Genomic DNA, 56,882 nt, shown 5'->3' on the forward strand with positions numbered 1-56,882 from the left:
CTTGTTGCAGATCGAAGCGCAGCATCGCGCCGGGCATGCTGATGGTGCGGATGCCGGTGCGGTTTTCCTGCCACGTGCCGGTGTCGAGAATCGTACGGACGAGGTCCAGGTATTGTTTCATGCAGTTTCCTTCGGCGCGGCGCGAACCCGATCAGGCGCGCACACGGAATTGAGCAAAACCCGATTCTAACAAGCGCGACCGCACGCCGCCGTGGCATGGCGCGCCGCATGGGGAATATCGAGGGAAATATCAGACGGAAAGGAAAACACCGCGGTACGCGATATACGGGCGGCAAACACGTGCATGCAAAAGTGCTTCGACGCGACGCTTGCCGGCTGGCGTCGCTGCGCCCGGAAGGCACAGTCAATCCGTCCGAACCGGCACAGCCCGAGACCCAGGCGACGCGCCAGACCTTCACATGCCACGTCGCCAGTCTCGCCGCTCGCCCGCCGCCGCCTACAGATGCTGCACCGACGCCGGCAAATCGCCGTGCGGCGGCGCCATCGGCTCACCTTCCATATGACGCATGCCGTGCGAGCACAGCAGCCGGTACAGCGTTACTCGCGAGATGCCAAGTTCCTGCGCCGCGTCTCCGAGCCGCCCGCGATGCCGCAGCAACGCAAGCTCGATCGCCTGACGCTCGGCCGCTTCGCGCGCCTGCGCGAGCGACACCGGCACGATCTCGACGTATTCGGCAAGTTCGAGGTCGCGCGCGGTGATCGCGCGCCCCTCCGACATCACGATCGCGCGCCGCACCCGATTGATCAGTTCGCGAACGTTGCCGGGCCAGCCGTAGTTATGCAGCGCGGCGATCGCGTCGGGCGCGAAGCCACGCAGGCGGCGGCTCGCATCCTTCTTGAAACGTTCGAGCATGTGCCGCGCGAGCAGTTCGATGTCCTTGCCGCGCGCGCGCAGCGGCGGCTCGTCGATCTGCAGCACGCAGAGGCGGTGATAGAGGTCGGAACGGAAGCGCCCTTCGATCATCGCCGCGGTCATGTCCACGTGCGTGGCCGAAATGATGCGCACGTCGACGTCGATCGCGCCATGGCCGCCGAGCCGCTCGACCTTGCGCTCCTGCAGGAAGCGCAACAGGCTCGCCTGGCTTTCGAGCGGCAGATCACCGATTTCGTCGAGAAACAGCGTGCCGCCGTTGGCCGCCTCGACCCGGCCGATCTTGCGCTGGTTCGCGCCGGTGAACGCACCGCGCTCATAGCCGAACAGCTCCGATTGCAGAAGATGCGGCGGGATCGCACCGCAATTGATCGGCACGAACGGCGCGTTGCGCCGCGCCGAGCGTTCATGAATGGCGACTGCCGTCAGCTCCTTGCCGGTACCCGATTCGCCGGAGATGAACACCGGCGCGTCGGTCATCGCGACCTTGCGGATCGAGCGGAACAGCGCGAGCATCGCGTCGCACGAGCCGACCATCTCGCCCTCGGCGCCTTGCGAGCCGTCGTGCGACGCCGTTTCGCTCAGCGAGATCATGCCGTACGCATGACCGACCGAGTCGACGATACGGTCGCCCGAAGACGGCACCGTCACGTAATCGAAACAGTAGTCGCGCACGAGCCGGCGCAACGCGGCGTCCTGGAGTTGGCCAGGCGTAGTGGCAGCGACCCAGCCGACGTTCGGCATGGTCAAACAGGATTCAAAAGCGGCGATTTCGTGCGGCTGGAAATCACTGGACAGATCGAGCAGGCCGCCAGCAGCCGAGCCGGTGCGCACTGCCCGGCGCGCATCGCGCGCCGATCCCACGACTTCGACATGCCAGCCACGCTGCATAAAACGCGTATTCAGTTCCGCGCTCGGGTCACGCGAAACGTAAATCAGTTGCCGCGTTGCGGGTTCCATTATTCAGATCCTCTCGTCAACGAACGTTAAGGACGACGCATGCACCTGAAATTGCGGTTCAGACACGCTGACTCGTCCAGGATTCGCGAATCGCAAAACCCGAACGGCCATTCCATTCCGTGCGGACAGCTGATCCCCAAGAAAGCGGCGTGTGTGTTCGAGACGGCCCGATATGGGCCTTTTTTTAAATGTGCAGCTGTTTTCGAGAGCTTACTATACGCGCGCCGCTTCGAAAACAATTATGCGAATTTAATCGATGGACCCGTTGCCCATCAAGGCTTGGCGGCCGATCGCGATTTATTCAGCCGACAAATAAAACATTAGTGGAAGCGCTTTTCGTTCTCGCGACAGTATTTCGTACCTCGCGGATTAACGAATTATAGGTATTTTCTGCTGATCCGTTTCAGGGCTGCAACGTTTTTTCCCGATTTGGAACGCATTAGTCTGTTTGTGCTGGTTGGCGCCAGACGTATCAATGGATTGCGAGCGATGGCACACGTTTCGCTAATTGGCGTGCACCAGGGAGACACATCATGCGACTCGCATTGCGCATCGATCTGATAAGGCGCCGCGCACCATACTTCGCGATCTGCGCAGCTCTCGCGTTCAGCGCCCTGCCGGCGAGTGCCGGCACTCCGACAGCGCAAGCCGGCCCGGCGCGATTCGCCACGCTGACGGATTCCAGCGATGCCGCCGACCCCGCCTCCGCCAGCCTGCAAGCCACCACGCCGGTTGCCGCGGAGGACGACAGCCAGGTTGCCGCCAATCCGTCGACCCCGGCTGCCGATGCTGCATCCATGAACGATATTTCGCTCGATGACCAGATGCTGTCACGGCAACGCGGCGGCGCGGTCGGCATGTTGATGGTCGCCGCGACGCCCCGGTTGATGCAAAGCGGCGGCAACCAGGTGACGTTGTGGGACGAGATCGCGCCACCCTCGCCGCTGCCGGTGCCCGTCGATGCCGCGCGCGCGGCCCAGGGCAACGTCGCGACATACCAGCGCAAGTAAGCAGGACGAAGCAACGAACAGACGGCAAATAACCAGGCAATGCAGGACCGGTGGCCGCGCGAGCGGTGACGCGCCCCACGACGGCGGGACACAGGCAACAAGAGAGAAGGGACCGGGACATGAGTACGAACCAACAGACGCCGCACGCCCTCGGGCTGCCGGCGGCGTCGTTCAGCAACGCTCCCGTCTTGCCGCGCGCCGCTTCGGCCGGCACCGCCCTTCTCGCCAGCGTCTTCGTCACCGCCTGCTTCGCAAGCCATGCCTATGCCGAGCAGGTCGCCAATCCGGGCGACTTCGTCGTCGAGCGCAGCGTCACGCCGCGTGACGCGTTCGTCCCCGTGCCGCGCGACCAGGACCCGGTCGCCGTGCGCGCCACCACGTTCCCGGCCAACTCGTTCGATCCGACGATCGCGACGCTCGTCGGCGACACCGATCTGACGAACGCGCACGGCTCGAACGGCGTCGCCGCCGGCGGCGTACTCGGCGGCACCGGCATGCAGGCCGTCACGCAGATCCTCTCCGGCAAGGCGACCGGCAACACGATCCCGCTGAACCCGGGCGGCATCGGCGGACCGGCGACGGGTGTCGGTGGCACGATCGGCTCGTCGGTGACTGGCGCGCTCGCGCCGCTATCGAACGTGCTCGGCGGTGCGCTCGGAGGTCTGAAATGAGCACACGCCAGCGACCCTCGCCGCGCTCGCTGCAAATCGCTGCGGCACGCCCGGCCCTGCGCGTCTGCGCGTGCCTGTGCATGGGCGTCGCTGCGTTCGTCGCCGGCGCGGCTCATGCGCAGGCGCAAGCGGTGCCCATCGTCGGCGCCATCGCGACGATCGGCCCCGGCGCGGGCATGGGCGCGACGGGCGCGATCACGGTCAACGAAACGGCTGGCCTCGACAACGCGCAGGCCAACCAGATCACGGTGACGAACGGCGCCGCGCTCGGCAATGCGAACGCGAGCGTGCAAAGCGCGTCGGTGGCCGCGAACGTGCCGCGCGCACAGGCGTCGATCGAAGCCAATGCGTTTTCGAACACATCCGGCGCGGTGCTGGTGAACCAGTCGGCCGGAGCAGGGAATCTGCAGCGCAACAGCACCCAGATCGGGACTGCGGCGCTCGGAGTCGAGACCGTCTCGGATGGGGAGCTATCCGCGACGGCCCCGAAAAACGGCAGTCCGGGGCAGTCCAACGCGATTCACGGCGTGCACGAGGCAAGCATTTCCTGCGATGCCTTGCGCAACGCGAACGGAATCGTGCAGATCAACCAGGCAGCCGGCGCCGGTAATGCCACGGCAAACAGTTTTGTGCTCCGTCCCCCGGCGGGCACTTTTTTTAACTGACCACACTTAAGTATCGGAGCGAATCATGAAGCGCACTCTTATTGCCACGGCCGTTCTCGTTGCCGCATCCGGCAGCGTGCTTGCCGCGCCGCAGAAGGCCTACCTGTTCAATACGACGGTCGTCGGCGAGATGGTCGGCGTCGAAGGTCTGGTCGGACTGTTTGGCTGCGTGCATGTCTCCAGCACGGCTAACGCGGTGATCAACAACAATCAGACCGTCAACGTGAATGCGACGCTCGATCCGCAGGCTCAGACCTACACCAGCGGCAACGTGACCACGACCCTGAACAACAGCAGAACGTCGGTCAGAGGCGGCGGCTCGGCATTCGCGTTCACGACGCAAAACCATACGTCGTCGAGCTCGGGCTCGCAGGGCTTCGAAGCCTCCGGCGGCTATGCGTACGGCAGCCAGAGCGCGAGCGTCACGAGCGGCGGCTATGAAACCAGCCAGCAGGTAGCCGGCATCGCGGGCAGCTTCTCTCACACAAGTCAGAACTCGGGCGGCCATCTGTCGGCCGGCGGCTCGATCGACGGCAGCTACAGCTATCAGGACCACAACACGTTCTCGCACGGCAGCGGCTCGTTCAGCGCCCGCGGCGGCCTGCAGGCCGGTTATCGCGAATCGAGCTACGCGAACTCGTCGGGCGTCGCCGGCGGCTTCGAAGCGAGCGAAGCGTCCGGGCAAAGCCGTTCGTGGGGCTTCAGGGCGAGCGAAGGCTCCGGCTATGCGATGGTCGGCGAGCAATCGTCGGGCTACTCGCGCAGCCGCTCGTCGTCGAGCGACTCGTATGGCGCCGCATGGGGCATCGACACAGGCATGTCGACGACCGACGTGACGACGCGCGGCTCGATCACGCAGCACATCAACAACGAAGCGGCCGCCACGCTGAATGCAACCACCGGCACCAACGCAGCCAGCAACGTGTCGGGCAACCTTGGCATCAACATCGCGGAAGGCATCGACAACGCGCAGAGCAACGACGTGTCGCTCGCCTCGGTCGACGTCGGCAACGTGTTCGGCAACGCGCAGGACTTCAACGTGCAGTCCTCGGGCGGCAGCGCAACGATCCACAACTTCAATCTGAACGCGTCGATCGGCAACGGGTCGCTGTCGGGTGTGACGGGCAACGTCGGTGTGAACATCGCTTCCGGTATCGGCAACGCGCAGGACAACGCGCTTGCCGGCGCCGTGACGACGACCTCGCCGGGCAAGGCGCTGACCACCGCGATGGATGCGACGGACGACAACTCGCAATCCGCGACGATGACCGTCCACGGGCAATTCCAGGGCACCGCGACTCTGGGTGCCGATACGCTGAAAGGCGCCTCCGGAAACATCGGCGTGAACATCGCCGGCGGCGCGGGTAACTTGCAGCACAACGGCCTCGCCATCGCGGCGCTGAACAGCGGCAAGTAAGCCGACGACGCGGCGAGCGCGGGCAGGCAGAAGAAGCACAAAGCAGTCGGAAGGGCGCGCCGGCAGCCATAGAAGCTGCCGGCGCGGATCGGGCAGGAGACCAGCATGACCGGGTTCAAGGGGTTCCCGGCGCTACCGTTCGCCGTAGCGCTGGCAGGGTGCGTGCTGTGCGCGGATTACGCCGCCGCACAGTCGAGCATCGACACGTCCACGTTCGTCGGCGTGCCGTTGACGAAGACGGTCCGTTCGATGAAGGACCTGCGCTACAACCACATCGTCAATCAGCAATTCGATTACAGCTGCGGCGCGGCGGCGCTCGCCACCCTCCTCAAGTACGGCTACGGCATCGACATTCCGGAACCCGAACTGATTCGCCGGATGATGGTCTTTTCAACGCCCGAAGTCGTCGTCAAGAACGGCTTCTCGATGCTCGACATGAAGCACTTCGTCGAGACCATCGGACTGCGCGGCCGCGGCTTTCGCGTCAACGTCGAAGCGCTCCACCATCTTCAGATCCCGGTGATGGTCCTGATGAACATCGACGGCTATGAGCATTTCGTGATCGTCAAACATGCGCAGGACGGCCGCGTGTTCATCGCGGACCCGGCGCTCGGCAATCGCATCGTGCTCGAAGAGGACTTCGCGAAGACCTGGAACGGTCTCGTGTTCGCGGTCCTCGGCAAACCCTTCAGGGAGGATTCACCACTGTTGGTGGACAACGAGTCGCTCGCGCTGAAGCTGCGCGCCGCTGCGCTGGCAGCCGGCACCGCCGCGACTCCCTTTTTCGAGTACGGCTTGAACAAGGCAGACATGTTCTGATCCCGCCATGAAGTCACACTTCACACAGCTTGGGTTCGTGCTCTGCACCATCGCCTGCGGCGCAGGCGGCCTTGCCCACGCTTCGGAGGGCGCCGCCTCGCCACCGGCTCCCGAACTTTCGATACCGCCGGAGCCAGGCGCCGCGCCCCTGCGGGTGCAACTCGTCGGCGACGACGTGCTCGCGACCCAGACCGGCAAATACGCCGGCGCGACGATGATCTCCGGCTTCGTGCTGAACGTCATTTCGCAATGGCAGTTGCCCAACGGCGCGAGCGCGCTCGCCCAGGGATCGCTGAGCGCGGTGCAGAACGGCGGCGGCCAGCTCACCAGCTCCGTCAGCACGTTCGCCAGCGTGAGCGGCGGCGCGCACGGCCATCCAGGCGATTCGGGTGCCAACCCGAATGCCCAGGCGCGCGGCGGCCAGAGCGTCGGCGTCAATGGCGTGTCGCAGGTCACCCAGGTCGCGGGCGATCGCAACAGCGGCACGAACTCCACGCTAATCGACTTCAACAACAGCGCCTTGACGCTGACGGGCTCCGCCAACGCGCCGTCGGCATCGGCCAGCAATTCGACCGGCTCCATGAAAGCCGGCATTTCGTTCGGCAGCAACGGCGTGAACGTGGCGCTGCAGACACCCGCTGGGCTCGCCACCCAGACCATCGCGCCGAGCAACGGGCAGATCGCCCAGTTGCTGCAGATTGCAGGCAATAACCAGCAAGTCGCCAACGCCCTGCAACTGCATCTGCAAACCCAGCAGATGTCGGCTTCGATGCTTCGTCAGTTGGGCGTGCTACAGGCACTGCAAAACAGGAGATAACGAGGCGGGCCGCCACCGCCAGTTGCAGCACAAGCAGTAAAGAAACGGCCGCGCAGTCAGCACCGCGCGGCCGGATCACCGGGGGAGCAAAAAATGAAAAAAGTGACATCGACCAGGGCGCCGCGCATGGCTCTCGCGGCCATTCCGGCCGCCGTCATGCTGTGGGCTCTTTCTCAGTCGGCGAGCGCGCAGGCGCTCGCCGGTCAATCCGTGGAGGACCGTCTGAACACGCTGATGCGCGTCATCGACGAGCAGCAGCGGCAGATCCATTCGCTCGAACGGCAGGTCACCGAACTCGAGATGGCGCAGCGCGGACGCGGCGTGCCGGGCGCCGGCGCCCCCGCTGGCAGCGACACGGTGGCCGAGCAGCCCGGCGCCGACGGCCTGCCGGTGCCGCTGCCGCCGCTCGCGCAGATCGCGCCCGGCGCGCCCGCGCCGGCGGGCACCACCGGCACCGCGACCGGCGTGCCGGTCAATCCGCCGACGCCCGACGGCAGCAATGCAGGCAACGCCGGCGCCGGCGGCCTGCCCGCCGCCACCGACGGCAGCGGCGCGGTCGGCCGGACCCAGCGCGCGAACGAACCGGTGCGCACGCAGGCCGAGCAGGCGGTCGTGCAACGCGAGCATGCGCCGCTCTTCGACCACAAGCTGACGATGGACTTCGGCATCAGCGACACCTACTACGACCGTCGCCAGTTGCAGTTGTCGGGCTTCCTCGCGCTCGACGCGATTTTCCTCGGCAACATCAACCTCGGCCAGACCAAGTCGCACCAGGTGATGGCGGACCTCGACACGCGCTACGGCGTGTCCGACCGCATCAATGTCGACGTCGACGTGCCGTACGTGTATCGGCGCAGCACCTTCATCGTCGGCGGCGCGGGCGGCGCGGCGAGCACGCTGTCGGACGCGACGGTGTCGAGTCACGACATCGGCGACGTGAACTTCGGCATCTACTACCAGTTCGTCAGGGAAACCAATGCCTTGCCGGACGTGGTCGGCAGTCTGCGCGTGAAGGCGCCGACCGGCAGCTCGCCGTTCGGCGAAAAAGTCGTGCAGGTCGACGCGGACAACACCAACCTCGTCGTGCCGACCAGACTGCCGACCGGCACCGGCTTCTGGAACATCACGGCGGGTCTGTCGGTGCTGAAGACCTACGACCCGGTCGTGCTGTTCGGCAGCGTTTCCTATACCTACAACCTTGCGCGTTCGTTCGCGGACATCTCGTCGGTGCAGGGACAAACCGAACCGGCGACGGTCAAGCTCGGCGACATCGTGCAGTTCGGCGGAGGCGTCGCGCTCGCGTTCTCCGACAAGGATTCGGCCAGCGTGTCGTTCACGATGGCGCTCGAACCCGAGTCGCAGACCAAGTCGCCGGGCGGCAGCTATCAGAAGGTGCCGGGCAGCGAAACCACGGCCGCGGCGATGAATTTTGGCCTGAACCACGTCGTGAACAAGCATCTGACCATCAACGGCTCGGTATCGATCGGACTCACACCCGACGCGCCGAACTTTGTGGTCGGCATGCGCTTTCCGTACACCTTCTGACGTGCCAACGATACGAGGTCGAACGTGCGTGAATCACCTCATCTGAACAGCGTGGCTTCCGTCGCGGCAGCGGGATCGCATCTGTCGCTCGCGGTGCCGAAGCAGCGCGCCGCCGTGTCGTCCGCTGGGTCCGCGGCGGCGCCGGGCGTCGCCCCCCCGGCAAGCAACCAGGCCGGCGCCCCGGCGAGCGCCGCGGTGCGCGGCGTCGCGCGACAGCTGCTGTACGTCGCGCGCACGCCCGACGAAACGCTGATCGCGCATCTGAAAAGCCGCGGCTGGCAGGTCGCGGCGGCGCGCTCGGCGCACGAACTCGGGCGGCTCGTGAAACCTGACATCGCATGCGCGGGAATCGTCGATCTGGCGAGCTTCGCGCCGCGCGACATCGGCGGGCTCGAGGCGAGCCTGCGTCAGCAGCAGATCGGCTGGATCGCGCTTGCGACCAACGAGCGGCTCGACGATCCGCTCGTGCGACGCCTCGTGCGCCACTACTGCTTCGACTTCGTGAAGCTGCCCGTCGCGCACGCGACGATCGACTATCTGGCCGGCCACGCGTTCGGCATGGTCGCGCTGTGCGACCCGGAACTTCCGCCGCCCGTCAGCGAAGCGGGCGACGAGGAAATGGTCGGCACCTGCGAGGCGATGCAACAGCTTTTTCGCACGATCCGCAAGGTCGCGAACACCGACGCGAGCGTGTTCATCGCGGGCGAATCGGGCACTGGCAAGGAGCTGACCGCGCTCGCAATCCACGAGCGCTCGCCGCGCCGCAAGGCGCCTTTCACGCCGATCAACTGCGGCGCGATCCCGCATCATCTTCTTCAATCCGAACTGTTCGGCTACGAGCGCGGCGCCTTTACCGGCGCGAATCAGCGCAAGATCGGCCGCGTCGAGGCGGCAGACGGCGGCACGCTGTTTCTCGACGAGATCGGCGATCTGCCGCTCGAAAGCCAGGCGAGCCTGCTGCGCTTTCTGCAGGAAGGCAAGATCGAGCGGCTCGGCGGACGCGAATCGATTCCGGTCGACGTGCGCATCATCTCGGCGACCCACGTCGATCTCGACGGCGCGATGCGCGAGGGCCAGTTCCGTGCGGATCTGTTTCATCGCCTGTGCGTGCTACGCGTCGATGAGCCGCCGCTGCGCGCGCGGGGGCGGGACATCGAGATTCTCGCGTACCACATGCTGCACAAGTTCAAGACCGACAACGCGCGCAAGATTCGCGGCTTCACGCCGTCGGCGATCGAGGCGCTCTACAACTACAACTGGCCCGGCAACGTGCGCGAGCTGATCAACCGCGTGCGCCGCGCGATCGTGATGGCCGAGAACAAGCTGATCTCGGCCGACGACCTCGACCTCGCGGGCTACACCGAACAGGAAAGCATGACGCTCACGCAGGCGCGCGAGGCTGCCGAGAAGCGCGCGATCGAGGCCGCGCTGCTGCGCCATCGGCACCGGTTGAACGAGGCGGCGGTGGATCTGAACATTTCCCGCGTGACGCTGTATCGGCTGATGGGCGTGCACGGCTTGCGCGAACCGGGCAGCGCCGACGACAAGGGAGCGCTCCCCGCGGACGGGCCGGCGCGGGAGTGAGAGGCGGGTACGCGTCGGTGTGCATCGACGGCTCGGGTAGAATCGCCCGGTTACCCTCCTCTTTCCATTCGATGACGACGCTCACCCTGATCGTCGCTCGCGCCAGCAACGGCGTGATCGGCCGCGACAACCAGTTGCCCTGGCGACTGCCCGAAGACCTCAAATTCTTCAAGCGCACGACGATGGGCGCGCCCATCATCATGGGCCGCAAAACGCATGAATCGATCGGCCGGCCACTGCCGGGACGCCGCAACATAGTCGTCACGCGCGATGCCTCGCGACGCTTTCAGGGCTGCGACACCGCGACCAATCTCGACGAAGCGCTCGCGCTCGCCGCGCAGGACCAGGCGCCGCAGGCGTTTCTGATCGGCGGCGCAGAGCTCTACGACGAAGGGCTGCGCCATGCGGACAAGCTGATCGTCACCGAAATCGCCGCCGACTTCGACGGCGACGCGACCTTCCCCGCGATCGACCCACGCGTGTGGGAAGAAATCGCGCGCGAGGCGCATCACTCGAATGCGCCCAACGACTTCGATTACGCATTCGTCACGTATCAGCGCAAGGACGTCTGACGGCAGGCGGCGCCACGCAAGCGATAAAAAACGCCACGCAACGTTCAGTTGCGTGGCGTTTTCGTTTGATACGGGGCTGCGCCGGAACGAGCCGTGCGGCTTACTGCCCCGCGATCGTCATCCGCTCGATCAGCACCGAGCCGGTCTGCTTGGTGCCGCGCGTGATCGTATCCGCGCCGATCGCGACGATATGGCGGAACATCTCCTGCAGCGTGCTCGCGACCGTGATTTCCTCGACCGGATACTGGATCTTGCCGTTCTCGACCCAGAAACCCGACGCGCCGCGCGAGTAGTCGCCGGTCACGTAATTGACGCCCTGCCCCATCAGCTCGGTCAGCAGCAGACCCGTGCCGAGCTTCTTCAGCATCGCCTCGAAGTCGTCCTCGGGGCGCGTGTTCGAACTGAGCAGCGACAGGTTGTGCGAGCCGCCCGCGTTGCCGGTGGTCTTCATGCCGAGCTTGCGCGCCGAATAGGTGGACAGGAAGTAGCCCTCGACGACGCCGTCCTTCACGACCGAGCGCTGGCGCGTGCGCACGCCTTCCTCGTCGAACGGCGCGCTGCCCATCGCGCGCGCGACGTGCGGGTCTTCGACCACCTGCACGTGCGGCGCGAACACCGGCTTGCCGAGGCTGTCGACCAGAAACGAAGTCTTGCGATACAGCGCGCCGCCGCTCGTCGCCTGCACGAACGCGCCGAGCAGGCCCGCCGCGAGCGGCGCCTCGAACAGCACCGGCACCTTGCGCGTGTCGAGACCGCGCGCGCCGATGCGCGCGAGCGCGCGCTGCGCCGCGTAACGACCGACCGCTTCGGGATCGGCGAGTTCGTCGGCGCTGCGCGTCGACGTGTACCAGTCGTCGCGCTGCATGTTGCGGCCGCTGCCGGCGATCGGCGCGCACGCGACGTAGTGGCGCGAATACGGATAGCCGGCGAGGAAGCCGCGCGAGGTCGCCAGCACGAACTGCGAGTGCTGTGCCGACACGCTCGCGCCTTCCGAGTTCTTGATCTGCGGATCGGTCGCGAACGCGGCGTCTTCGGCACGGCGCGCGATTTCGACCGCTTCGTCGGCGGACAGATTCCACGGGTGGTACAGATCGAGGTCGCGCGGCGCGGTTTCGAGCAGCTCGGCTTCGGCGAGGCCCGCGCAATCGTCCTCGGCGGTGAAGCGCGCGATGTTGTAGGCGGCCGCGACCGTGTCCTTCAATGCCTGCGGCGAGAAGTCCGAGGTGCTCGCGTTGCCGCGCTTGTTGCCGATGAACACCGTCACGCCGACCATCTTGTCGCGGTTGTGCTCGATCGTCTCGACTTCGCCGCGCCGTACCGAGACGGACAGGCCGTCGCCTTCGGAGATTTCGGTCGCGGCGTCGGTACCGCCGAGCGCCGTCGCGTGACGGAGGATGTCCGAGGCGATTTCCTTCAGCTCATCCTGGGTATGCGGAAAAAAGCGCTGCTTGACGTCCATGTCTGCTGCCATTGTGGTTGCCGTCCTGTTGGGGCCGCGCGGCCCTGGGTATGCACTCCGTATTCGGGGCAGGCGCGCGGGTGCGGGATAAATGCAATCCCGCGATCATAGCAAGGTACGCGCCGCCGCGGGTCGGGCCGGCGCGGCAAGTTACAATACCGGCATGACACGCAAAACCCGCATTCAACCGATCGAATCCGTCGTCACGGAAGTCGACGAAAACGGCTACGATCGTCCGAGCAAGTCTCAGGTCAAGCGCGAAATGCAAGCGCTGCAGGATCTGGGCTTGGAACTCGTCGCGCTGCCGAAAGACGCGCTCAAGCGCATGCCGATGCCCGAAAAGCTCGACGAAGCCGTGCGCGAAGCGCGCCGCATCACCGACCACGAAGGCAAGCGCCGCCAGATCCAGTACGTCGGCCGCGTGATGCGCTCGCTGCTCGACACCGAAACCGCCGCGCTGCGCACCGCGCTCGACACCTACAAGGGCATCAACAAGTCGGAGACGGCGAAGCTCCACTGGATCGAGCGCACCCGCGAAAAGCTGCTTGCCGACGACGCCGCGCTGACCGAATTCATCCGCCAGCACCCGAGCGCCGATCCGCAGCAGGGCCGCACGCTGATCCGCAACGCGCGCAAGGAAGCGGAGCAGAGCAAGCCGCCGCGCTACTTCCGCGAGTTGTTCCAGTGGGTCAAGAGCGCAGCAGGCACAGACGACGAAGCGGACGACGCGCACGCCCCCAACCTCGCCGCGGAAGACGACGATGACGACCGCGACGCCTGATCGACGTAAGCAACGTCAGCACCCCGACGAAATCGTGATCGGCCTCGTGTCGATCAGCGACCGCGCGTCGACGGGCGTGTACGAGGACAAGGGCATTCCGGCGCTGCAGGAGTGGCTCGGCGCGGCCTTGAGCTCGCCATGGCAGGTGGTGACGCGGCTGATCGCCGACGACGCGCCGACCATCTCGGCGACGCTGATCGAGCTGGTCGACGAAGTGGGCTGCGATCTGGTGCTGACGACCGGGGGCACCGGCCCATCGCGCCGCGACGTGACGCCCGAGGCGACGCTCGCTGTCGCGACCAGGGAGATGCCCGGCTTCGGCGAGCAGATGCGGCAGATCAGCCTGAATTTCGTGCCGACCGCGATCCTGTCGCGCCAGGTCGCGGTGATCCGCGAAACCGAACGACACGCCGCGCTGATCATCAACCTGCCCGGCCAGCCGAAATCCATCACGGAAACGCTGGAAGGCCTGCGCGATGACGGCATGGTCAAGGTGCCAGGGATTTTCGCGGCGGTGCCGTACTGCATCGACCTGATCGGCGGCCCTTACGTAGAAACGAACGTCGACGTGGTCAAGGCGTTCCGGCCGAAAAGCGCGCAACGCGCGCCGCGGCAAGACTGAGGTTCGAGGTTCGTGGCCTGCCCGTGCAGGCCCGCGCTTTACTGAGCGCTCGCGGCGGCGTCCGGCGCCGACGGCACGAGGAAATGCTCGCGGTAGTACTTCAGCTCGTCGATCGACTCGTGGATATCGGCCAGCGCCGTGTGCATCGCGCGCTTCTGGAAGCCCTTGTAGATGACCGGCTGCCAGCGCCGGCACAACTCCTTCAGCGTGCTCACGTCGAGGTTGCGGTAGTGGAAGAAGCTCTCCAGATCCGGCATCCAGCGCGCCATGAAGCGGCGGTCCTGGCAGATCGAGTTGCCGCACATCGGCGACTTGCCCGGCGGCACGTACTGGCCGAGGAACTCGCGGATCTGTGCGGTCGCGTCGGCCTCGCTGACCGTCGACGCCTTCACGCGATCGATCAGCCCCGAGCGGCCATGCGTGTTCTGGTTCCACTCGTCCATCTTCGCGAGCGATTCATCGCTCTGATGAATCGCGAGCACCGGACCTTCGACCATCCTGTCGAGCGTCGAATTCGTCACCACCACCGCGATCTCGATGATGCGGTCGGTGTCGGGCTCGAGCCCGGTCATTTCCATGTCCAGCCAGACGAGATTCATGTCGCTGCGCACGAGCGGCGGCTGTTCGGTGGATGCGAGGATGTCAGTCATGAAGGCAACCCTGAGGGCCGCGCGGCGCGGCTTAGCTGGAAACCCGCGCGGCGCGGCATGTGTTCGTTTGAAATCGATTCGCGCGGTTCGAGCCGGGCCGGCCGCGCCAAAGCGCCGCCCTGAACTGCTACCCGGAGCTATTGCGTTGAACCGTCGCGTTAAACCGTATCTCCGCCGCAAGGCGGGAAGAAACATATAATTCTCGCATAGATACCACGGAATCCCCGGATGCCTACCCTGTACTTCACCGCCCTGTTCGTCATCGCCGTCGTCGCGATGGTCGGCACCAAACTCTGGCTCGCGTCGCGGCAGATCCGCTTCGTCGTCGCGCATCGCGAACAGGTGCCGAGCCAGTTCGCGAACACCATCGCGCTCACCGCGCATCAGCGCGCGGCCGACTACACGGTCGAGCGCACGCGGCTCGCGATGGTCGAGATCGTCGTCGGCGCGGCCGTGCTGATCTGGCTCACGCTGCTCGGCGGCGTGCAGATGCTCGATCTCGCGATCTCCGACTGGCTCGGCCGCGGCTACGTCGGTCAGATCGCGCTGGTTGCCGCTGTGATCGCGATCACGAGCGCGATCGACCTGCCGTTCGATTACTACCGGCAGTTCGTCGTCGAGCAACGCTTCGGCTTCAATCGCATGAGCAAAAGCCTGTTCTTTTTCGACCGTCTGAAGGGCGCGCTGCTCGGCATCGCGTTCGGCCTGCCGTTGTTGTTCGTCGTGCTGTGGCTGATGAACCGCGCGGGCAACCTGTGGTGGCTGTGGGCATGGGTCGTGTGGGTCGCGTTCCAGATGTTCGGCCTGCTGATTTTCCCGACCTTCATCGCGCCGCTCTTCAACAAGTTCGAGCCGCTGAAGGATGAAGCGCTCGTGACCCGCATCGAGGCGCTGATGAAGCGCTGCGGCTTCGCCGCGAAGGGCCTGTTCGTGATGGACGGCAGCCGCCGTTCGGCGCACGGCAACGCGTACTTCACCGGCTTCGGCGCGAGCAAGCGCATCGTGTTTTTCGACACGCTGCTCGCGCGCCTGTCGGGCCGCGAGATCGAAGCGGTGCTCGCGCACGAGCTCGGCCACTTCAAGCGTCGTCACGTGACGAAGCGCATGCTGGTCACGTTCGCGATCAGCCTCGCGATGCTCGCGCTGCTCGGCTGGCTGACGCAATGCGTGTGGTTCTACGAAGGGCTCGGCGTGCGGCCGTCGCTCGTCGGCGGCAATAGCGGACTCGCGCTCGTGCTGTTCTTCCTCGCGCTGCCGGTGTTCATGTTCTTCGTCACGCCGCTCGGCAGTCTCAGTTCGCGCAAGCACGAGTTCGAAGCCGACGCGTTCGCGGCGACGCAAACCGACGCGCACGATCTCGTCAACGCGCTCGTCAAGCTGTATGAGGACAACGCGTCGACGCTGACGCCCGATCCGATCTACACCGCGTTCTACTATTCGCATCCGCCGGCCTCGCAGCGGATCGACCGACTGCTGCAGCACGCATGAGCGGCCGCGCTCCGAAGAAGGCGGCGCGCGGCGCGTCGGCCACCGCATCCGGCATGCACGGCGCGCGCACGGGCGGCCTCGTGGTGGCCGCGCACGGCCGCCACTATCTGGTCGCTCCTGAGGACGGCGGCGCGTTGCTGCAATGTTTCCCACGCGGCAAGCGCAGCGAGGTCGCGGTCGGCGATCGCGTGATCTATGAGCCGACCTCGGCGGATCAAGGCGTGATCGTCGAGATCGGCGAGCGGCGCAATCTGCTGTATCGCTCGGATCAGTACAAGTCGAAGCTGTTCGCCGCGAACCTCGACCAGTTGCTGATCGTGCTCGCCACCGAGCCTCATTTCAGCGAGGATCTGCTCGGCCGCGCGCTCGTCGCCGCCGAGGCGAACGAATTGAAGCCGCTGATCGTGCTGAACAAGATCGACGTCACCGATGCTCTGGACGGCGCGCGCAAGCGGCTCGAGCCGTATCGCGCGCTCGGCTATCCGGTGCTCGAAGCGTCGATCCGGATGCAGCCCGAGGCGGCACGCGCAACGCTGACCGAACATCTGCATGGTCACGCGACGCTGCTGCTCGGCCAGTCCGGCATGGGCAAATCGACACTCGTGAACCTGCTGATTCCCGATGCCGAAGTCGCGACGCGCGAGATCTCGACCGCGTTGAACAGCGGGCGCCATACCACGACGTTCACGCGTCTTTATCCGCTGCCGCGGTCGGAGGGCACGACCGGCGTGAATGGCGTCAACGGCGCGGCCGGCGCGCTGATCGACTCGCCGGGCTTTCAGGAATTCGGCCTGCATCACCTGACCGAAGGCCGGCTCGAACGCGCGTTCCCCGAGTTCCGGCCGCTGCTGCCAAACTGCCGTTTCTATAACTGCCATCATTTGCACGAGCCTGGCTGCGCGATCCTCGAAGCCGTCGCCGACGGGCGCATCCGCCGCGAACGGCATGCGCTTTATGCGCAGCTCGTGCACGAGGCGAGCCAGATTGTCCGCTGACATGAAACTGATGCGCGCGCCGAACCTGATCATCGGACAGCATTGGGTCAACGTGCTGGAGACCGCCGGCATCGCTTGCGAGCTGCACAACCGCTATCTGAACGGTGCGCTCGGTGAGATTCCGGCCGACCAGTGCGCGCCGGAGCTGTGGCTCGTCGATGAACGCGATGAGGCGATCGCGCGGCGGCTGATCGAAGCGGCCTCGCGAGGACCGGCTCCGGGCGCGCCTCCATGGCAATGTCAGCAGTGCGGCGAGGTGCTCGAGGCGCAGTTCACCGTGTGCTGGCAATGCGGGACTGTGCGCGATCCGTTGAAGGGGTGAAGCGGAGTCGGAAATTGAAGAAGCCGGGCATTGCCCGACTTCTTCTTGTGCGGCGCGCGTGGCTTGGCCGCTTCAGGCGAGCCACACCGCGATGGTCAGCATCAACAGCAGGATCATCCACAGTACGACTGCACGCCACACCAGCCCCACTGCCGATTGCAGCGTGCGCGGCGTGCAGTCGTCGCCGACCTGCATCGGACCGCCGTCGCCGGTGGCGAGCGCGTCGAGGCTCGACGGCTCCGCGAGTGGCCCGGCCAGGCGCGCGCCGAGCGCCCCGCTGCCCGCGGCGAGCAACACGCCGTCGTTCGTATCGGGCCACTGCCGCGCATGGTTGCGCCACGCGTAAATCGCATCCTCGAAATTGCCGACGATCGCAAAGCCCAGCGACGTCAGCCGCGCCGGCACCCAGTCGATCACGAAGAACGCGCGCTGCGCGAAGCTCGAAAACGCGACGGTGCGGTCGTCGGCCGGCCGCGCCCATGCGCGCGCGAGATATTCCGCGCAACGGTACAGCACCGCGCCAGCGGGACCGACCGGAATCAGAAACCAGAAGAACACGCCGAACACATGGCGATGCGACGCGACCACCGCGTGGATCAGCGTGTGACGCACGATCTCGCTGACCGGCATGTCGACGGTCTCGAGCCCGGTCCATTCGTTGAGAATTTCGCGCGCGCGTGGCACGTCGTCGTTGTTCAACGCGAGATGGATGTCGGTGAAGTAATGGCTGAACTGCCGGAAGCCGAGCGTGAAGTACAGCACCACGACGTTCCACAGGAACGCGAGCATGAAGTGGATGTGATACAGCACGTAGTAGACGAGCGCGACCGCGAGCGTCCAGGGCACCACCACGACGAGCCACGCGAGCAGACCGTGACGTTGCTTGCCAGCATCGAATCCGTGCGCCGCCGACTCCGCATGGTATTGAAGCAACGCGGACAACGGATTGTTCGGCGACAGCGCGCGTACCTGTTCAATGATCAGAGCCAGCAATACGGAGAAAAAAGTCATGCGATGCGCCGTGCTTTTTAAGTTTTTACGATTGTTTTATAACGATAGCACAGGGTCGGATGAGTCTGAACGCGGATGCTGACAAAGCGCCGACAAGTGCGTCGTTCGCGCAACTGTGCATCGTCGACGCGGCGATGCGAGTCACGTAATTTATGCGGCGAGGAACCGATACAGGTTGCGCAGCATCGCCGCCGTCGCGCCCCAGATGAAATGATGGCCGCCTTGCACGGCTGCTGGCGTGACCGTCTGCGCGTGGTGCGCGCCGCGCTGCTCGGCGGCCTCCGGAGCCACCGTCAATTCGCCGCGCGGATATGGCATCGCGAAGAAGCGGCGCTCTCCGCCCTCGTAGCGGAACAGGCGTTCTTCGTGGTTGCACGGGTCCATCAGGAACGCGAGCGGCACTTCGAAGACCTCGGCCACTTCGAGCGTATCGATCTCCAGCGAGAACGGCGGGTGCACAAGAGCGATGACCGGCGACACGCGAAAGCCGGTGCCAGTCAGATAGTCGGGCAACGCGCCGAGAACTTCGACGCGCGACGCGTCGAGGCCCACCTCTTCGTGCGCTTCGCGCAGAGCCGTTGCGGTCGCATCAGCGTCGAACGGTTCCTGGCGACCGCCGGGAAAACTCACCTGACCGGCGTGATCGTTCAGATGGTCCGCGCGCTGCGTGAGCAACACGGTAAGGCCACGCGCGCGCACGACGAGCGGCACCAGCACCGCGGCCACGCGCGGATCGAGGTCGGTATTGCGCCACGGCGCATCGGCAATTTTCTCGGGTGTCCAGGCAAGCTGCCGATCAAAGCGCGCCCGCAGTGCATCGGGCGTCAGACGCTCGCGCGCGACCGGTGGCAGATCGGCGCCTGTCGCGATGACAGGCAGAGTTTCGGGCTCAAAGACGGGGCGGATCAACGGGTCTCTCTGATGAGCGGGGACATGCCGCTATTTTGACCTGGCCAACAAAAAAGCACCCGCGAGGGGTGCTTTTTCTTACAGCATTTACGCTTGGGAAGCAGCGCGGTCTTTCGAGACCAGCTTTTCCTTGATTCGAGCCGACTTGCCCGAACGCTCGCGCAGATAGTACAGCTTCGCACGACGCACATCGCCGCGACGCTTGACGACGATGCTAGCCAGCAGCGGCGAATACGTCTGGAACGTACGCTCGACGCCTTCGCCCGACGAAATCTTACGGACGATGAACGACGAATTCAGACCACGATTACGCTTGGCGATCACGACACCTTCGTAAGCCTGCACACGCTTACGCGTACCTTCAACCACGTTCACGCTGACGATGACCGTATCGCCCGGACCAAAATCCGGAATGGTCTTTTCGCCGAGAGCGCGCGCGATTTCTTCCTGCTCGAGTTTTGCAATCAGATTCATCACTGACTCCTAGATCCATCTTGTCGGCGTTCGTACCTGCCCCACACGCTTACTGCGTTGGGCTACGGCCCCGATAGAGGATGGGTTCACATCTGGCACCGCACACGCATGTGCGGCACCGCCTTGTGTCCGCTCGAAAGACCGGGGCCTCAGGCCTTCGGCTCTTCCTTCGCGAGACTCGCTAGCCACGCCTCGTCGGCACGGCTCAGCATTCTGTTCTTTCTGGCCTTCACGATCAGATCGGGCCGCTTGTTCAACGTGTTGCGCAATGCTTCGCGCCGCCGCCACGCTTCGATTTCCGCATGATGGCCGCCGAGCAGCACATCAGGCACCCGCACGCCCTGGTATTCCTCGGGACGCGTGTAGTGTGGACAATCGAGCAGCACATCGACGAAGCTATCCTGCACCGCCGACTGTGAGTCGTTCAGCACGCCAGGCAATTGACGCACGACCGCATCCATCAACGCCATCGCGGGCAACTCGCCGCCCGACAGCACGAAGTCGCCAAGGCTTACTTCTTCGTCGACGACACGGTCCAGCAGACGCTGGTCGATCGCTTCGTAGCGCCCGCACAACAGGATCAGACCGGGTTCGGCCGTGAACTTCATCACGCGCTCGTGATTCAGTGCGTCGCCTTGCGGCGACATCATCACAACGCGCGACGCACAGATGCCCTGCTCCGACTGCGCCGCTTTCGCGGCACTGATCGCGTCTTCGAGCGGCCGGGCCAGCATAACCATGCCGGGGCCGCCGCCGTATGGGCGATCGTCGATCGTGCGGTAGTTGTCGGTCGTGAAATCGCGCGGATTCCACGTACGCAACCCATAGCGCTGCTGCTTCGCGGCCCGGCTGGTGATACCCCAGTCAGTCAGCGCGCGGAACATTTCTGGAAAGAGCGTCACGACATCGAACTGCATCGCTCTCCCCGCTCAACGATAGATTTCAATAGTCAGCTTCCCAGTCGACGACGATATGCTTTGCCGCCTGGTCCACCGTTTTGACAAAGACGCCGACGAACGGGATCAAACGCTCGCCTGCGACCGGTTTGCCGTTTTTGTCGGTAGCCGGATATTCGATGCGCAGCACCGACTGCGCGCCGTTGTCGATCATGCTGGCGACTTTGCCGAGGTTGAGCCCGGCGAGATTCACCACGTCCAGGCCGATCAGATCGACCCAGTAGAATTCGTCGGCTTCGAGCGCCGGAAATTCGCTACGGCTGATGTATACGCGAGAACCGCGCAAAGCCAACGCCGTATCGCGGTCAGCGACGCCACCCAGACGGGCGACCACGCTGTCGCTATGTGTTTTGGCCTGCAAGGACGGCGCCGATTTGCGCTCCTGGCCTTTCAGCAGCCACCAGTGCTTCGCGCTCAGCAAGACGTCGCCGCCTTGCCCGGCATCCGCATGCGCGGCTACCTTGACCCAGCCTTTGAGACCATAGGCGTCGACGATTGCGCCGACTTCGACCGCATCGGCCGGCCAGCTCGCCGCCGTTTCGATGCGCATTTCTGCAGCTTCGAAATTGGCGTTCGCGGCATTGGCATGCGCCTCTTTCGCCTTGCCGTCGGTTCGTTCGACCGGCTTGCGGACGAATGCACCGAACGACGCCTGACCAGACGCCTTTGCGCGCGAACCTGCCTTGACGCTACCAGAACTGCCGGAATCACGCTCAGACATCGAATAACCTCGACAACAACTTCGCAGCCTGCTTTGGCGTCTGCTTCAGTAAAACAAATTGCGCGTCGGACTGCTCACGCGAGTTGCGCGAGCCGCCGGCCGAACCGACGACGATACGCCTGCGGGCCGCCATATCAAGCAGCCGGCTGCGCCTTTTGCGCTTCCTTCACGAGACGTTCGACGGTCGGCGACAGTTGCGCGCCAACACCTTGCCAGTACGTCAGGCGATCCTGAGCGATACGCAGGGACTCGCCCTTCGTAGCGACCGGATTGTAGAAACCGACGCGCTCGATGAAGCGACCGTCACGACGGCTGCGCGAGTCGGTGGCGACAATGTTGTAGAACGGGCGCTTCTTGGAGCCGCCACGAGCCAAGCGGATGATGACCATACTAGAATCCTTGAAAACCGGGGTTCGGAACGACTGAAACACGCGATTATAGCGGGAAACCGACGCCATAACAAACACTTACCGGGATAAACTGCGGAACCGGGCTGCACCCACCTTCTACAAGAGGTGCGAGAACCCGCTCAAACGCCCGAATTACCTGAAGGAGCGCCTGTGCAACGCCAGCCGAAACTCCCGTTTCCGGTCGCCTTTTTTGCCTTTTTCGTACGCTTTGCTGGACTTTCGCGCACCTCGTGCAGCCGGATTCTACGTGCGTTAGCGGCCGCGGTTATCGCCGCGCAGGCGTTGACGGCAATCGCCGCGCTGCCCATCGAGAAAATCAAGCTGCCGCCGGGCTTTCACATCGAAGTGTTGTCGGACGAGGTGCCGAGCGCGCGCGCGATGACGTTGTCGCCCAAGGGCATTCTCTACGTGGGCAGCGACGATGGCCATGTGTATGCGCTCGAGCTGCGGAACGGCCGCGTGACGGGTCACCACGTGATCGCGTCCGGGCTGCAGATGCCCGCCGGCGTCGCGTGGCGCGGCGGCGCACTCTATGTGTCGGCCGTGTCGAAAATCGTGCGCTTCGATGCGATCGACTCGCACCTGAACGATCCGCCGAAACCGGTCGTTGTCACCGACAAGCTGCCAACGGACACGCATCACGGCTGGAAATTCATCGCGTTCGGCCCGGATGGCAAGCTGTACGTGCCGCAAGGCGCGCCGTGCAACATTTGCCAGAGAGATCCGGACCGCTTTGCGATGATTGGCCGCATGAACCCGGACGGCAGCCACTACGAGGTCGTCGCGCGCGGCATCCGCAATTCGGTCGGCTTCGCGTGGCATCCGGTCACCCACGAACTTTGGTTCACCGACAACGGTCGCGACCTGCTCGGCGACGATATTCCGAGCGACAAGCTCAACCGCGCGCCGCTAGTCGGCATGAACTTTGGCTTTCCGTACTGTCACGGCGGCGACACGCCCGACCCCGAGTTCGGCAAGGATCATCCGTGCAGCGAATTCACGCCGCCAGTGGTCAAGCTTGGCGCGCACGTGGCGGCGCTAGGCATGCGCTTCTACGACGGCCCGATGTTTCCAGCCGACTACCGCAACAATATCTTCATCGCCGAGCACGGCTCGTGGAACCGCAGCAAGAAGGTCGGCTACCGCGTCGTGCGCGTGATCACCGACCCTGACGGCAGCCACGCACGCCAACAGGTCTTTGCCGAAGGCTGGCTGCAACCCGGCGAATCGGTCTGGGGCCGCCCCGCCGACGTGTTGCCGCTGCCAGACGGTTCGCTACTGATCAGCGACGATACCGCCGGCGCGATCTATCGCGTCACGTATTCAGCGCCGTAACGCGCGGATCCACGCATGTCCGGCTGAACGGCTGCACTCACCTTGAGCCAGGTCCGGCGCATCTCGCCGCCCCGCTTTCAGCCTGGGCGATCGACCTCCACGTGACCACCCGCGCGCCGCAGGCGTAGAATGCGCGTCGGTCCGCGCCCCCACGGCGCGCCGCTCCTTTCGGCCGCCCGTCACTCTGCCCACGCGTTCATGCCCACCGCTGCCTCGACTTCCCCGCGCTTCAGATCCAAGACGCTCACCGCCGCGTTGGCGTTCCTGTTCGGCAGCCTCGGCGCCCACCGCTTCTATCTGTACGGCACCCGGGACATCTACGGCTGGGCGCATCTACTCGGCACGCTGATCGGCATTCCCGGCGTGATGCTGCTGGTCGCGACCGAGCGCGCGTCGATCCTGGGCTGGGTGCTCGCGCCGATCGGCGCGGTTTCGCTTTTTGCCGCGTTTCTGGCGGCGCTCGTCTACGGGCTGCGTCCTGATCAGAAATGGGATGCGCAATTCAACACCCGCACGCAACGCAAAAGCCGCTCCGGCTGGACGGTCATTTTCGTCGTGATCTTTTCGCTGCTGATCGGTGCGTTTCTGCTGATGACCGGTCTCGCGCTCGCGTTCCAGACCTACTTCGAAAGTCAGGTCGAAGCGGCCAAAGCGATTTCGCAGTAATGCCCCCGTGGCGGGACCCGCAGACGTTCCTGCGCGCTAGAAAAGCCTCAGTTGCGGATTGTCGCACGCCGGTGCGCTCACCTGCTCGGCGCGCGGCGGCTCGATCCGGCGGAAATGCGACATGTCGAGAATGCCGCGGTCGCGCCCGTTCAACCCTAACCGGCGCACGGCCTTGTGAAAGCGCTGCCTGAGCAGATCCGCCCATAAGCCCTCTCCCTTCATGCGGGTCGAGAACGAAGAATCGTAATCCTTGCCGCCTCGCATGTCGCGCACACGGCTCATCACGCGCTCGGCCCGATCCGGGAAATGTGCGCCCAGCCAATCCTTGAACAGCGGCGCGACCTCCCACGGCAGCCGCAGCACGATATAGCTCGCATTGCTGGCGCCCGCTTCGGCGCATGCTTCGAGCACGCGCTCCATATCCGGTTCGGTGACGAACGGGATCACCGGCGCGATGCTGACGCCGACCGGAATGCCCGCCTCGCTGAGCGTACGGATCGTGCGCAGCCGGCGCGACGGCGTGGCCGCGCGCGGTTCGAGCGTGCGCGCGATGTCGGCGTCCAGCGTGGTGATGGTGATCGCCGCCATGAATTGCCCGCGCCCGGCCATCGGCGCAAGCAGGTCGATGTCGCGCTCGATCAGCGATGATTTGGTGATCGCCGCGAACGGGTGGTTGCGCTCGCTGAGCACCTCGATCACACGACGCGTAAGACGCAAGTCACGTTCGGCCGGCTGCCATGCATCGGTGGCGACGCCGAGCGCGATCGGCTCGGGTACATAGGATTTCTTCGACATTTCACGCTCGAGCAGTTCGGGCGCGTTGATCTTCGCGTAGATGCGGCTTTCGAAATCGAGCCCGGGCGACAAGCCCAGGTAGCTGTGCGTGGGCCGCGCGAAGCAATAGATGCAGCCGTGTTCGCAGCCCCGGTAAGGATTCAGCGACACACTGAACGGAATGTCCGGCGACGCATTGCGTGTGAGGATGGTTTTTGCGCGCTCCTCGAACACCTGCGTGCGCAGGACCTTCGGCTCCCCGTCTTCGTCGGCCGTCTGCCAGCCGTCGTGGACGGTTTCGCGCTGGTCGACTTCGTAGCGACCTTGCAGGTTCGTGACGGCGCCGCGCCCCTTGCGAGGCGCCGGCGGCGCGATCGGAAATTCGGGAATGTCAGGGGTGTCGGGGTCATCCACGGCGGGCCACACAAAGCGAACGCAAACAGGAAGCGCCAAAGGAAAGCGGCGCAAAACACCTGTATAAATATACAGTATTTACGCCGTTTGTCGAGCACTTCGTTGGTCGCTTGATGCGCGTCGAACCCCTCAGTGAACCGGCACCTACTCGCCCACCGCGATCGTCAGCGTCTCCTTGATTTCCTCCATCACCACATAGCTCTTCGACTGCACCGCGCCCGGCAGCTGCAGCAGGATATCGCCGAGCAACTTGCGGTAATCGGCCATTTCGCCGATGCGCGCCTTGATCAGATAGTCGAAATCGCCCGACACGAGGTGGCACTCGAGCACCTCGGGGATCTTCTGCACCTCGCGCCGGAACAGGTCGAACATGTTGCCACTCTTGTGATCGAGCGTGATCTCGACGAACACGAGCAGCGCCGCGCCCAGCTCGGCCGGGTTCACGCGCGCGTAGTAGCCGGTGATCACGCTGTCGCGCTCCATCCGCTTGACGCGCTCGATGCACGGCGTCACCGACAGACCGACCTGCTCCGCCAGGTCCTTCATCGCCATACGGCCGTCCTGCTGCAGGAGCCGCAGGATCTTGTGATCGAGCTTGTCGAGAGCCCGCACGGGCTGGCGCTGGGTACGCATGGTGTTTTTTCTAAAAATGATGAAAATACGATAACAAAACCTGTCTCACTGCCAATAGTATAGCGGTTAACACTGGGCAAACGGTATTTCACCTCACGTTGCAGCTCGCCGAATCGAATCAGATCGAACCTCCGGCGAGCGCCTTGCCCTCACTCAATTTTTGGATATCTGGAGCATCTATGCGAGTCGTCGTTTTGGGCAGTGGCGTCGTCGGCGTGACGAGTGCGTATTACCTCGCGCGCGCCGGTCATGAAGTGACCGTCATCGATCGCGAGGCCGGCCCGGCGCTCGAAACCAGTTTCGCCAACGCGGGCCAGATCTCGCCGGGCTACGCTTCGCCGTGGGCCGCCCCGGGCGTCCCGCTGAAGGCCGTCAAGTGGATGTTCCAGAAGCACGCGCCGCTAGCGATTCGCCTCGACGGCACCGCGTTCCAACTGCAATGGATGAGGCAGATGCTGCAGAACTGCACGGCGCCGCGCTATGCGGTGAACAAGGGCCGTATGGTGCGGCTGGCCGAATACAGCCGCGACTGCCTGCAGGCGTTGCGCGCCGACACCCGCATCCAGTACGAAGGCCGCACCGGCGGCACGCTGCAGGTATTTCGCACGCAACAGCAGTTCGACGGCGCCGCGAAAGACATCGCTGTGCTGCAGGAAGCCAACGTGGCATACGAACTGCTGACGGCCGACGAACTCGCCAAGGCCGAACCAGCACTCGCCGCGGTGTCGCACAAGCTCACCGGCGGCCTGCGCCTGCCCGGCGACGAAACCGGCGACTGCCAGATGTTCACGACGCGCCTCGCGGCGCTCGCCGAGGAACTGGGCGTCAAGTTCCGCTACAACACGTCGATCGACGCGCTCGCGATGGCGGGCGGCCGCATCGCCGGCGTCCAGTGCTCCGGCGAACTCGTGCGCGCGGATTCGTTCGTGGTCGCGCTCGGCTCGTATTCGACGCGCTTCCTCGATGGCATAGTGAAGATTCCGGTCTATCCGCTGAAGGGCTATTCGATCACCGCACCGATCGTCGACGCGGCTGCCGCGCCGGTGTCGACCGTGCTCGATGAGACCTACAAGATCGCGATCACGCGCTTCGATGACCGGATTCGCGTCGGCGGGATGGCCGAGATCGTCGGCTTCGACAAATCGCTGCGCCAGGCGCGCCGCGAGACGCTCGAGCTTTCTGTGAATGACCTGTTCCCAAGCGGCGGCGACACGTCGAAGGCGACGTTCTGGACCGGTCTGCGGCCGATGACGCCGGACGGCACGCCGATCGTCGGCCGCACGCCGGTTCCGAACCTGTTCCTGAACACCGGCCACGGCACGCTTGGCTGGACGATGTCGTGCGGCTCGGGCCAACTGCTCGCCGACTTGATGTCGGGCAAGCAGCCCGCGATTCGCGCGGACGATCTGTCGGTGCATCGCTATCTCGGCGAGACCGCGGGCGAGCATCGGCCGGCGTATGCGTGAGTTTGAGTGCGTGCGCTGACGCGGCCCTGGCCGCGGCGCAGGCCGCAACAAACTGCAGCCGTACCAACAAACGGCGCCTCGCGGGGCGCCGTTTGCATTTCAATGTGCTGCCGCGATCGCGGCCGGCATCGAGGCATGCTCAGAACTGGTCTTCCGACAAATCCAGCACGCCCTCGCCCCCCTTCGCGCTGACGATCGCCACTTCGAGCGCCGCCGCCTGTGGCAACACGTGCTCGGCGTAGAACCGCGCGGTCGCGATCTTCGCGTCATGAAACGCTGGGTCCTCGTCTCGCTTCGTCGCCGCGGCAAGCTGCGCACGCGCCATCTGCCAGCCGCCCAGCACGATGCCCGCGAGCTTCAGATAGGGCACGCTGCCCGCGAACACCGCATTCGGATCGCCCTTCGCATTGGCGACGACGAAATCGACGACCGCGCCAAGCGCGCGCTGGCCCTGCGCGAGCTGCGTGCGCATCGACGCGAACGCCGCACCCCGCTGCTCGCCAAGCGCTTCAACCGTTTCGGCGAGGCCAGCGAGCAGTTCCTTCGCGACCTTGCCGCCGTCGCGTAGCGTCTTGCGACCGATCAGGTCGTTGGCCTGGATCGCGGTCGTGCCTTCGTAAATCGGTAGAATGCGCGCGTCGCGGTAGTACTGGGCAGCGCCGGTTTCCTCGATGAAGCCCATGCCGCCATGCACCTGCACGCCGAGGCTCGTCACGTCGATCGACAGCTCCGTGCTCCAGCCCTTCACGATCGGCACGAGGTATTCGTAGATCGCCTGATGCTTCGCGCGCGTCGCATCGTCCGGATGACGATGCGCGATATCGCAGTGCGAGGCCGCGACGTAGGCGAGCGCGCGCGACGCCTCGGTGAGGCTGCGCATCGTCGACAGCATGCGGCGCACGTCCGGGTGCTGGATGATCGCGACCGACTGCTTCGCGGAGCCGTCCACGGGACGGCTCTGCACACGCTCTTTCGCATACGCGACCGCCTTCTGATATGCGCGATCCGAGATCGCGACACCTTGCATGCCGACCGCGAAACGGGCGGCGTTCATCATGATGAACATGTATTCGAGGCCACGATTCTCTTCGCCGATCAGCTGACCGAGCGCGCCGCCGTGATCGCCGAACTGCAGCACCGCGGTCGGGCTCGCCTTGATGCCGAGCTTGTGCTCGATCGACACGCAATGCACGTCGTTGCGCTCACCGAGCGAGCCGTCTTCGTTGACGAGAAACTTCGGCACAAGGAACAGCGAAATGCCTTTCACGCCATCGGGCGCGTTCGGCGTGCGTGCGAGCACCAGATGCACGATGTTCTTCGCCATGTCGTGCTCGCCCCACGTGATGAAAATCTTCGTGCCGAACAGCTTGAATGAACCGTCGGCCTGCGGCTCGGCGCGCGTGCGTACGAGCGCGAGATCGGAGCCGGCCTGCGGCTCGGTCAGGTTCATCGTACCGGTCCATTCGCCGGAAATCAGCTTGGGCACATAGGTCTGTTTTTGCGCTTCGCTGCCAGCGGTTAGCAGCGCTTCGATGGCGCCGTCGGTCAGCAACGGACACAGCGCAAAAGAGAGGTTCGACGCGTTGAGCATTTCGATGCAAGGCGTCGCGATCAGCTTCGGCAGGCCCTGGCCTTCGTAGTCGAGCGGATGTTGCACGCCCTGCCAACCGCCTTCGGCAAACTGGCGGAAGGCTTCCCTGAAACCCGGCGTCGCAGTGACCACGCCATCCTTCCAACTGCTCGGATTGCGATCGCCGTCGACGTTCAGCGGCGCGAGCACTTCGCCGCATAGTTTCGCCGACTCGTCGAGCACGGCCCGCGCGGTGTCGAGGTTCGCGTCCTCGAAGCCGGGCAGCTTCGCGATGTCTTCGAGTCCGGCCAGTTCTTTCATCACGAACAGCATGTCCTTGATGGGCGCCGTATAGCTCATTTCGGTTCTCCTCCCTTGATATGAAAAAAGGGCGCGGGACTTGGTCGGTCCTGCGCCCTTCGCTTGCTTTCGGCGGCCTCTTTCAGGCGCCGCGGCGCTTAGCCGAGTTCGCTCACGAGTTCCGGCACGAGGGTGAACAGATCGCCAACCAGGCCGTAATCGGCCACGCTGAAAATCGGCGCTTCTTCGTCCTTGTTGATCGCGACGATGACCTTCGAGTCCTTCATGCCGGCCAGATGCTGGATCGCACCCGAGATGCCGACCGCGACGTACAGTTGCGGCGCGACAATCTTGCCGGTCTGGCCGACCTGATAGTCGTTCGGCACGAAGCCCGCGTCGACCGCCGCACGCGATGCGCCCAGTGCCGCGCCGAGCTTGTCGGCCAGCGGCTCGAGCACCTTCATGTAGTTCTCGCCATTGCCCAGACCACGCCCACCCGACACGATGATCTTCGCGCTCGTCAGTTCCGGACGATCGAGCTTCGTCACTTCGCGGCTCACGAACTGCGAGATGCCGGCGTCTGCTGCCGCTTCGATCTTCTCGACCGCTGCGCTGCCGCCTTCGGCCGCGACGGCATCAAAACCGGTCGAGCGCACGGTGATGACCTTGATCGGGTCAGCCGATTGCACGATCGCGATGGCGTTGCCCGCGTAAATCGGACGCTCGAACGTGTCGGCGCTATCCACTGCGGTGATGTCGCTGATCTGCGCGACGTCGAGCTTCGCGGCGATACGCGGCGCGATGTTCTTGCCGTAAGCAGTGGCCGGCGCGAGGATGTGCGAATAGTGCTTCGCCGCATCTTGCACAAGCGTCAGGACCGTTGCTTCGACGTTTTCCGCGAGGCCTGCGGCCAGTTGCGGCGCATCGGCGAGCAGCACCTTGCTGACACCAGCGATCTTCGCTGCCGCATCGGCCGCGCCCTGCGCGTTATGCCCCGCGACCAGCACGTGAATATCACCGCCGATCTTCCGAGCCGCTGCGATCGTGTTCAGCGTCGCGGCCTTGATCGACGCATTGTCGTGTTCTGCAATTACCAGGTTCGTCATTTCTTGGGTCTCCTCACAGCACCTTCGCTTCGGTCTTCAGCTTCTCGACCAGCGTCTTCACGTCCGGCACCTTCACACCGGCGGAGCGCCTGGGCGGCTCGGCGACTTTCAGCGTCTTCAGACGCGGCGTGACATCGACGCCGAGGTCTTCGGGCTTGACCGTTTCCAGCGGCTTTTTCTTCGCCTTCATGATGTTCGGCAGCGTTACGTAGCGCGGCTCGTTCAGGCGCAGATCGGTCGTGACCACGGCCGGCAGCGTCAGCGACAGCGTTTCCGCGCCGCCGTCCACTTCACGCGACACCGTCGCCTTGCCGTCCGCCACGACAAGCTTCGACGCGAACGTCGCCTGTGGCAGGTTCGCGAGCGCGGCGAGCATCTGGCCGGTCTGGTTGGAGTCGTCGTCGATGGCCTGTTTGCCGAGGATCACCAGTTGCGGCTGCTCCCTGTCGACGAGCGCCTTGAGCAGCTTCGCGACGGCGAGCGGCTGCAGGTCTTCGTTCGATTCGATCAGGATCGCGCGATCCGCGCCGATCGCGAGCGCGGTGCGCAGGGTTTCCTGCGCCTGCGCAACACCCGCCGACACGGCGATCACTTCGGTCGCGACGCCCGCTTCCCTCAGACGCACGGCTTCTTCAACCGCGATTTCGTCGAACGGATTCATCGACAACTTCACGTTCGCGATATCGACGCCCGTACCGTCCGATTTCACGCGGACCTTCACGTTGTAGTCGACCACTCTTTTCACTGGCACCAGAATTTTCATGCACACGCTCCAAAGTTACGAATACGTCAACCCGATGAACATTATAGCGACTGCCCTCATGACAGCCGTGTCGCGGGCGCTTTGCGGGAGGATATCGCTCCTCAGCGGAGTGACGGCAATATCGAACGATCGTTCTATTTTAATCTCCAAAAAACCCGGGAGACAACCCCGGGTTCCGACTCAGACCTCTAATTTCGCATTGCCGTCGTGTTCTGCGAGGTCCGCGGGCGTTGCATCACCAGGAGGTGATCACCGAGCCGCCGAATTTGCTGTCGACGAACTGCTTCACTTCCGGCGAGTGGTACGCCGCGACTAGCTTCGCGACCCACGGCTTGTTCTTGTCCGCTTCGCGAATCGCGATCACGTTCACGTACGGACCTTTCCGGTCCTCGATCGCGATAGCGTCCTGCGTTGGCTTGAGGCCCGCTTCCATCGCGAAGTTGGTGTTGATCGCGGCGGCATCGACATCGCCCAGCGAACGCGGAATCTGCGCCGCGTCAAGCTCGACGATCTTTAGTTTCTTCGGATTGTCGACGATGTCGAGCGGCGTCGCCTTCAGACCCGCCTCGGCGCGCAGCTTCAGCAAGCCCTGCTTCTGCAGCAACAGCAGCGCGCGGCCGCCGTTGGTCGGGTCGTTCGGCACGGCGATCTTCGCGCCCGGCTGCAGTTCGGCGAGCGACTTCACCTTCTTCGAGTAGATACCCATCGGGTACGTGACCGTATCGGCGATACGGATCAGCTTGTAGCCGCGATCCTTCACCTGCGCCTGCAAGTACGGGTCGTGCTGGTAGCTGTTCGCGTCCAGATCGCCGCCCGCGAGCGCCGCGTTCGGCTGCACGTAGTCGGAGAATTCGACGATCTTGATGTTCAGGCCGTTCTTCGCGGCGACCGTCTTCACAACGTCCATGATCTGCGCGTGCGGGCCGCCGGTGACACCAACCTTGATCGTGTCTTCGGCATGCGCCGCAGTGGTGGCGAACAGCGAAGCCGCGCCGAATGCGGCGGCCAGCTTGAGAATGAAGCGACGTTGCATGATGGACCTTTTCCGAATCTTTCTTAGCGGGCTTCCGAACGCCCTTGTTTATTTGTGGCTCAGACGACGCACGAGCCAATCCCCAAACGACTGCACCAGTTGCACGAACACGATCAGTATCAGCACGACCGCAAGCATCACTTCCGGCAGGAAGCGCTGATAGCCGTAGCGGATGCCGAGGTCACCAAGACCGCCGCCGCCGATCGCGCCGGCCATCGCCGAATAGCCGACCAGCGACACGAACGTGATCGTCAACCCGGCGACCACCCCCGGCAGCGATTCCGGCAACAGCACCTTGAGGACGATCTGGCTGGTGGTCGCGCCCATCGCCTGGGCCGCCTCGATGAGCCCGCGATCGACCTCGCGCAGCGCCGTTTCGACCAGGCGCGCGATGAACGGCGCCGCGGCGACCGTCAGCGGCACGATCGCGGCCGCGGTGCCGATCGACGAACCGACGACAAGTCGCGTGAACGGAATGACGGCGACCAGCAGGATGATGAACGGCGTCGAGCGCACCGCGTTGACGATAACGCCCATCACGCGATTCAACGCGACGTTTTCGAGCACGCCCTGACGGTCGGTCAGATACAGCAGCACGCCGAGCGGCACGCCGACCACGGCGCCAATCAGTCCGGAGATGCCCACCATGATGAGCGTCTCCCAGAACGACTGGACGAACATATCGAACATTTCACTCAACATGCGAGAGCTCCTCCACGACGACACCCTGCTCGCGCAGAAACGTGATCGCCTGCGCGACCTTGGCCGGCTCGCCGCCCGCGAGCACCGCAAGCGAGCCGAACGCCTGCCCCTGGATCTCGTCGATCTGGCCGTGCAGGATGTTGAAGTCGAGCTCGTAGCGGCGAATCGTCTCCGACAGGATCGGCTGATCGACGCCCGAACCGGTGAACGCGAGGCGCAGCAGATGGCCGCTGCCGGTCTTCAACCGCTGCGCGACGCGCGCCTTCATGGCGGGCGGCAGCTCCTGCGCGATCACGTCGCCGATCAGCGCGCGCGTGACTTCGTGGTGCGGCTGCAGGAACACCTCGATCACCTTGCCCTCTTCGACGACGCGGCCCGCGTCGAGCACCGCGACGCGATCGCAGACCTGCTTGATCACGTCCATCTGGTGAGTGATCAGCACGATCGTCAGGTTCAGTTCGCGGTTGATGCGCTTGAGCAGATCGAGGATCGCGCGGGTGGTTTCGGGGTCGAGCGCGGAGGTCGCCTCGTCCGACAGCAGCACCTTCGGCTTGCTCGCGAGCGCCCGCGCGATGCCCACGCGCTGCTTCTGCCCGCCGCTGATCTGCGCCGGATAGCGATCCTTCTGCGCCGACAGACCGACGAGCTCGAGCAGCGGCAGCACGTTCGCCTCGATCTCGTCGCGCTTCATGCCGGCCAGTTCGAGCGGCAGCGCGACGTTGTCGTACACGGTGCGCGACGACAACAGATTGAAGTGCTGGAAGATCATGCCGATCTCGCGACGCGCGTCGCGCAGTTGCGCGGCGGGCAGCGTCGTCAGATCGCGGCCGTTGACGAGGATGTTGCCCTCGGATGGGCGCGTCAGCAGGTTGATCGTGCGCACGAGCGTGCTCTTGCCCGCGCCGCTGCGGCCGATGATGCCGAACACCTCGCCCGCCGGAATCGTCAGATTGACGTTGTGCAGCGCCTCGACCCACCCCCGGGGCCCGGCAAACCGCTGGGAAACATTGCGTATTTCGATCATGGACAAACGAAAACGGCGGAGGCTGCCGGCGAGCATCGTGCTCCCGACAAGCGGCCGCCGTTTCTTTTATTGGGATTTGAGGTCGTCATTCTACCGCAGCGACGACATGCCTTTTAATAATCAATTTCGATCTTTTCATAACCTGAGGACATTAGAGCCGCGCCTTATGCACGAAGCTCACGCGCTTCGCGCCGCTACGACTATGATCGGGCCACCCTCCTTCAGCACAGGCCGCCGCCATGCAGACTTCTCCGAGCCACACCGTGCGCGCGAGCGCCGGCAGTCTCAATAAAGATGCGCCGCAGCGCGGGTCGGTGACGACCGGCGATGGCATCGAGTTGCCGCTGTATCGCTGGCGGCCGAACGGGCCCATACGCGCGACGGTCGCGCTGCTGCACGGCCTCGCCGAGCACGCCGGCCGTTACGCCGCCGTAGCGGGCCGGCTCAACGCGGCGGGCATCGAACTCGTCGCAATCGATCTGCGCGGCCACGGCCACGCGCCCGGCAAGCGCGCCTATGTGAGACGCTTCGACGACTACCTGCTCGATGCGCAGGCGCTGCTCGACGCCGCCGCGCAAAGCTGTGCGCCGTTATTCCTGATGGGTCACAGCATGGGTGGCGCGGTGGCGGCGCTGTATGCGATAGAGCGCCTCGACGCGAGCGGGCGGCGCCTTGCCGGCCTGATCCTGTCGAGCCCCGCGCTCGCGCCGGGCCGCGACGTGCCGAAGTGGATGCTCGCGCTAAGCCAGGTGATCAGCCGCGTCTACCCAAGCTTCCCGGCGATGAAGATCGACCCTGCGCTACTCTCGCGCCTTCAGCCGGTGGTCAAAGCCAACCTCAACGATCCGCTCGTGCATCACGACGCGATTCCGGCGCGCACGGGCGCCGAACTGCTGCTCGCGATGGCGCGCATCGAACGCGGACGCGCGAGGCTGCGCATGCCGCTGCTCGTGTTTCATGGCACCGACGACAAACTGACCGAGCCCGACGGCAGCCGCGCGTTCGGCGAGCACGCGGGCTCGCCGGACAAGACGCTCACGCTGCACGAGGGTAGCTACCACGAGACGATGAACGACCTCGATCGCGATCGGGTGATCGAGGCGTTGGTCGAGTGGATCGAAAGGCGGGCGGTGGGACCGAGTTGACGAGACGCGGCGCTTGCTGGCCGTCGACTACCGCTTCCACTCCGGCGCGCGTTTGTCGATGAAAGCCTGCACGCCTTCGAGCGCCGAGTCGTCCATCATGTTGCAGGCCATCGTCTGCCCCGCGAGCTGGTACGCGGCTTCGATACCCATTTCGAGCTGCCGGTAGAACAGGCCCTTGCCCGCGCTGACAGCTTCGACCGGCTTCGCGCAGATGCTCGCGGCGAGCCGCGCGACTTCGTCGTCGAGCGCATCGGCTGGGGCGACGCGGTTCACGAGCCCCTGCTTGCGCGCTTCGGCGGCATCGATGAAATCGCCGGTCAGCAGCATTTCGAGCGCGGCCTTGCGCGACAGGTTGCGCGACAGCGGCACCGACGGTGTCGCGCAGAATAATCCGAGGTTCACGCCCGATACGGCGAAGCGCGCGGTATCGGCGGCGACCGCGAGATCGCACATTGCGACCAGCTGGCAGCCGGCGGCGGTCGCGATGCCATGCACGCGCGCGATCACCGGCTGCGGCATGCGCTGGATCGTCAGCATCAGCTTCGTGCAGCGCGCGAACAGCTGCTGGTAGTAAGCAAGCGATGGCGCCGCGCGCATTTCCTTGAGGTCGTGCCCCGCGCAGAACGCGCGGCCAGCGCCGGTGATCACGACCACGCGGGCATCGGTCTTCGCGATCCCGGTCAGCGTCTGCTGCAGTCCGTCGAGCAACGCTTCGGACAGCGCGTTGAACGCATCGGGCCGGTTCATCGTCACGCGCACGACGCCCGCTACGCGATATGCGTCGTGTTCGATCGTGACCAGCGACGCGTCGCCGGTGCTGGCGGGACTGGCGTTCATGGCTCGCTCCTCGGTGCGTGAATGTCGATTTTCGCTCGCTGGCTTTCGAGCCGCTGTCGCCGCGTGCAGGCGGGCAACCTCAGATCTCCGCCAGCGACCGCACGTGCGCGACCACGCTGCGTCCGAGCGCCGACAGGTTGTAGCCGCCCTCGAGACAACTGACGATGCGCCCACGCGCATAACGCCGCGCGATCTCGCGCATCTGGTCGGTGATCCACGCGTAATCGTCTTCGACGAGGCCCATGTTGCCGAGGTCGTCCTCGCGATGCGCGTCGAAGCCGGCCGAGATGAACAGCATCTCCGGCCTGAATTCGTGCAGGCGCGGCAACCACAGCATATCGACCGCTTCGCGCACGGCCATGCCGTTCGAACGCGCCGGCATCGGCACGTTGCACATGTTGGACGCCTGGTTGTCGGCGCCCGTGAACGGATAGAACGGGTGCTGGAAGATGCTGCACATCAGCACGCGCGGGTCGCCCGAGAACGCGGCCTCGGTGCCGTTGCCGTGATGCACGTCGAAGTCGATGATGGCGACGCGCGCGAGACCATGCACGTCGAGCGCGTGGCGCGCGGCGATCGCGATGTTGTTGAAAAAGCAGAAGCCCATCGCACGCGCCGGCTCCGCGTGATGGCCCGGCGGCCGCACGCTGCAGAACGCGTTGTCGTAGCGGCCTTCGATCACCGCGTCGGTGGCGGCGACCGCCGCGCCCGCGGCGCGCAACGCGGCCTGCCACGTGTGCGGATTCATCGTCGTGTCGGGATCGATCTCGGCCACGCCCTCGACGGGCGAGCGACCGCGGATGTAGTCGACGTGCGCCTGCGTGTGCACTCGCAGCAGCGCGGCCTCGTCGACGAGCGGCGGCGATTCGCGCTCGATCAGCGCGTCGATGCGGCTTGCGATCAGTTGATCCTCGATCGCCTGCAGGCGCGCGGGACACTCCGGGTGCCACTGCCCCATGTCGTGCAGCAGACAGTCGGGGTGGGAATAGAAGCCTGTTGCCATAGTTCGTGTTGTGCGTCTCTTCTGCGGCGCGGCGCATGAACTGCGCGCGCGGCGTGTCTCCGTCGAGCGGCGCGCGCCCCCGCGCGCCTCCATTCGTCAAATTACCACACGACGCCGCTGTCGCCGATTCAGCACGGTTTTGCGGGAGCCGTCGGGTATACTTCCCCGACCCGTTATTCGCCGTTTCGTTCCTGCCGCTTTCCGACTGCTTCCAGCCTTTCACGCATCGCGCTCACTGCTCACCATGACCGTCAAGCTTGCTCTGTCCGCAGGATCCCCACGCAACCGGCTTCGCCTCGGCACCCACGCCGCCTCACTGATCGTCGCATCGTGCATGTTCATCGCAGCAAGTCCCGCGAGCGCGCAAAGCGCCACGAGGAAAGCACCGGTGCAACTCGCGCAGAGCCAGCCGCAGCAGCCCGTACCGCAAGGACAGACGTTCGAGGAAGAGATCATTCCGCAGCGCTATGCGAACAACGCGAACGTCGATGCGTTCATCAACGAGATGGTCGCGCGCTACGATTTCGACGAAGCGTCGCTGCACGCGCTGTTCACCGGCGTCAGCTACTCGGCGACCGCAGTGAAGCTGGTCACCCCGTCACCGACGCCGTCGGTCAAGAACTGGCGCTCGTATCAGGCGCGCTTCCTCGACCCGGTGCGCGTCAATGCCGGCGTGCAGTTCTGGCGCGAGAACCGGGCCACGCTGCAGCGCGCGTATCAGGAGTTCGGCGTGCCGCCGGAGATGATCGTCGGCATCATCGGCGTCGAGACGATCTACGGTCGCTACATGGGTAATTTCCGCGTGCTCGATGCGCTGACCACGCTGAGCTTCGATTATCCGAACACCGCGAATCGCGCGGACCGCCAGGCGACCTTCCGCAAGAATCTCGAAGACTACCTGGTGTGGACGCGCGACGCGCAGATCGACCCGAACACGGTGCTCGGCTCGTACACCGGCGCGATCGGCATTCCGCAGTTCCTGCCGAGCAGCATCGTCCAATACGCGGTCGACTACGAAGGCAACAAGCGCATCGATCTGCGCACGAGCGATGCGGATGCGATCGGCAGCGTCGCGAATTATCTGCGCCAGAACGGCTGGGAAAGCGGGCGGCCGGTGGTATGGCGAATCGGCTCGGACGCGGGCAGCCTCGGTGTCGCGCAGGCCGCGGCCAATGGGCAGCCGGAGCCGCACTGGCCGCTCGACCAGTTGCTGCGTGCCGGCCTCGTGCTGAACGAGCCGAACGTCGACATTGCTTCCGAAGCGGGCACGCCGGTCACGGTGGTCGATCTGACGACGCCGGGACGCGGCACCGAGTTCGTGCTCGGCCTGAAGAATTTCTACGTGCTCACGCGCTACAACCGCAGCTTCTTCTATGCGCTCGCGGTGTACCAGCTCGGTCAGAAGGTCAAGGCGCAGATGGAGGCGTTCGATGCGGCGAATGCCGCGAAAGCGGCCAACAACGGCGGCGCGTCGCAAGGCCAGGCGGATCAGTCGAACTCAGATTCGCAGTGAGTCGCGCCGCGAGTCGCCGTGCGCGCCTCGCGTTGAAGCACGTAAAAAAGCGCCGGCTCGACCGGCGCATTTTTATTGGTTCGTGCACCCGCGAAGGCGCCGGCGACCCGCTTACGCGGGAAATACCCCCGTGGACAGATAACGGTCGCCGCGATCGCAGACGATGAACACGATCGTCGCGTTCTCGACCTGACGCGCGATGCGCAGCGCGACTTCGCACGCGCCACCCGACGAAATGCCCGCGAAGATGCCTTCGACCGACGCAAGGCGGCGCGCCATCGCCTCGGCCGCGGATTGACTGACGTTCTCCACGCGGTCGACGCGGCTGCGGTCGAAGATTTTCGGCAGATACGCTTCCGGCCACTTGCGAATACCCGGAATACGCGAGCCCTCTTCCGGCTGCGCGCCGATGATTTCGATCTGCTGGTTCTGCGTTTTCAGATACGTCGACACGCCCATGATCGTGCCGGTCGTGCCCATCGACGACACGAAGTGCGTGATGCGCCCTTCCGTGTCGCGCCAGATTTCCGGGCCCGTGCCTTCGATGTGCGAGGCCGGATTGTCCGGGTTCGCGAACTGATCGAGGATGATGCCCTTCCCCTCGCGCTGCATCTGCTCGGCGAGATCGCGGGCGTATTCCATGCCGCCTTTGACCGGCGTCAGAATGATTTCCGCGCCGTAGGCGGCCATGCTCTGACGGCGCTCGACCGACAGATCTTCCGGCATGATCAGCACCATCTTGTAGCCGCGGACCGCGGCGGCCATCGCGAGCGCGATGCCGGTGTTGCCGCTCGTCGATTCGATCAGCGTGTCGCCCGGCTTGATGCGTCCGCGCGCTTCTGCCTTCTTGATCATCGACAACGCTGGCCGGTCTTTCACCGACCCCGCAGGATTGTTGCCCTCGAGCTTCGCGAGGATCACATTGTTGCGGCTACGGATCTCGTCGTCGGGAAGCCGGACGAGTTGTACGAGCGGCGTATTGCCGACCGTGTCTTCAATCGTTTTGTATGCCATATGGGGTCTAGCAATCGATGCGCGAAATAGTGTCTTCAATCCATCGATTCTAAACCACGATCTCCGGCGCTGCCCTGCAGCCCTTCTGTCCGCATGGATGCATGGCGGTTGCGACGCAAAAAGCCCGCGGCTGCGAGCCGCGGGAATACGTGTGTACCAATCGATGCAATGGAACGTTCGCGAACCCTGCGCGCCGCAAGCCGCTCGTCAGCATGGCACGCGCAAGGCTCGCGGCCGTTTACTTCTTCACCGCCACTGCGGCGGCGCCCTTCTGCGTGGCGGCGGACGCGGCCGTAGCGGCCGGCTCCTTGCCCGCCGCAGCTGCCGCAACCTGCGTGCTAGCAGCCGCGCCAGCCGGTCCGACAGCGAGACCCTCCGCCTGCAGGCGCTCGATGGTGTGCGCGCCCATGCCCTTGACGCGCTTGCCGAGATCCGCCGCGTCCTTGAACGGGCCGTGCGCATTACGTTCCTCGACAATCGCTTTGGCTTTTGCCGGACCGATGCCCTTGATGCCGCGCAGCGCGTCTTCGTTAGCCGTGTTGACGTCGACCGCCGCATACGCGTGGCCGAAAGCGGCGAGCATCGCCGCGGTAACCAGTACTTTTCGAAACATATTGGAATCTCCCTGTTGCCACTGGCCGGCGACCATCACCGGCCAGGAGATTCCAGTTTAAAGAGGATGACGTACGAATCACACCTGGCCGAACAGCCAACGCACGTAACGATCGACACCTTCCTGCACGCTCAGAAACGGCGCATCGTAGCCGGCCGTGCGCAGTTTCGACTGATCGGCCTGCGTGAAGCACTGATACTTGCCGCGCAGCGCGTCGGGGAACGGAATGTATTCGATCAGCCCGCGTTGCACCTGATCCGCAAGCGACAGCGCCGGCTCGTTGTTCAGCGCGCGCAGCGTGTTGACCACAGTGCTCGCGATATCGTTGAACGGCTGCGCGCGGCGCGGTGCCGAGATTGAAAATGCCTGACTTCTCCGGATGATCGAAGAAAAACAGGTTGACCTTGACGACGTCTTCGACCGAGATGAAATCGCGCGTCTGCTCGCCGGCCGCATAGCCGTTGTACTCGCCGAACAGCTTGACCTTGCCCTCGGCGCGGAACTGGTTGAAGTTGTGAAACGCGACCGACGCCATGCGCGCCTTGTGCGTTTCGCGCGGACCGTAGACGTTGAAATAACGGAAGCCCACGATCTGGCTCTTCGCGGTGGCCAGCACGCGGCGAATCACCTGATCGAACAGGAACTTCGAATAGCCGTACACGTTCAGCGGCTGCTCGACCTCGCGCTCCTCGACGAAGCGGCTCGAGCCTCCATATGTCGCCGCCGACGACGCGTACAGGAACTGGACGTTCTGCGCGAGGCAGATGTCCAGCACGTCGCGGCTATAGCGGTAGTTGTTGTCCATCATGTAGCGGCCGTCGGTTTCCATCGTGTCCGAGCAGGCGCCTTCGTGGAATATCGCGCGCACCTTGCCGAAGTCGCCGCGCCTGAAGCGCTCGACGAATTCGGTTTTGTCGAGATAGTCGTCGATTTCGCAGTCGACCAGATTCCTGAACTTGTCCGCGCGCGTGAGGTTATCGACGGCGATGATGCGCTGTTCGCCGCGCTCGTTGAGCGCCTTCACGAGATTGCTGCCGATAAAACCGGCCGCGCCGGTGACGATGACGGTCATGGTGATCCTGCGGTAGTGAGCTTCGTTCAGTCAACGCCGCGCGGGGCCCGCTGGTCCGTCGGACGACGGCGCCCCGCGGGCTGCATCAGGAAAAGAGTTCGTCGTAGTCGACGGTGGCGGTGCCCAGTTTGCCGACCACGATGCCGGCCGCGCGATTCGCGAGTCCGACCGCGTCGACGAGCGAAAGACCCGCGCCGAGCATCGCGGCGAGTGTCGCGATCACGGTGTCGCCCGCGCCCGACACATCATACACTTCGCGCGCAACGGCCGACGCGTGCAGGATGCCATCGTCGGAGAACAGCGTCATGCCCGCCTCCGAGCGCGTCAGCAGCAGCGCCTTGAACTGGAGCTCGGCGCGCAGCTTCGTGACGCGCGCGATCAGATCTTCCTCGGACTTCCACTGTCCGACGACCTCGCGCAATTCCGCGCGATTCGGCGTGATCAGCGTCGCGCCGCGATAGCGCTCCCAGTCGTCGCCCTTCGGATCGACCAACACCGGTTTGCCAGCCGCGTGCGCCTTCGCGATCATTTGCGTGACGTGCGTGAGGCCGCCCTTCGCGTAGTCGGACATCAGGATCACGTCGTACGATGGCAGCAGCTCGTCGAAACGCGCGAGGCCCGCGAGCAGCACCTCGTGTGCCGGCGAGTTTTCGAAATCGACGCGCAGCAACTGTTGCTGACGCGACAGCACGCGCAGCTTGATCGTCGTCAGCAAGGCCGGATCGCGTTCCAGATGCGGCGTGACGCCGCTCTCGCCGAGCAGCTGCACGATGCGCTCGCCGGGCTCGTCATGACCGACCACGCACAAAAGACCCGCCTGCGCGCTGAGCGCGACCGCGTTGCGCGCGACGTTCGCCGCGCCGCCCAGCCGATCTTCCTGGCGCTGCACGTGCACGACCGGCACGGGCGCCTCCGGAGAAATGCGGTTGACGTCGCCGAACCAGTATCGGTCGAGCATCACGTCGCCGACCACCAGCACGCGCGCCGCGTTGAGCTGCGCGCGCGGCACGACCGTGAGCTTCTGCGCCGTCGTGGACGCGGGCGCCGCGGGCATGGCCTCAGGCATCGACCGGAAGTTCAGAGGGTTGGGCATAGGGGCGTCCAATGGCGTGGTAGTCGATACCGAGCTCGGTCATCGCGTCCGGTTCGTACAGATTGCGGCCGTCGAAAATCAGCGGTGTCTTCAGCACCGATTTCAGATGCACGAAATCAGGACTCTTGAATTCCTTCCATTCGGTCACGATCACGAGCGCGTCGGCGCCGATCAGCGTTTCGTCCTGAGTGCTCGTGAACGTGAGACGCGCCAGCTGCTCCGGCGCAGCGTGCAGATCCATCGCGAATACGCGACGCGCCTCGGTCACGGCGACCGGATCGTACGCACGCACGTTCGCGCCGCGCGCAAGCAACTCGCTGATCACGCGACGGCTCGGCGCCTCGCGCATGTCGTCGGTATTCGGCTTGAACGCGAGACCCCACACCGCGAACGCGCGGCCGCTCAAATCCTCGCCGAGCTTCGCGGTGATCTTGTTCACGAGCACGTCCTTCTGCTGGTAGTTCACTTCCTCGACCGCCTCGAGAATCCGCAGGTTATGGCCGCTCTCGCTCGCGGTGCGAATCAACGCCTGCACGTCCTTCGGGAAGCACGAGCCGCCATAGCCGCAGCCCGCATACAGGAAGTGATAGCCGATGCGCGGATCGGAACCGATGCCGCGGCGCACCGCTTCGATGTCGGCGCCGACTTTGTCCGCGAGATTCGACATCTCGTTCATGAACGAGATGCGCGTCGCGAGCATCGCGTTGGCCGCGTACTTGGTGAACTCGGCCGAGCGAACGTCCATGTACAGCGTGCGTTCGTGATTGCGGTTGAACGGCGCGTACAGACGCTTCATCATTTCGCGCGCCCGCACGCCCGGTTCGTCTTCGTCGATACCGATCACGATACGGTCGGGGCGCATGAAGTCGTCGACGGCCGCACCTTCCTTCAGGAACTCGGGATTCGACACGACCGAGAAGCGATGCTGCGCGCTGCCGGCGAGCCCGCGTTTCGCGAGCTCTTCATTGATCACCGCGCGCACGCGCTGCGCGGTGCCGACCGGCACCGTCGATTTGTCGACGATCACCTTGAAACCATTCATCGTGCGGCCGATGTTGCGCGCGGCCTCGAGCACATATTGCAGATCGGCGGAGCCGTCTTCGTCGGGCGGCGTGCCGACCGCGATGAACTGCACGTCGCCGTGCGCGACGCTCGCGGCGACATCGGTCGAGAACGTGATGCGGCCAGCCGCGCGCGTGCGGGCGATCATCTCCTGCAAGCCCGGTTCGTGAATCGGCACGCCGCCTTTGTTGAGGATGTCGATCTTGCGCTGATCGACGTCGAGACAGAAGACGTCATTGCCGATTTCGGCGAGACACGCGCCGGTGACAAGGCCCACATAGCCGGTGCCGATAATGGTGATTTTCATACGCTTTCCGGTGGAAGGTTCCGGTAATGAATGCCGCTCATGAGGCCGGCGATAAACTCGTTGCGAAATTCGCGGAGCGGTTGCGTCGCAATGAACGCCGACGCGGCCAAAGCCGCCCGTGCGGCGTCAACTCGACGCGGCAATCGGCTCGACGCGGCGCGGTGCATAGGTTTCCCAACCGCTGCATCCCGGGCACTGCCAGTAGAAAAGCCGGGCCCGGAAACCACAATTCTGGCACGTATAGCGTGGCAGATTCTTGGTGCGCTGGCGGATCAGTGTGTGCATCAGTTCGAGCTCGCTGCGCCGCGGCTCTTCGGCGATGGCCTGCTGCGCTTCGAGCAGACGCGTCATGCCGGCCAGATTCGGCGACTTCTGCATCTGCGTGCGCGCGAGCGCATGCGCGGCATCGGCGCCGCGCAGCGACGCGACGTGCTGATACGCGACGTCGAGCAGATCGTTGCTCGGATGACGGTCGACCCACGTGGTCAGCAGATCGGCGCCCTCCTGCGCGCGGCCGAGCGCTTCATACGCCTTCATGATTTTCTCGGCGACGAGCGGCAGATACGCGGGGTTCTGCTCCTCGACGCCGCGCCATTGACCGATCGCCGCTTCGGACGCGCCGCCGGCCGCGTCGACGTCGCCGAACAGGATCGTCGCGCGCACGTTGGTCGGGTTCGCCTTCAGCGCGAGACCGAGCTGATGACGCGCTTCGTCCGGTTTCTTCTGCTGCAGCGCTTCCTGAGCAAGTTCGCAATGGAACTGCGCGATTTCCTTGTCGAGCGACGGTGCGCCCATCGTTTCGAGATGTCGCGCGGTATCGATCGACTTGACCCAGTCCTTCTCGATCTCGTAGATCGTCAACAGCGCGCGTTGAGCGCCCAGTGCGTAATCGCCCGCCTGCAGCGAGCGGAAGGTTTCCTCGGCACGGTCGAGCAGACCCGCTTTCAGGAAGTCCTGGCCGAGTTCGTACTGCGCGTGATCGCGCTCACTGACAGGCAGGTCCGCGCGGCTCAGCAGATTTTGATGCACGCGGATCGCTCGATCCGTTTCGCCGCGCCGGCGGAATAGATTGCCGAGCGCGAAATGCAATTCGACCGTTTCAGGGTCGAGCTTGACGACCTCGATGAATGCGTCGATCGCCTGGTCGGGCTGCTCGTTGAGCAGGAAGTTCAGGCCGCGAAAATAGGACCGCGGCAGGTTCGCGCTTTCGGACAGCAGCGTCTTGAGGTCGTAGCGCGCCGCCATCCAGCCGAACGCGAATGCGACGGGTATGACCAGCAGCCACCAGAAGTCTAGATCCATGCGATTAATGCAAATGTGCGGGAAAGCGAAAACGAAAAGCCGCGCTCAGAGCGCGCGGCGCAACGGAGTTCAGATCAGCGGCGGCATCGGCGGCTGCTCAACGACGGCTGGAGTTTCGCGCGCCACGCGCAACTCGCGCCTGAGCCGGCCATTCTCCATGCGCAGACGTACGACGGCCGGCATCGCCGACACGAGCCCCGCGAGCAAGCCGATCACGAAAAACGCGAGACCGATCAGAATCAGAGGCGCCGACCAGACGTAGCCGGCGAGGAAATTCAGCGTAGCGGGTTGCGTGTTGGAGAGCGCCAGCACCAGCAGCAGCACGAACACCAGCACACGGATCAGCCAGACGATAAATTTCATGAATAGATCTCTTGACGGCAGTTGCGGGGTGACGCCGGCTCGATGACGCGTCGCGCCACGGTGTTGCCCGCGCCGAAGTGACCCGTATTGTAATGGATGACCTCGGGGCTGGGCAGCAAGTGGCGGGATGACGCACTTACGGGTGATTCGCGAAATGCAAAGGCCGCAGCGGGAGGCGCCCTCTTCTCAAACGATGGACGAAAAAAAAGCGCCCGAAGGCGCTTTTCCTGGTATTTTGCCGACTGGCTTTGGCCGCTGACGCTAGCTATGCCACGCTGCAAGACGCACAGCGGAGTCATTAAAGGTCGTCATCCGGCTCTTCGGCCTTCAGCGGCTCGCCCGCGCGACGATCCACCCGCTCGCGCAATTCCTTGCCCGGCTTGAAGTGCGGTACGTGCTTCTCAGGTACCAGCACCTTCTCGCCCGACTTCGGATTGCGTCCGACGCGGGAGGGACGGCGGTTGAGGCCGAAGCTGCCGAAGCCACGAATTTCGATGCGATGACCTTTGGCAAGCGCCTCCGACATCGCATCGAGCATCGTCTTCACCGCGAAATCCGCATCCTTCAGAACAAGTTGCGGAAACCGCGTAGCCAGCTGGGCGACCAATTCCGATTTGGTCATACTGCAGCAGACCTCTCAGGCTTACTGGTTCTGGCCGTCGAGCTTGGCCTTCAGCAGCGCGCCGAGGTTCGTCGTGCCGGTGGCGGCTGCGCTCGAATCCGAAGCAGCGAGACCGCGGATGGCTTCCTGCTGCTCAGCCGAATCCTTCGCCTTGATCGACAGGTTGATGCCACGCGACTTGCGATCGATGTTGATGATCATCGCGTTGACCTTGTCGCCTTCCTTCAGCACGTTGCGAGCGTCTTCCACGCGGTCCTGGGCGATTTCCGAAGCACGCAGGTAGCCTTCGACTTCACCCGACAGCTGGACCACAGCACCCTTCGCGTCCACCGACTTGACCGTACCGTCGACGACCGAACCCTTGTCGTTCATTGCAACGTAGTTGCTGAACGGGTCGCCTTCGAGCTGCTTGATACCCAGCGAAATACGTTCCTTCTCGACGTCGATGCCGAGAACGATCGCTTCCACTTCGTCGCCCTTCTTGTACTTGCGAACGGCTTCCTCGCCGGTTTCGCTCCACGACAGATCCGACAGGTGAACCAGACCGTCGATGCCGCCCGGCAGACCGATGAACACGCCGAAGTCGGTGATCGACTTGATGGCGCCGCTGATCTTGTCGCCCTTCTTGAAGTTGCGGCTGAAGTCGTCCCACGGGTTCGGCTTGCACTGCTTCATGCCGAGGCTGATACGACGGCGGTCTTCGTCGATTTCGAGAACCATGACTTCGACTTCGTCGCCCAATTGGACAACCTTCGACGGAGCAACGTTCTTGTTGGTCCAGTCCATTTCCGACACGTGGACGAGGCCTTCGATGCCCGATTCCACTTCGACGAATGCGCCATAGTCGGTGATGTTGGTGACCTTACCGAACAGACGCGTGCCCGACGGGTAACGACGCGAGATGCCTTCCCACGGATCGTCGCCCAGTTGCTTGATACCGAGCGAAACGCGGTTCTTTTCCTGGTCGAACTTGAGGATCTTCGCGGTGACTTCCTGGCCAACCGACAGAACTTCGCTCGGGTGACGCACACGACGCCATGCGATGTCCGTGATGTGCAGCAGGCCGTCGATACCGCCGAGGTCCACGAACGCGCCGTAGTCGGTGATGTTCTTGACCACGCCTTCGACGATCGCGCCTTCCTTTAGCGTTTCGAGCAGCTTCGCGCGCTCTTCGCCTTGCGTTGCCTCGATGACAGCGCGGCGCGACAGCACGACGTTGTTACGCTTGCGGTCGAGCTTGATGACGCGGAATTCGAGCGTCTTGCCTTCGTACGGGGTGGTGTCCTTGACCGGACGCGTATCAACCAGCGAACCCGGCAGGAACGCGCGGATGCCGTTGACCATCACGGTCATACCGCCCTTGACCTTGCCCGTGATCGTGCCGGTTACGAGTTCGTTGTTGTCCAGCGCCTTTTCCAGCGACAGCCACGAAGCCAGACGCTTCGCCTTGTCACGCGACAGGATGGTGTCGCCATAGCCGTTTTCCAGCGCGTCGATCGCGACGGAAACGAAGTCGCCCGCCTGCACTTCTACCTCGCCCGCGTCGTTCAGGAACTCTTCGAGCGGGATGTAGGCTTCGGACTTCAGACCAGCGTTCACGACCACGAAGTTGTGGTCGACACGCACGACTTCCGCGGAGATCACTTCGCCAGCGCGCATGTCCTGCTTGGTCAGCGACTCTTCGAACAGAGCCGCAAAAGATTCGGTATTCGGGGTAGAGGTTTGCAGGTCGGACATAAAAATCAGAGTTTGCATGGTCTTCGCAACGCCTGGCTCACCGGACTGGTCAGCAACTGCGGCAAATACGCGAACGCCACGCGGGGTTAAAGGGTTAAAAAAACAACGCTTCGCGACCATCGCGAAGCACCTACCAACAACAGGACTGCCGCTGTCTGGCCACGACCGCATGACCGTTTCAGTTACGCACGCCGGACCAGCACTTCATACCATTGCACCACCTGCTCGACCGCCTGGTCGACCGACAATGCGGAGGTATCAAGCAGCTTTGCATCCGCCGCGGGCTTGAGCGGCGCGGCCGCGCGCTGACTGTCACGCTCGTCGCGCTCACGCAAATCCCGGAGCAAGTCATCTATATTAGCAGAAAATCCTTTTTGGATCAATTGCTTATGCCGGCGCGTCGCGCGGGCTTCGACGCTCGCCGTCATGAACACCTTCAGCACGGCATCCTGAAAGATCACGGTGCCCATGTCGCGCCCGTCGGCGACGAGCCCCGGCTCCTTGCGAAACGCCCGCTGACGCGCCACCAGCGCGGTTCGCACCGGCGCGTGAACGGCAATCGCCGAGGCGCGGCTGCCCACTTCCTCGGCACGAATTTCGGTCGATACATCGACGCCGTCGAGCTGCGCGAGCCCCTCGCGAAACGTGATATGGAGGTCGTCGATCAGTTTGACAAGTGCGTCGACGTCGTCCGCCGCGATGCCGTAGCGCAGGCTCGCGAGTGCCGCGAGCCGGTAGAGCGCGCCGCTGTCGAGCAGGTGAAAGCCGAGATTGGCGGCCACCATCGCGGCCACGGTGCCTTTGCCGGAGGCGCTGGGGCCGTCGATCGTAATGACGGGCGTCTGGTGAAAGGGACGGATCGGTTTCATCTAAAAATGTCGCACATCGGGCGATTCGCACGCGAATCTGGATTGCATCAGGGTTGCGCGAGCGCCGTGAAGCGCTCGAAATAATCGGGGAACGTCTTGCCGACGCACCTCGGGTCGTTGATGCGGATCGGCACACCGCCCAAGCTCACGAGCGAGAAGCACATCGCCATACGGTGGTCGTCGTAGGTGTCGATCGCGGCATTCGGGATGAGCTTTTCGGGCGGCGTGACGACGAGGAAATCCTCGCCCTCCTGCGCCTTCGCGCCGACCTTGCGCAACTCGGTCGCCATCGCGGCGATGCGGTCGGTTTCCTTGACGCGCCAGCTTGCGATGTTGCGCAGCGTGGTCGTGCCGTCCGCGAACAGCGCGGCGACCGCGATCGTCATCGCCGCGTCGGGGATCAGGTTGAAGTCCATGTCGATCGGATCGAGCTTGCCATGGTCGTTGCCGACGCCGCGCACTTCGATCCAGTCCTCGCCCATCTGCAGGTTCGCGCCCATCTTGATCAGCGCATCGGCAAAGCCGACGTCGCCCTGGATGCTCGCGCGGCCCACCCCTTCCACTCTCAGCGGGCCGCCGCCGAGCGCTCCCGCGGCGAGGAAATACGACGCCGACGACGCATCCCCTTCCACCATGATCGTGCCTGGCGACTGATAACGCTGCCCGGCCGGCACCACGAACTGGTGCCAGCCGTGACGCTCGACGTCGATGCCGAAGCGCGCCATCAGCTTGATCGTGATCTCGATGTAGGGCTTCGAGATCAGCTCGCCGTCGACCTGCACGGTGGTGACGCCGCTCGCGGTGCGCAAGAGCGGCAGCGTCATCAGCAGCGAGGTCAGAAACTGGCTCGACACGTCGCCGCGCACGCGGATCAGCGCGTCGGCCGTGATCTGGGCGGGACGGATGCGTAGCGGCGGATAGCCTTCGTTCTGTTCGTAGTCGATCTTCGCGCCGATCTGGCGCAGGCCGTCGACGAGATCGCCGATCGGCCGCTCGTGCATGCGCGGCACGCCGTGGATCCGGTAGTCGCCGCCGTTCACGGAGAGGGCCGCGGTCAGCGGACGCACCGCCGTACCCGCGTTGCCGAGGAACAGGTCGGCCGTTCGCGCGGTGAACGCGCCGCGCGTGCCGGTCACGACGCAGGTGTCACCGTCGCGCTTCAGACGTACGCCAAGCTTTTCGAGCGCGGCGAGCATCACGCGGGTGTCATCGGAATCGAGCAGGTTCGTGATCGTCGTCTCGCCTTCGGCGAGCGCGGCGAGCAGCAGCACGCGGTTCGAGATGCTCTTCGAGCCGGGCAGACGAATCGTGCCGGACGCACGGGAAAAAGGTCCGAGATCGAGGAATTCCATGATGTGTCCAGTTTCCGGTTATTTGGACGCGTCGCTGGCGGCCACGCCAGCCGCGCGCTGCTCCTGCCACTGACTGCGCGCGACGCGCGAGCGCGCGAACACCGCTTCGAGCGCGGCGCCGTCGCCGGCCTCGATCGCCGTGCGCAGGCGCGCGAGCACCGCGGTATACGCGTCGAGTTCGTCGAGCAGCGCCGCGCGATTGGCAACGCAGACGTCGCGCCACATCTCCGGACTCGACGCGGCGATGCGCGTGAAGTCGCGGAATCCGCCCGCCGCGAACGAGAACTTCAAAGCGGCGTCGGACGAACTGAGGATCTGTTCGACGAGCGCGAACGACAGCACGTGCGGTAGATGACTGACCGACGCGAACACGCGGTCGTGCTGCTGCGGCGTCATGTCCCGCACCAAGGCGCCGGTGGCGCGCCACATCGCCGCGACGCGCTCGACCGCTTCCGGCGCGTTCTCCGGCAGCGGGCACAGCACGACGTTGCGGTTCACGTACAGATCGGGCAACGCGGCGTCGACGCCGCTCGACTCGCGGCCGGCGATCGGATGGCCCGGCACGAACTGACCGATCCGTGCACCGAGCGCCGCGCGCGCGGCGGCGACCACGTCGGACTTGGTGCTGCCCGCATCGGTGACGATCGTGTTGGCGTCGAGATGCAGCGCGATGCGTTCGAGCAGCGGCTGTGTCTGCGCGACCGGCGCCGCGAGCAGCACGAAGTCCGCGCCCGCTAGCGCGTCGCGCAGCGCGGCGTCGTCGGTGAGCGCCGCAGCGCCGTCGATCACCCCGAGCGCCAACGCGCGCTCGCTCGACGCGGACGTCCGTCCCACCCCAACCACCGTGCGTGCCCCGCCGGCCTCGCCGCGTTCACGCAACGCGCGCGCGAGCGATCCGCCGATCAGGCCGACACCGAAAATCACCAGCTTGTTAAAAGAAAACGCGGCCACTTCGCTCACACAATACGGACAATAAGCGCGCCGCTCCTGCCGGCCGACGCGCGGGATCAAGGAGCAATGCTTACGCAGCGGCAGGCTCGGCAAGCGTCTTTTCGAGCGCCGCGAGGAACGCTCCGTTTTCCTCCGGCAGGCCGATCGTGATGCGTAGCCACTGCGGCAAACCGTAGTTGCCGACCGGTCGCACGATCACAGCCTGTTTCAGCAGCGCGACATTCACCCGGGCGCCGGCTTCGTCGTCACCGCCGACGCGCACGAGCACGAAGTTACCTTCGGACGGCACGTATTCGAGACCGAGCCTGTCGAACGCCTCGGTCAGAAGCTTATAGCCCTGCGCGTTCAGCGCCGCGCTCTTTTCCAGAAACGCGCTATCGTTCAGTGCCGCAATCGCCGCGGCCTGCGCGAGCGTATTGACGTTAAACGGCTGACGCAGTCGATTCAGCAGATCGGTCAATCCGGGCTGCGCGATCGCGAAGCCGATACGCAGGCCCGCCAGGCCGAACGCCTTCGAGAAAGTGCGCGACACCAGCAGGTTCGGATAGCGGCGCACCCAGTCGATCGAGTCATAGCGCTTGTCCGCCGACAGATACTCGGTGTATGCCTCGTCGAGCACGACGACCACATGGCGCGGCACTTTGCTGAGAAACGCCTTGAGCGTCGGACCGTCGACGAACGTACCGGTCGGATTGTTGGGATTGGCGACGAACACGAGACGCGTGTCGTCGTCGATCGCGGCAAGCATCGCGTCGAGGTCGTGACCATAGTGCACGGCCGGCACGACGATCGCGCGCGCGCCGACGCCTTGCGTTGCGAGCGCATAGACCGCGAACGAATACTCCGAGAACACTACCGCCTGGCCCTTCTCGACGAACGCGTGCGCGGCGAGTTCGAGGATGTCATTGCTGCCGTTGCCGAGCGTGATCCACTCGGCCGGCACGCCGTAGCGCGCGGCGAGTGCCGCCTTCAGTTCGAAACCGTTCGAGTCCGGATAGCGGCCGAGGTCGGCGATCGCCTGCGCCATCGCGCGCTGCGCGGATTCCGGCATGCCGAGCGGATTCTCGTTCGATGCCAGCTTCACGATGCTCGCCTCGTCGAGACCAAACTCGCGGGCCACTTCCGAAATCGGCTTGCCGGCGATGTACGGCGCGATCGCACGCACATAGGAAGGGCCGAAAGACGCTGTCATGAAAATCTCCGAACGACGATGGATAGTGAAATATGCGTTCGGGCAGCGCACTTGGCGCCGCCCGGACTGCGCTGCCAGCCCTTACCGGGCGCGCGGATACGAGCCGAGTATCTTCAGGAACGCGGCCTTCTCGCCGAGCCCGGCGAGCGCGGCGGCCACGGCCGGGTCGTCGCGATGGCCTTCGACGTCGATATAGAAGTAGTACTCCCAAGTGCCGACGCGCGCCGGGCGCGATTCGAAACGCGTCATCGACACGCCGTGGCGCGCCAGCGGCTCGAGCAGCTTGACCATCGCACCCGGTTCGTTCACGACCGACACAATCAGCGAGGTCTGGTCGTAGCCGCTCGGACCGGTCGGCTGCTTGCCGATCATCACGAAGCGTGTGCGGTTGTGCGGATCGTCCTGGATCAGCGCGTTGGTGACCTGCAGGCCGTAGTGGATCGCGGCGCGGTCGCCGGCGATGGCCGCAACCGTCGGATCTTCGGCTGCCATCCGTGCAGCTTCCGCGTTGCTCGACACCGCCTGGCGCTCGAGATGCGGCGCGTTGGTCGACAGCCAGCGCTGGCACTGCGCGAGCGCCTGGGCGTGCGCGCACACGCGCGTGACGCCGGCGAGCCCGTTTTGCGTGAGCAGGTTGTGATGAATCGGCAATGCGAGTTCGCCGCCGATGGTCAGCTGCGTTTGCAGCAGCAGATCCAGCGTGCGCGACACCGCGCCTTCGGTCGAATTCTCGACCGGCAGGACGCCGTAGTCGGCGGCGCCCGCCTCGACCGAGCGGAACACTTCATCGATCGACGGGCACGGCAGCCCTTCGATCGACTGACCGAAGTACTCATGCATCGCCTGTTCGCTATAGGTGCCGACGGGCCCGAGGTACGCGGCCTTGATGGTCTTTTCGAGCGCGCGGCTTGCGGCCATGATCTCGCGCCAGATCGCGCTGATGTGTTCGTCCGCAAGCGGCCCCGCGCTCATCTCCTGCAGGCGCGCGATCACCTGCATCTCGCGCTCGGGTCGGAACACCGGTGCGTTGAAATGCTTCTTGACCTCCCCCACTTCGAGCGCGACCGACGCGCGCTGGTTCAGGAGCGCGATCAGCTGCGCGTCGAGCGCGTCGATGCGATCGCGCAGAGGTTTGAGTCGTGTATTGAGTTCGTCGTCCATGCGTAAAACGGCTTTGCCGGGTAACTGCTGGAAAAGATGCGCACGCCTGCCGGTCAGTGTGACTCAGGCACTGCGCTGTTCGAATTCCTTCATGTATTCGACAAGCGCTTTGACGCCTTCGAGCGGGACGGCGTTATAAATCGACGCCCGCATGCCGCCGACGGACTTGTGGCCCTTTAGCTGCACCAATCCCCGCGTTTTCGCGCCGGACAGGAAATCTTCGTTGCGCGACTCGTCGACGAGAAAGAACGGTACGTTCATCCGGGAGCGCGAGCCACGCTCGACCTTGTTCAGATAGAAGCTGCTCGAGTCGATCGTGTCGTACAGCAGCTTCGATTTTTCGAGGTTGCGTGCCTCCATCGCCAGGAGGCCGCCCTGCTTCTTCAACCACTTGAACACGAGCCCGGCGATATAGATCGCGTAGGTGGGCGGAGTGTTGTACATCGAATTGTTCTCGGCGACGGTCTTCCATTCGAACGCCGACGGGCAGATCGGCATCGCGCGATCGAGCATGTCCTCACGCACGATCACGACCGTCACGCCGGCCATGCCGATGTTCTTCTGCGCACCGCCGAATAGCACGCCGTATTTGGCGATGTCCATCGGGCGCGACAGGATATGCGACGATGCGTCCGCGACGAGCGGAATATCGCCTAGGTCGGGAATCTCGAAGGTTTCGACGCCGTGAATGGTCTCGTTGGTGCACAGGTGCACGTAAGCCGGATCGTCCGACAGCTGCCATTCCGAGCGCGCCGGCGCGCGGGTGAAGCCCTCGGCTGTCTTGCCGGTCGCGGCGAGATGCACGCTGCCGTATTTCTGCGCTTCCTTGAACGATTTCTCCGACCACGAGCCGGTGATGACGAAATCCGCGCGCGGTTTCGAGCCGAGCAGGTTCATCGGCACGATCGCGTTTTCGCCGAGTCCGCCGCCCTGCAGAAACAGGATGCGGTGGCTTGCCGGCACCTGCAGCAACTCGCGCAGATCGGTCAGCGCTTCCTCGTGGATCAACATGAATTCCTTGCCGCGATGGCTCATTTCCATCACGCTCATACCACTGCCTTGCCAATTCAGCATCTCGTCGGCTGCCTGGCGCAGCACTTCTTCAGGCATGGCCGCCGGGCCGGCGGAGAAATTAAAGACGCGCATGTGAGGTCCTGGAAGCGGGCGCGAAATAACGAAGTCGCGCGGGAATCGGCGAAAAGAACTGCGAAATGGCTCGCCGAAAAAGAAAATGGCCGTCTGCGCCAGTGCGCAAACGACCATTATCGCATTGTCGCCGCCAACCCGCCACGCCGGGTGGCCCAGCGGGCGCGACGACAGGCCGGCTGATCAGCGCAGCCTGCGAGCGGAATTTACTTGGCAGCCGGCTTGACCGATGCGACTTCCTTGTCGGCCTGGTCACGCGTTGCCTTGATCGATTCCGGCATGTACTTCTGCATCAGACCGTTCACGACGTCGCGGCCAACCTGGTCTTGCACCTGGATGAACTTGCGACCGGTCGGGCTCTTGTAGAACGTGGTCAGATCCTTGATTTCCGACGTGCTGTAGTACTTCGCGTACGCGTCGTACTGAGATTGCATCGCGTCCTGACGGAAAGAGTCGGTCGCGAACACCTGGCCCGCGCTGTCCACCAGCTTCGGCACCGCGTTCTTTTGCAGCGTCGGCACGGCGGCCTGCTTCTGCTTGTCCGTCATCGTCTTGTTCTCGGTCAGCGCGTCCGACAGGATTGCCGGAACGAGCTGCTTGGCCTGCATCTGCGCGCTGTTGCCGATTGCGCCAACCAGCTTCTGCGCATCGATGGCGTCGAGCAGCTCCTTGATGGCAGCTTGCTTGGCCGGATCAACCGGTGCTGCTGCGGCAGCCGGAGCCGCAGGCGCCTGGTTCTGCAGCGCTTGAGCCATGGCGAAGGTCGGCACGATGGCAGCCAGCAACATCAGTTGTTTGAATCGTTTTTGCATCATTACTCCCTAAGAGAAATTAACTTGAACTGCACGCCACACGGGAAGGCGTACCGGCCCGATACGCGGTGACCCGCAGCGTAGCTTCAACGTATTAACTGAGACTGAAAGCCGCTGGCACGGATCAAGACGCGCCGCCGCCCTCACCGCCGTTATCACCTTCAGCGGAGCCGTCGGAATCGCTTTCCGACTCGCCCTCGGCCTCAGCTACCTGTTGCAGACCGGACAGCTTGGTCCCTTCGTCAAGGCTGATGAGTGTAACACCTTGCGTTGCGCGTCCCATTTCGCGAATTTCCGACACGCGCGTGCGAATCAGCACGCCCGTCGTGGTAATCAGCATGATCTGCGCTTCCGGGTCCACTAGCGTCGCGGCAACGACCTTGCCGTTACGCTCCGACGTCTGGATTGCGATCATGCCCTTCGTGCCGCGGCCGTGACGCGTGTACTCGGTGATTGGGGTGCGCTTGCCGTAGCCATTCTCGGTTGCAGTGAGCACCGACTGCTGCTCGTCGCCGGCCACCAGCAACGCGATCACGTTCTGGCCGTCCTCGAGTTGCATGCCGCGCACGCCGCGCGCCTCGCGGCCCATCGGACGCACGTCGTTTTCGTCGAAGCGCACTGCCTTGCCCGAATCCGAGAACAGCATCACGTCGTGCTGGCCGTCGGTGATCGCGGCGCCGATCAGGTAATCGCCCTCATCGAGACCGACCGCAATAATACCCTTGCGCAGCGGCCGGCTAAATGCTTCCAGCGGCGTCTTTTTTACCGTTCCCAACGCGGTCGCCATGAACACGAACTTGTCGGCCGAGAACTCCTTGACCGGCAGCACGACCGTGATCTTTTCGCCTTCTTGCAGCGGGAACATATTGACAATCGGCCGGCCGCGCGAATTGCGCGAACCCTGCGGCACTTCGTAGACCTTGACCCAGTACACACGGCCGCGGTTCGAGAAGCACAGGATGTGGTCGTGCGTATTGGCAATGAACAGCGTGTCGATCCAGTCGTCTTCCTTCATGGAAGTGGCCTGCTTGCCACGACCACCGCGCTTCTGGGCTCGATATTCGGACAACGGTTGCGATTTCACGTAGCCCGCGTGCGACATCGTCACAACCATTTCCTGCGGCGTGATCAGGTCTTCGGTGTTCAGCTCGGTCGCGTTCAACTCGATCTTCGAGCGACGCGCATCGCCGAATTCGGCCTTGATGGACGTGAGTTCGTCGACGATGATCGCCGAAATGCGTTCCGGGCGAGCCAGAATGTCCAGCAGGTCAGCGATCTGCGCCATCACGTCACGGTACTCGCCGATGATCTTGTCTTGCTCGAGACCGGTCAGTCGCTGCAGGCGCATCTGCAGGATTTCCTGCGCCTGCGTATCGGACAGACGGTAGAGGCCGTCGGTCTGCATGCCGAACGACGGGTTCAGTCCCTCCGGACGATAAGCTTCGCGACCGCCCGCCGACGCGTTTTCCGACTCGGCGCGCGACAGCATTTCGCGCACGAGCGACGAATCCCACGCGCGCGACATCAGCTCCTGCTTGGCGATAGGCGGTGTCGGCGCGGCCTTGATGAGCGCGATGAATTCGTCGATGTTCGCGAGCGCAACCGCGAGACCTTCGAGCACGTGACCACGTTCGCGCGCCTTGCGCAGTTCATAGACGGTGCGCCGCGTCAGCACTTCCCGGCGATGCGACAGGAAGCACCTCAGCATTTCCTTCAGATTCAGGAGCTTCGGCTGGCCGTCGACGAGCGCGACCATGTTCATACCGAACGTGTCCTGAAGCTGGGTCGCCTTGTACAGATTGTTCAGCACGACCTCGGGCACTTCGCCGCGCTTCAGCTCGATCACGACACGCATGCCGCTCTTGTCGGATTCGTCGCGGATGTCGGAAATGCCTTCGAGCTTCTTCTCGTTGACGAGCTCGGCGATGCGCTCGAGCAGCGAGCGCTTGTTCACCTGATATGGCAGTTCGTCGACAATGATCGCCATGCGCTGGCCACGGTCGATTTCCTCGAAGTGCGTCAGCGCGCGCATCACGACGCGGCCGCGACCGGTGCGATAGCCGTCGCGCACGCCGGCCACGCCGTAGATGATGCCGGCGGTCGGGAAGTCGGGCGCGGGGATGATCTCGATCAGCTCGTCGATCGTCGCTTCCGGATTTTTCAGCAGATGCTGACACGCG

55 protein-coding genes and 1 pseudogene (2 of these 56 running past the window's edge) are annotated in these 56,882 nt (G+C 64.4%); 19 read left to right on the forward strand and 37 right to left on the reverse strand.

Annotated elements, in window-relative coordinates:
- Positions 1-121 carry the beginning of a thymidylate synthase gene (locus tag OKW28_RS30455; protein ID WP_429451093.1) on the reverse strand. The gene continues 851 nt to the left of window position 1, outside the view, so only the first 121 of its 972 coding nucleotides appear in the window; it begins with the start codon at positions 119-121; the stop codon falls past the left edge of the window.
- 336 nt (positions 122-457) lie between these two features.
- Entirely contained in the window at positions 458-1,852 is a 1,395-nt protein-coding gene (locus tag OKW28_RS30460; RefSeq protein ID WP_429451095.1) for a sigma 54-interacting transcriptional regulator, read from the reverse strand.
- A 533-nt stretch (positions 1,853-2,385) separates the two neighbouring features.
- On the opposite strand from OKW28_RS30460, the gene OKW28_RS30465 reads away from it, so the two are divergent.
- The 9 genes from OKW28_RS30465 to OKW28_RS30505 all read left to right on the forward strand — a co-directional run bounded on the left by OKW28_RS30465 (position 2,386) and on the right by OKW28_RS30505 (position 10,952).
- Positions 2,386-2,862 carry a hypothetical protein gene (locus tag OKW28_RS30465; RefSeq protein WP_429451097.1) on the forward strand — a complete coding sequence of 159 codons (477 nt, stop codon included), beginning with the start codon at positions 2,386-2,388 and terminating at the stop codon, positions 2,860-2,862.
- 119 nt (positions 2,863-2,981) lie between these two features.
- Positions 2,982-3,533, forward strand: coding sequence for a hypothetical protein (locus OKW28_RS30470; RefSeq protein WP_429451098.1), 552 nt, complete (start codon positions 2,982-2,984; stop codon positions 3,531-3,533).
- The gene (locus OKW28_RS30475; protein ID WP_429451100.1) at positions 3,530-4,198 is read left to right on the forward strand and encodes a hypothetical protein; all 669 of its coding nucleotides are present in this window, start codon (positions 3,530-3,532) and stop codon (positions 4,196-4,198) included. Before OKW28_RS30470 ends, OKW28_RS30475 begins: the two co-directional genes overlap by 4 nt.
- Positions 4,199-4,223: 25 nt before the next feature.
- Positions 4,224-5,615: a hypothetical protein gene (locus OKW28_RS30480; RefSeq protein WP_429451102.1), complete on the forward strand. Its 1,392-nt coding sequence runs from the start codon at positions 4,224-4,226 to the stop codon at positions 5,613-5,615.
- A 105-nt stretch (positions 5,616-5,720) separates the two neighbouring features.
- The gene (locus OKW28_RS30485) at positions 5,721-6,434 is read left to right on the forward strand and encodes a C39 family peptidase (RefSeq protein ID WP_429451103.1); all 714 of its coding nucleotides are present in this window, start codon (positions 5,721-5,723) and stop codon (positions 6,432-6,434) included.
- Positions 6,435-6,441: 7 nt separating this feature from the next.
- Entirely contained in the window at positions 6,442-7,251 is an 810-nt protein-coding gene (locus OKW28_RS30490) for a peptidase C39 (RefSeq protein WP_429451104.1), read from the forward strand.
- Positions 7,252-7,344: 93 nt separating this feature from the next.
- Positions 7,345-8,796 (forward strand): hypothetical protein, encoded by a 1,452-nt coding sequence (locus OKW28_RS30495; RefSeq protein ID WP_429451105.1) that lies wholly within the window; start codon positions 7,345-7,347, stop codon positions 8,794-8,796.
- Between the two features lie 24 nt (positions 8,797-8,820).
- Complete coding sequence (locus OKW28_RS30500; RefSeq protein ID WP_429451107.1) at positions 8,821-10,380, forward strand: sigma 54-interacting transcriptional regulator; 1,560 nt, start codon at positions 8,821-8,823, stop codon at positions 10,378-10,380.
- A 71-nt stretch (positions 10,381-10,451) separates the two neighbouring features.
- A complete protein-coding gene (locus OKW28_RS30505; RefSeq protein ID WP_176124212.1) occupies positions 10,452-10,952 on the forward strand; it encodes a dihydrofolate reductase in 501 nt (166 codons plus the stop codon).
- A gap of 100 nt (positions 10,953-11,052) precedes the next feature.
- On the opposite strand, the gene pmbA is transcribed toward OKW28_RS30505, so the two are convergent.
- The gene (gene pmbA, locus OKW28_RS30510; protein WP_429451109.1) at positions 11,053-12,423 is read right to left on the reverse strand and encodes a metalloprotease PmbA; all 1,371 of its coding nucleotides are present in this window, start codon (positions 12,421-12,423) and stop codon (positions 11,053-11,055) included.
- Between the two features lie 151 nt (positions 12,424-12,574).
- On the opposite strand from pmbA, the gene yjgA reads away from it, so the two are divergent.
- The gene (yjgA, locus tag OKW28_RS30515; RefSeq protein ID WP_429451111.1) at positions 12,575-13,192 is read left to right on the forward strand and encodes a ribosome biogenesis factor YjgA; all 618 of its coding nucleotides are present in this window, start codon (positions 12,575-12,577) and stop codon (positions 13,190-13,192) included.
- Positions 13,173-13,814, forward strand: coding sequence for a molybdopterin adenylyltransferase (gene mog, locus OKW28_RS30520; protein WP_429451113.1), 642 nt, complete (start codon positions 13,173-13,175; stop codon positions 13,812-13,814). Before yjgA ends, mog begins: the two co-directional genes overlap by 20 nt.
- Positions 13,815-13,852: 38 nt before the next feature.
- Here the strand turns inward: mog and orn are convergent, their stop codons facing one another.
- Positions 13,853-14,464, reverse strand: a complete 612-nt coding sequence (gene orn / locus OKW28_RS30525; protein ID WP_184073818.1) for an oligoribonuclease — start codon at positions 14,462-14,464, stop codon at positions 13,853-13,855.
- Positions 14,465-14,692: 228 nt separating this feature from the next.
- On the opposite strand from orn, the gene OKW28_RS30530 reads away from it, so the two are divergent.
- Genes OKW28_RS30530 through OKW28_RS30540 form a run of 3 tightly spaced genes read left to right on the forward strand, consistent with a single transcriptional unit; the run spans position 14,693 to position 17,269 of the window.
- Positions 14,693-15,952, forward strand: coding sequence for a M48 family metallopeptidase (locus OKW28_RS30530; RefSeq protein WP_429451116.1), 1,260 nt, complete (start codon positions 14,693-14,695; stop codon positions 15,950-15,952).
- Complete coding sequence (rsgA, locus tag OKW28_RS30535) at positions 15,949-16,947, forward strand: ribosome small subunit-dependent GTPase A (RefSeq protein WP_429451118.1); 999 nt, start codon at positions 15,949-15,951, stop codon at positions 16,945-16,947. Before OKW28_RS30530 ends, rsgA begins: the two co-directional genes overlap by 4 nt.
- Before the next feature lies 1 nt (position 16,948).
- On the forward strand, positions 16,949-17,269 hold the full coding sequence (locus tag OKW28_RS30540) for a DUF2007 domain-containing protein (RefSeq protein ID WP_184006321.1): 321 nt from the start codon (positions 16,949-16,951) through the stop codon (positions 17,267-17,269).
- A 72-nt stretch (positions 17,270-17,341) separates the two neighbouring features.
- Here OKW28_RS30540 and OKW28_RS30545 read toward each other — a convergent pair whose 3' ends face one another.
- From OKW28_RS30545 to rpsP, 6 genes are all read right to left on the reverse strand, one after another.
- Entirely contained in the window at positions 17,342-18,280 is a 939-nt protein-coding gene (locus tag OKW28_RS30545) for a CobD/CbiB family protein (protein WP_090801273.1), read from the reverse strand.
- Positions 18,281-18,430: 150 nt separating this feature from the next.
- A complete protein-coding gene (locus OKW28_RS30550; RefSeq protein ID WP_429451120.1) occupies positions 18,431-19,189 on the reverse strand; it encodes an NUDIX hydrolase in 759 nt (252 codons plus the stop codon).
- An 87-nt stretch (positions 19,190-19,276) separates the two neighbouring features.
- Entirely contained in the window at positions 19,277-19,663 is a 387-nt protein-coding gene (gene rplS / locus OKW28_RS30555; protein WP_429451122.1) for a 50S ribosomal protein L19, read from the reverse strand.
- A gap of 149 nt (positions 19,664-19,812) precedes the next feature.
- Positions 19,813-20,580 carry a tRNA (guanosine(37)-N1)-methyltransferase TrmD gene (gene trmD, locus OKW28_RS30560; RefSeq protein WP_429451124.1) on the reverse strand — a complete coding sequence of 256 codons (768 nt, stop codon included), beginning with the start codon at positions 20,578-20,580 and terminating at the stop codon, positions 19,813-19,815.
- Positions 20,581-20,605: 25 nt separating this feature from the next.
- Positions 20,606-21,340: a ribosome maturation factor RimM gene (gene rimM, locus OKW28_RS30565; protein ID WP_429451126.1), complete on the reverse strand. Its 735-nt coding sequence runs from the start codon at positions 21,338-21,340 to the stop codon at positions 20,606-20,608.
- A gap of 134 nt (positions 21,341-21,474) precedes the next feature.
- Positions 21,475-21,729, reverse strand: coding sequence for a 30S ribosomal protein S16 (gene rpsP, locus OKW28_RS30570; RefSeq protein ID WP_013090118.1), 255 nt, complete (start codon positions 21,727-21,729; stop codon positions 21,475-21,477).
- Positions 21,730-21,990: 261 nt separating this feature from the next.
- On the opposite strand from rpsP, the gene OKW28_RS30575 reads away from it, so the two are divergent.
- Together OKW28_RS30575 and OKW28_RS30580 are read left to right on the forward strand one after the other, a co-directional pair.
- On the forward strand, positions 21,991-23,085 hold the full coding sequence (locus OKW28_RS30575; RefSeq protein WP_429454505.1) for a PQQ-dependent sugar dehydrogenase: 1,095 nt from the start codon (positions 21,991-21,993) through the stop codon (positions 23,083-23,085).
- Positions 23,086-23,283: 198 nt separating this feature from the next.
- A complete protein-coding gene (locus OKW28_RS30580) occupies positions 23,284-23,751 on the forward strand; it encodes an NINE protein (protein ID WP_429451128.1) in 468 nt (155 codons plus the stop codon).
- A gap of 36 nt (positions 23,752-23,787) precedes the next feature.
- On the opposite strand, the gene OKW28_RS30585 is transcribed toward OKW28_RS30580, so the two are convergent.
- Both OKW28_RS30585 and OKW28_RS30590 read right to left on the reverse strand, forming a co-directional pair.
- Positions 23,788-24,939, reverse strand: coding sequence for a PA0069 family radical SAM protein (locus tag OKW28_RS30585; RefSeq protein ID WP_429451130.1), 1,152 nt, complete (start codon positions 24,937-24,939; stop codon positions 23,788-23,790).
- Between the two features lie 144 nt (positions 24,940-25,083).
- Positions 25,084-25,572 (reverse strand): Lrp/AsnC ligand binding domain-containing protein, encoded by a 489-nt coding sequence (locus OKW28_RS30590; protein ID WP_429451132.1) that lies wholly within the window; start codon positions 25,570-25,572, stop codon positions 25,084-25,086.
- A gap of 179 nt (positions 25,573-25,751) precedes the next feature.
- On the opposite strand from OKW28_RS30590, the gene OKW28_RS30595 reads away from it, so the two are divergent.
- Complete coding sequence (locus tag OKW28_RS30595) at positions 25,752-27,038, forward strand: D-amino acid dehydrogenase (protein WP_429451134.1); 1,287 nt, start codon at positions 25,752-25,754, stop codon at positions 27,036-27,038.
- A gap of 139 nt (positions 27,039-27,177) precedes the next feature.
- Here the strand turns inward: OKW28_RS30595 and OKW28_RS30600 are convergent, their stop codons facing one another.
- The 6 genes from OKW28_RS30600 to OKW28_RS30625 form a co-directional block, all read right to left on the reverse strand.
- The gene (locus OKW28_RS30600) at positions 27,178-28,968 is read right to left on the reverse strand and encodes an acyl-CoA dehydrogenase (RefSeq protein WP_429447740.1); all 1,791 of its coding nucleotides are present in this window, start codon (positions 28,966-28,968) and stop codon (positions 27,178-27,180) included.
- A gap of 98 nt (positions 28,969-29,066) precedes the next feature.
- The gene (locus OKW28_RS30605) at positions 29,067-30,014 is read right to left on the reverse strand and encodes an electron transfer flavoprotein subunit alpha/FixB family protein (protein ID WP_429451136.1); all 948 of its coding nucleotides are present in this window, start codon (positions 30,012-30,014) and stop codon (positions 29,067-29,069) included.
- Positions 30,015-30,027: 13 nt separating this feature from the next.
- The gene (locus OKW28_RS30610) at positions 30,028-30,777 is read right to left on the reverse strand and encodes an electron transfer flavoprotein subunit beta/FixA family protein (protein WP_429451138.1); all 750 of its coding nucleotides are present in this window, start codon (positions 30,775-30,777) and stop codon (positions 30,028-30,030) included.
- Between the two features lie 235 nt (positions 30,778-31,012).
- A complete protein-coding gene (locus OKW28_RS30615) occupies positions 31,013-31,810 on the reverse strand; it encodes a MetQ/NlpA family ABC transporter substrate-binding protein (protein WP_429451140.1) in 798 nt (265 codons plus the stop codon).
- Positions 31,811-31,858: 48 nt separating this feature from the next.
- Positions 31,859-32,512, reverse strand: a complete 654-nt coding sequence (locus tag OKW28_RS30620; RefSeq protein WP_429451142.1) for a methionine ABC transporter permease — start codon at positions 32,510-32,512, stop codon at positions 31,859-31,861.
- A complete protein-coding gene (locus OKW28_RS30625) occupies positions 32,502-33,536 on the reverse strand; it encodes a methionine ABC transporter ATP-binding protein (protein ID WP_429451144.1) in 1,035 nt (344 codons plus the stop codon). The genes OKW28_RS30620 and OKW28_RS30625 overlap by 11 nt, the downstream gene beginning before the upstream one ends.
- 239 nt (positions 33,537-33,775) lie before the next feature.
- Here OKW28_RS30625 and OKW28_RS30630 point away from each other — a divergent pair, with 239 nt between their 5' ends.
- A complete protein-coding gene (locus tag OKW28_RS30630) occupies positions 33,776-34,681 on the forward strand; it encodes a lysophospholipase (protein WP_429451146.1) in 906 nt (301 codons plus the stop codon).
- 27 nt (positions 34,682-34,708) lie between these two features.
- On the opposite strand, the gene OKW28_RS30635 is transcribed toward OKW28_RS30630, so the two are convergent.
- Positions 34,709-35,518 carry an enoyl-CoA hydratase gene (locus OKW28_RS30635; protein ID WP_429451148.1) on the reverse strand — a complete coding sequence of 270 codons (810 nt, stop codon included), beginning with the start codon at positions 35,516-35,518 and terminating at the stop codon, positions 34,709-34,711.
- Positions 35,519-35,597: 79 nt separating this feature from the next.
- The gene (locus tag OKW28_RS30640) at positions 35,598-36,521 is read right to left on the reverse strand and encodes a histone deacetylase family protein (RefSeq protein ID WP_090801305.1); all 924 of its coding nucleotides are present in this window, start codon (positions 36,519-36,521) and stop codon (positions 35,598-35,600) included.
- 334 nt (positions 36,522-36,855) lie between these two features.
- Here OKW28_RS30640 and mltB point away from each other — a divergent pair, with 334 nt between their 5' ends.
- Positions 36,856-38,034, forward strand: a complete 1,179-nt coding sequence (gene mltB / locus OKW28_RS30645) for a lytic murein transglycosylase B (protein WP_429451150.1) — start codon at positions 36,856-36,858, stop codon at positions 38,032-38,034.
- 111 nt (positions 38,035-38,145) lie between these two features.
- Here the strand turns inward: mltB and cysM are convergent, their stop codons facing one another.
- From cysM to gyrA, 17 genes and pseudogenes are all read right to left on the reverse strand, one after another.
- Complete coding sequence (gene cysM / locus OKW28_RS30650) at positions 38,146-39,048, reverse strand: cysteine synthase CysM (protein ID WP_013090134.1); 903 nt, start codon at positions 39,046-39,048, stop codon at positions 38,146-38,148.
- A 238-nt stretch (positions 39,049-39,286) separates the two neighbouring features.
- Positions 39,287-39,661 (reverse strand): ComEA family DNA-binding protein, encoded by a 375-nt coding sequence (locus OKW28_RS30655; protein WP_026225969.1) that lies wholly within the window; start codon positions 39,659-39,661, stop codon positions 39,287-39,289.
- Between the two features lie 78 nt (positions 39,662-39,739).
- Positions 39,740-40,733, reverse strand: a pseudogene (rfaD, locus tag OKW28_RS30660) (ADP-glyceromanno-heptose 6-epimerase).
- Positions 40,734-40,818: 85 nt separating this feature from the next.
- Positions 40,819-41,826, reverse strand: coding sequence for a D-glycero-beta-D-manno-heptose-7-phosphate kinase (gene rfaE1 / locus OKW28_RS30665; protein ID WP_429451152.1), 1,008 nt, complete (start codon positions 41,824-41,826; stop codon positions 40,819-40,821).
- Positions 41,792-43,195 (reverse strand): UDP-glucose dehydrogenase family protein, encoded by a 1,404-nt coding sequence (locus tag OKW28_RS30670; RefSeq protein WP_429451154.1) that lies wholly within the window; start codon positions 43,193-43,195, stop codon positions 41,792-41,794. The genes rfaE1 and OKW28_RS30670 overlap by 35 nt, the downstream gene beginning before the upstream one ends.
- Before the next feature lie 126 nt (positions 43,196-43,321).
- Positions 43,322-44,497, reverse strand: a complete 1,176-nt coding sequence (lapB, locus tag OKW28_RS30675; RefSeq protein ID WP_429451156.1) for a lipopolysaccharide assembly protein LapB — start codon at positions 44,495-44,497, stop codon at positions 43,322-43,324.
- 69 nt (positions 44,498-44,566) lie between these two features.
- Entirely contained in the window at positions 44,567-44,860 is a 294-nt protein-coding gene (locus tag OKW28_RS30680; protein WP_013090140.1) for a LapA family protein, read from the reverse strand.
- A gap of 298 nt (positions 44,861-45,158) precedes the next feature.
- Complete coding sequence (locus OKW28_RS30685; RefSeq protein ID WP_073427169.1) at positions 45,159-45,482, reverse strand: integration host factor subunit beta; 324 nt, start codon at positions 45,480-45,482, stop codon at positions 45,159-45,161.
- A 21-nt stretch (positions 45,483-45,503) separates the two neighbouring features.
- Positions 45,504-47,237 carry a 30S ribosomal protein S1 gene (gene rpsA / locus OKW28_RS30690; RefSeq protein WP_008921410.1) on the reverse strand — a complete coding sequence of 578 codons (1,734 nt, stop codon included), beginning with the start codon at positions 47,235-47,237 and terminating at the stop codon, positions 45,504-45,506.
- A 164-nt stretch (positions 47,238-47,401) separates the two neighbouring features.
- Entirely contained in the window at positions 47,402-48,088 is a 687-nt protein-coding gene (gene cmk / locus OKW28_RS30695; RefSeq protein ID WP_429451157.1) for a (d)CMP kinase, read from the reverse strand.
- A 47-nt stretch (positions 48,089-48,135) separates the two neighbouring features.
- Positions 48,136-49,440, reverse strand: coding sequence for a 3-phosphoshikimate 1-carboxyvinyltransferase (gene aroA / locus OKW28_RS30700; protein ID WP_429451159.1), 1,305 nt, complete (start codon positions 49,438-49,440; stop codon positions 48,136-48,138).
- An 18-nt stretch (positions 49,441-49,458) separates the two neighbouring features.
- Positions 49,459-50,400: a prephenate dehydrogenase gene (locus OKW28_RS30705; protein ID WP_429454506.1), complete on the reverse strand. Its 942-nt coding sequence runs from the start codon at positions 50,398-50,400 to the stop codon at positions 49,459-49,461.
- A 61-nt stretch (positions 50,401-50,461) separates the two neighbouring features.
- On the reverse strand, positions 50,462-51,583 hold the full coding sequence (gene hisC, locus OKW28_RS30710; protein WP_429451161.1) for a histidinol-phosphate transaminase: 1,122 nt from the start codon (positions 51,581-51,583) through the stop codon (positions 50,462-50,464).
- Between the two features lie 81 nt (positions 51,584-51,664).
- Positions 51,665-52,744, reverse strand: a complete 1,080-nt coding sequence (pheA, locus tag OKW28_RS30715; protein WP_429451163.1) for a prephenate dehydratase — start codon at positions 52,742-52,744, stop codon at positions 51,665-51,667.
- Between the two features lie 63 nt (positions 52,745-52,807).
- Positions 52,808-53,890 carry a 3-phosphoserine/phosphohydroxythreonine transaminase gene (serC, locus tag OKW28_RS30720; RefSeq protein ID WP_429451165.1) on the reverse strand — a complete coding sequence of 361 codons (1,083 nt, stop codon included), beginning with the start codon at positions 53,888-53,890 and terminating at the stop codon, positions 52,808-52,810.
- A gap of 206 nt (positions 53,891-54,096) precedes the next feature.
- Positions 54,097-54,702 carry a DUF2059 domain-containing protein gene (locus OKW28_RS30725; protein ID WP_184027684.1) on the reverse strand — a complete coding sequence of 202 codons (606 nt, stop codon included), beginning with the start codon at positions 54,700-54,702 and terminating at the stop codon, positions 54,097-54,099.
- Positions 54,703-54,826: 124 nt separating this feature from the next.
- Positions 54,827-56,882, reverse strand: the 3' portion of a protein-coding gene (gene gyrA / locus OKW28_RS30730) for a DNA gyrase subunit A (RefSeq protein ID WP_429451167.1). 575 nt of this gene lie beyond the right edge of the window; only the last 2,056 of its 2,631 coding nucleotides appear in the window; the start codon falls outside the window, past its right edge; the stop codon is at positions 54,827-54,829.

It is taken from the genome of Paraburkholderia sp. 40, assembly GCF_050434105.1.
Classification (GTDB): Bacteria; Pseudomonadota; Gammaproteobacteria; order Burkholderiales; family Burkholderiaceae; genus Paraburkholderia; species Paraburkholderia tuberum.

Bases quoted from the DNA above. Each gene is read 5' to 3' on its own strand.
- rsgA (WP_429451118.1), top strand. From the start codon at position 15,949: ATGAGCGGCCGCGCTCCGAAGAAGGCGGCGCGCGGCGCGTCGGCCACC.
- OKW28_RS30490 (WP_429451104.1), top strand. From the start codon at position 6,442: ATGAAGTCACACTTCACACAGCTTGGGTTCGTGCTCTGCACCATCGCC.
- mog (WP_429451113.1), top strand. From the start codon at position 13,173: ATGACGACCGCGACGCCTGATCGACGTAAGCAACGTCAGCACCCCGAC.
- OKW28_RS30620 (WP_429451142.1), bottom strand. From the start codon at position 32,512: ATGTTGAGTGAAATGTTCGATATGTTCGTCCAGTCGTTCTGGGAGACG.
- OKW28_RS30465 (WP_429451097.1), top strand. From the start codon at position 2,386: ATGCGACTCGCATTGCGCATCGATCTGATAAGGCGCCGCGCACCATAC.
- OKW28_RS30725 (WP_184027684.1), bottom strand. From the start codon at position 54,702: ATGCAAAAACGATTCAAACAACTGATGTTGCTGGCTGCCATCGTGCCG.
- pheA (WP_429451163.1), bottom strand. From the start codon at position 52,744: ATGGACGACGAACTCAATACACGACTCAAACCTCTGCGCGATCGCATC.
- OKW28_RS30605 (WP_429451136.1), bottom strand. From the start codon at position 30,014: ATGACGAACCTGGTAATTGCAGAACACGACAATGCGTCGATCAAGGCC.
- OKW28_RS30475 (WP_429451100.1), top strand. From the start codon at position 3,530: ATGAGCACACGCCAGCGACCCTCGCCGCGCTCGCTGCAAATCGCTGCG.
- OKW28_RS30460 (WP_429451095.1), bottom strand. From the start codon at position 1,852: ATGGAACCCGCAACGCGGCAACTGATTTACGTTTCGCGTGACCCGAGC.
- OKW28_RS30640 (WP_090801305.1), bottom strand. From the start codon at position 36,521: ATGGCAACAGGCTTCTATTCCCACCCCGACTGTCTGCTGCACGACATG.
- OKW28_RS30625 (WP_429451144.1), bottom strand. From the start codon at position 33,536: ATGATCGAAATACGCAATGTTTCCCAGCGGTTTGCCGGGCCCCGGGGG.
- OKW28_RS30530 (WP_429451116.1), top strand. From the start codon at position 14,693: ATGCCTACCCTGTACTTCACCGCCCTGTTCGTCATCGCCGTCGTCGCG.
- pmbA (WP_429451109.1), bottom strand. From the start codon at position 12,423: ATGGCAGCAGACATGGACGTCAAGCAGCGCTTTTTTCCGCATACCCAG.
- OKW28_RS30610 (WP_429451138.1), bottom strand. From the start codon at position 30,777: ATGAAAATTCTGGTGCCAGTGAAAAGAGTGGTCGACTACAACGTGAAG.
- OKW28_RS30630 (WP_429451146.1), top strand. From the start codon at position 33,776: ATGCAGACTTCTCCGAGCCACACCGTGCGCGCGAGCGCCGGCAGTCTC.
- OKW28_RS30470 (WP_429451098.1), top strand. From the start codon at position 2,982: ATGAGTACGAACCAACAGACGCCGCACGCCCTCGGGCTGCCGGCGGCG.
- rpsA (WP_008921410.1), bottom strand. From the start codon at position 47,237: ATGCAAACTCTGATTTTTATGTCCGACCTGCAAACCTCTACCCCGAAT.
- rpsP (WP_013090118.1), bottom strand. From the start codon at position 21,729: ATGGTCATCATCCGCTTGGCTCGTGGCGGCTCCAAGAAGCGCCCGTTC.
- rfaE1 (WP_429451152.1), bottom strand. From the start codon at position 41,826: ATGCCCAACCCTCTGAACTTCCGGTCGATGCCTGAGGCCATGCCCGCG.
- OKW28_RS30655 (WP_026225969.1), bottom strand. From the start codon at position 39,661: ATGTTTCGAAAAGTACTGGTTACCGCGGCGATGCTCGCCGCTTTCGGC.
- OKW28_RS30480 (WP_429451102.1), top strand. From the start codon at position 4,224: ATGAAGCGCACTCTTATTGCCACGGCCGTTCTCGTTGCCGCATCCGGC.
- hisC (WP_429451161.1), bottom strand. From the start codon at position 51,583: ATGACAGCGTCTTTCGGCCCTTCCTATGTGCGTGCGATCGCGCCGTAC.
- OKW28_RS30680 (WP_013090140.1), bottom strand. From the start codon at position 44,860: ATGAAATTTATCGTCTGGCTGATCCGTGTGCTGGTGTTCGTGCTGCTG.
- OKW28_RS30615 (WP_429451140.1), bottom strand. From the start codon at position 31,810: ATGCAACGTCGCTTCATTCTCAAGCTGGCCGCCGCATTCGGCGCGGCT.
- OKW28_RS30600 (WP_429447740.1), bottom strand. From the start codon at position 28,968: ATGAGCTATACGGCGCCCATCAAGGACATGCTGTTCGTGATGAAAGAA.
- OKW28_RS30495 (WP_429451105.1), top strand. From the start codon at position 7,345: ATGAAAAAAGTGACATCGACCAGGGCGCCGCGCATGGCTCTCGCGGCC.
- OKW28_RS30685 (WP_073427169.1), bottom strand. From the start codon at position 45,482: ATGACCAAATCGGAATTGGTCGCCCAGCTGGCTACGCGGTTTCCGCAA.
- orn (WP_184073818.1), bottom strand. From the start codon at position 14,464: ATGACTGACATCCTCGCATCCACCGAACAGCCGCCGCTCGTGCGCAGC.
- aroA (WP_429451159.1), bottom strand. From the start codon at position 49,440: ATGGAATTCCTCGATCTCGGACCTTTTTCCCGTGCGTCCGGCACGATT.
- cmk (WP_429451157.1), bottom strand. From the start codon at position 48,088: ATGAAACCGATCCGTCCCTTTCACCAGACGCCCGTCATTACGATCGAC.
- rplS (WP_429451122.1), bottom strand. From the start codon at position 19,663: ATGAATCTGATTGCAAAACTCGAGCAGGAAGAAATCGCGCGCGCTCTC.
- rimM (WP_429451126.1), bottom strand. From the start codon at position 21,340: ATGTCTGAGCGTGATTCCGGCAGTTCTGGTAGCGTCAAGGCAGGTTCG.
- OKW28_RS30485 (WP_429451103.1), top strand. From the start codon at position 5,721: ATGACCGGGTTCAAGGGGTTCCCGGCGCTACCGTTCGCCGTAGCGCTG.
- mltB (WP_429451150.1), top strand. From the start codon at position 36,856: ATGTTCATCGCAGCAAGTCCCGCGAGCGCGCAAAGCGCCACGAGGAAA.
- OKW28_RS30580 (WP_429451128.1), top strand. From the start codon at position 23,284: ATGCCCACCGCTGCCTCGACTTCCCCGCGCTTCAGATCCAAGACGCTC.
- OKW28_RS30545 (WP_090801273.1), bottom strand. From the start codon at position 18,280: ATGACTTTTTTCTCCGTATTGCTGGCTCTGATCATTGAACAGGTACGC.
- OKW28_RS30540 (WP_184006321.1), top strand. From the start codon at position 16,949: ATGAAACTGATGCGCGCGCCGAACCTGATCATCGGACAGCATTGGGTC.
- OKW28_RS30595 (WP_429451134.1), top strand. From the start codon at position 25,752: ATGCGAGTCGTCGTTTTGGGCAGTGGCGTCGTCGGCGTGACGAGTGCG.
- yjgA (WP_429451111.1), top strand. From the start codon at position 12,575: ATGACACGCAAAACCCGCATTCAACCGATCGAATCCGTCGTCACGGAA.
- lapB (WP_429451156.1), bottom strand. From the start codon at position 44,497: ATGGATCTAGACTTCTGGTGGCTGCTGGTCATACCCGTCGCATTCGCG.
- OKW28_RS30590 (WP_429451132.1), bottom strand. From the start codon at position 25,572: ATGCGTACCCAGCGCCAGCCCGTGCGGGCTCTCGACAAGCTCGATCAC.
- cysM (WP_013090134.1), bottom strand. From the start codon at position 39,048: ATGGCATACAAAACGATTGAAGACACGGTCGGCAATACGCCGCTCGTA.
- serC (WP_429451165.1), bottom strand. From the start codon at position 53,890: ATGCGCGTCTTTAATTTCTCCGCCGGCCCGGCGGCCATGCCTGAAGAA.
- trmD (WP_429451124.1), bottom strand. From the start codon at position 20,580: ATGCAGTTCGATGTCGTGACGCTCTTTCCAGAAATGTTCCGCGCGCTG.
- OKW28_RS30505 (WP_176124212.1), top strand. From the start codon at position 10,452: ATGACGACGCTCACCCTGATCGTCGCTCGCGCCAGCAACGGCGTGATC.
- OKW28_RS30635 (WP_429451148.1), bottom strand. From the start codon at position 35,518: ATGAACGCCAGTCCCGCCAGCACCGGCGACGCGTCGCTGGTCACGATC.
- OKW28_RS30670 (WP_429451154.1), bottom strand. From the start codon at position 43,195: ATGAAAATCACCATTATCGGCACCGGCTATGTGGGCCTTGTCACCGGC.